This window comes from Enterococcus sp. DIV1420a (assembly GCF_051712165.1).
In the GTDB taxonomy this organism is placed as follows: domain Bacteria; phylum Bacillota; class Bacilli; order Lactobacillales; family Enterococcaceae; genus Enterococcus; species Enterococcus faecalis.
This window is the reverse complement of record NZ_JBIOOI010000002.1, coordinates 1,211,103-1,268,773: the sequence shown is the minus strand read 5'-3', so window position 1 is coordinate 1,268,773 and position 57,671 is coordinate 1,211,103. Positions and strand designations below refer to the sequence as shown.

The following is a 57,671-nucleotide window of genomic DNA, read 5'->3' as shown; positions in this document are numbered from 1 at the left end:
GTTGGCGATATTATGGCGCGAATGACAGGGGATACAGACGCTATCCGCCATTTTGTTTCTTGGGTCACTTATAACCTCTTAGAATGTATTTTATGGTTCATCGCAGCCGTGATTGTGATGGGGACGATCAATTGGCAATTGATGCTGGCATTAATTTTAATTACACCTTTGATTTTTCTGTTAACACAAAAAATGTCGAAGGAATCGCATCCGGTATTTTTTGAGATTCGGGAAAGTTTTTCTCGGTTAAATTCAATGGTCGAAGAAAATATTGGTGGAAATCGGGTGGTTAAAGCTTTTTCTCAAGAACCTTATGAAATTGAAAAGTTTAACAAGCACAATGAAGACTATAAAAAATGGAATATGGCTTCCGCAGATGTCTCTAAAAAATATTTACCGTGGTTAGACGGTTTTGCAGGTAGTTTAAATGTTATTGCCTTAGTTCTTGGTGGCCTCTTTGTAATTCAAGGTCGGATGACAATTGGTGATTTAGTTGCCTTTAACGGCTTTCTCTGGATGTTGAACATGCCGATGCGAATGAGTGGCTGGTTGATCAATGATGTGCAACGCTTTACGGCATCGTCCATTAAAATTCGTCAGTTATTAGCAACGAAACCGAAGATTCCCATTGCTCGGGAAAAAGAAGCAGAACCAATCCAAGGTTATGTGACGTTTGATCACGTGTCCTTTCATTTTTCAGATGATCCAGAAACCCCTATTTTATCGGATGTTTCATTTTCAGCAAAACCTGGTGAAACAATTGGTATTTTAGGGGAAACTGGTTCAGGCAAAACCACTTTAGTTAACTTAATCGCTCGGTTCTATGATCCAACAAAAGGCACTGTTTATATTGATGGAAAAGATGCTAAAAGCTATTCTGTTCGTAAATTGCGAGAAAATATCTCCATGGTTATGCAAGATGTCTTTCTTTTTTCCAATACAATAGAAGATAACATTGCTTTTGGTAACACATTGGCTAACTTGGAACAAGTGCAAATGATGGCTGAAATTGCTGATGCCCATAGCTTTATTTCCAGAATGCCCGAAGGTTATGCAACAATTGTTGGTGAACGCGGCGTTGGCCTATCTGGTGGCCAAAAACAGCGGATTTCACTGGCCCGTGCCTTAACCAAAGATCCAGCTATTTTAATTTTAGATGACACAACTTCCGCTGTTGATATGGAAACAGAATCAAAAATTCAAAAAGAACTAGGTCGTTTGACGGAAAAGAAAACGACATTTATTATTGCCCACCGAATTTCTTCTGTGAGAGAGGCCAATTTAATTTTGATGATGGAAAAAGGCCGTGTGGTGGAAAGCGGTACGCATAGCGAATTAGTCGAACAAAAAGGCAAATATTTTGACGTATATCAAAAACAATTAGGTCTGACAAAGGAAGGTGAGTCGCGTGGCTAGAAATACGTTTGATGTGGATGAGACTTTAGAAAAAGAATTTAATTGGTCTCATTATAAACGATTAGGCGCCTATATTAAGCCTTACAAAAAAGCTGTTTTTAAAACATTATTTGTCATCATATTAGCTAATCTGGCAAGTATGTTAGGCCCTTACTTTACTAAAATTGCGATTGACCAAGTAATTCCACAAAAGAATCTCTCGTTACTCTTGATACTAGGGGCTATTTTCCTATTTTCCTTGGTGATTATTGGTTGGTGTATGCGTTATCGAATATATGCCATCACAGAAATTGGACAAGATATTTTAAAAGATATGCGTTTTTCAATTTTTGAGCATCTACAAAAATTACCATTTTCTTACTTTGACAGTCGGCCGCATGGAAAAATCTTAATTCGGGTGGTCAATTACATCAATACGTTAAGTGATTTACTAAGTAACGGATTGATCAATTTAATTTCTGATTTATTTAATGTGATTATCACCTTAATCTTCATGTTATTTATTGATGTGAAATTAACCTTATACAGTTTGCTGCTATTGCCTGTGTTGTTCGTGATGGTTCTATTTATCCAAGGGAAACAACGGAAAGCTTACCAAGAGCTTAGCAATAAACAATCAAACTTAAATGCCTATATTCATGAAAGTATTTCAGGAATTAAAATTACACAATCTTTTGCACGAGAAGATGAAAATTTCCAAATTTTTAACGAGGTAAGCGAAGAATATCGTCAATCCTTTATGAAAGCTGTGCGTGTCCAGTATTTATTATGGCCAGCAGTGCAAAATATATCCGTCATTACGACTTGTTTTATCTATTTCGTAGGAATCCGTCAATTAGGTGTGTCCGTTACTACTGGGACGCTAATTGCTTTTATCGGTTATATCAATAACTTTTGGAATCCGGTCATCAATATTGGTAACTTCTACAATTCTCTGATTACTGCAACTGCCTATTTGGAAAGGATTTTTGAAACGATGGATGTTGTTCCAGAAATTCAAGATGCGCCGCACGCTATTGAGTTGCCGCCAATTAAAGGAACCGTCGACTTTCAGCATGTTTATTTCCGTTATGAAGAAGGAAAAAATATTTTGACCGATGTTAGTTTTCATATTGAGCCAGGACAAACAATCGCCTTGGTTGGGCCAACAGGTGCGGGTAAAACAACAATCATCAATTTGTTAAGTCGTTTTTATGATGTGAATGAAGGGGCCGTTAAAATTGATGGTTATGATGTTCGCGATGTGACACTCCGTTCGTTAAGAAAACAAATGGGGGTAATGCTTCAAGATACGTTTATTTTTTCAGGAACGATTATTGAAAACATTCGGTACGGAAATTTAGCAGCCACAGAGGAAGAAGTCATCCAAGCCGCAAAAATTGTTCGTGCGCACGACTTTATCAAGGATTTAAAAGATGGCTATGAAACAGTTGTGGAAGAGCGGGGTAGTACACTCTCGGCAGGACAACGCCAATTAATTTCATTTGCTCGTGCTTTACTGGCAGATCCCAAAATTTTAATTTTAGACGAAGCAACCTCCAGTATTGATACAAAAACAGAAGAATTGTTACAAGAAGGACTACAACAACTTCTGAAAGGACGGACATCGTTTATTATTGCTCATCGACTTTCTACCATCAAAAATAGCGATAAAATTTTCTATATTGATGGTGGTTGTATTGTGGAAGAAGGATCTCATGATCAACTAATGGCAAAACATGCGTTATATCATCATTTATATCAATCGCAATACGACTTATTAAAGAGCTAGATGATAAAACAGAGAAAATTCTTAGTTGAATCTTTCTCTGTTTTTCTGTATCGTAACCTTAACAAAGGAAAAAATGATGAGGTGCCAAATGAAACGGAATTTTGAAGTGGAATTAACAACATTATGTATGATTAGAAATCAGAAAAATGAAATCCTTGTGCAAGAACGACAAAAAAAGGATTGGCCTGGTTGGACGTTCCCTGGCGGACATGTTGAAAAAAACGAGGGCATGGAAACAGCCATGGTTCGCGAACTCCTTGAAGAAACAGGATTAGTGCTGAAGCCACAATTAGTAGGTGTTGCAGAATGGCTGAATGATTGTTCAGGTGCGCGGGAATTAGCCACATTATTCATTGCAGAAACAGCGGATGAACTACCAGAAGAAACGGAACAACCCTTGTTTTGGGTCACTGAAAAAGAATTGCGAGAAGGTCCTTTAGCTGGCAGTTTAGCAGAACTTTTCCCAGTATTTTTTGGCGAAAAGCAATTTTATTTTAAAAATAATACAGCTTAATGATTCAAACCTAAAAGATTAAATCAATCCCACTTATTAAAAGAGAGGAAATCTAAAATTAAACATTGCTATTTATAAGCAATGTTTGCTATTCTTAATAAAAGGGAATTAATTTTTTATATAATGAGGGGGAAAAAGTGTGTTAAAAAGAAAAGTGGGGATTGTCGCAGGCGTTTTCTGTTCAGCTTTGTTACTGACAGGTTGTGGCAAAAGTGCGAAAGATGAGTTCATTCAAGGAATCGGCAATCAAAACGCACAAGAATCTGGGGTTTGGGATTTCTCTATGTCAATTAGTGACATGAAATTTTCACAAGAAGATGGTGCACAAACGAATCCTATGATTGGGATGCTCATCACGCAAATCAAAGACGCATCGCTTTCTGGGAAGATTCAAGTAGATGCCAAAAAAGAAAAAGCATTCAACTTAGAGATGAAATTAAAAGCGATGGGAATGGATGTACCGATTTCATTGGTTGGATCGTTAGATAACGAGGGCAAAGAGCCAAAACTCTATTTAGCAACAGATATGATGGAATATATTGTCGCTGTCGCAGACTCAATGACTGACGGTGCTATCGATAGTTCTCAGTTAGATACAGAAAAACTAAAAGGAAAATACATTGATCTTTTAGCCATGAACGAGGAAAGTACGAAAGAATGGCAAGATACAATCAAAGAGTATCAAGAATCGGAAAAAGAACGAAAACAGTCTGCTAAGGAATACAAAGAGTTTTTAGAAGGATTAGACAAGGATACGTTCGAGAAAAAAGGGGACACCATTACCCATACGTTTACAAAAAAAGAATTACAAAAGTTAATCAAAATTACGACAGAAGCATCTGAGAAAGGTAAAGAACAAGATCCTTTCGAAAAAGTCAAAGATGTTTCTGCCAAAGTTTCTGTTAATACAAAAGAAAATAAAACAAATATGTTGATTAATGTGAAACCGCAGCAAGACAAGAACGTTGACATGGGACTTGAATCATTATCTAGTAAAATTAGCATTACACAAAAAGCCAAAAAAGCGACGATTTCAATGCCTAAGAAAGAAAATATTTTATCAGAACAAGAAGTTGAAAAAATATTTTCCGATAGCACCTCTATGACAGGTCTATCGACTGAAGACACGACTGTTGCGATCAATCAATAACGCTGAATGACCAATAAAAACGGTCCCTCAAAAAAAGTAACGAAAGACCTAGCATGATTGGGATGCTAGGTCTTTTTTGAATAAAAAAACAGCATTTTAGTTTTCTTTGAATTATTGGTTGTTATTTTTGGTGGTGTAAACAGTTTAAAGTTAATACATTTGTTTTTGATTTAAATTCTACTGCTATTTTTAATCATTCTATTAAATAACAAATGTTTTCGAGTGTTTTTAAGCATTATTTTTGTTATGCAGAGTGTTTTTTTTATACAATGAGTATAATTTTAGATGAAGGAGTGTTTTAGGTGAAAAATCAACATTTAACTACGTCACAAGGAAGTCCAGTTGGCGATAATCAAAATTCGCTAACTGCAGGAGAATTTGGTCCTGTCCTAATCCAAGACGTTCATTTATTAGAAAAATTAGCTCATTTTAATCGTGAGCGCGTACCAGAACGGGTTGTTCATGCCAAAGGTGCTGGTGCTCATGGGATTTTCAAGGTGAGCCAATCAATGGCACAATATACTAAAGCCGATTTTTTATCTGAAGTTGGCAAAGAAACACCTTTATTCGCTCGTTTTTCAACTGTAGCTGGAGAGTTAGGTTCATCAGATACATTGCGTGATCCTCGCGGTTTTGCGCTTAAATTCTATACAGACGAAGGAAATTACGACTTAGTTGGCAATAATACGCCCATTTTTTTCATTCGTGATGCAATTAAGTTTCCAGATTTTATTCATAGCCAAAAAAGAAATCCGCGGACGCATTTGAAAAGTCCAGAAGCTGTTTGGGATTTTTGGTCTCATTCACCGGAAAGCCTTCATCAAGTAACAATTTTAATGAGTGATCGTGGCATTCCGCTATCGTTCCGTCACATGCATGGTTTTGGTAGCCATACGTTCAAATGGGTCAATGCTGCTGGAGAAGTATTTTTTGTTAAATATCACTTCAAGACGAATCAAGGAATCAAAAATCTAGAGAGTCAATTAGCAGAAGAAATTGCTGGGAAAAATCCCGATTTCCATATTGAAGATTTGCATAATGCAATTGAAAATCAAGAATTTCCTTCTTGGACATTATCTGTGCAAATTATCCCGTATGCAAATGCGTTAACAATGAAAGAAACTCTTTTTGATGTAACAAAAACGGTTTCTCAAAAAGAGTATCCGCTGATTGAAGTTGGCACGATGACTTTAAATAGAAATCCAGAGAATTATTTTGCAGAGGTTGAACAAGTAACCTTTTCACCAGGAAATTTCGTTCCTGGTATTGAAGCTTCTCCGGATAAATTATTGCAAGGACGTTTGTTCGCTTATGGGGACGCACATCGTCATCGCGTGGGCGCTAATAGTCACCAATTGCCAATCAACCAAGCAAAAGCGCCTGTAAATAACTACCAAAAAGACGGCAATATGCGTTTTAACAATGGCAATAGCGAAATTAATTACGAACCAAATAGTTATACTGAAACACCAAAAGAAGATCCTAAGGCGAAAATTAGTTCCTTTGAAGTTGAAGGAAATGTTGGTAATTATAGCTATAATCAAGATCACTTTACACAAGCAAACGCTTTGTATAATTTGCTGCCAAGCGAAGAAAAAGAAAACTTAATTAACAATATAGCGGCATCTTTAGGTCAAGTGAAAAATCAAGAAATCATCGCGCGTCAAATTGATTTGTTCACTAGAGTAAATCCAGAATATGGAGCACGTGTCGCACAAGCCATCAAGCAACAAGCATAATTTATATCACGTACGTGACAAAACCAGTCTAGATAAACTAAAGACTGGTTTTGTTTGCTTTTCAATGCTTTTTACTCTACTTTGTATAATGTATATTATGTAAACTAGAATAAAATAAAAAACTTTAGCCGATAATTGCACCTCTCTTTCGACTAATTAATTTACCCAACTAACCTTACAAGTTGTTTGCTAAGCTAGTTAGGTTTACTGTTTATTGAAACGTTGGATTGTTCATTTCTTGATGAATTTCTTTGCTCGCTTCATATAGAAACAATGTTTGTTTTTTACTTGATGCATAATCGACAATGGGTTTTGGATAATTTTCTCCTAAATGTACATGATATTGCGTTTGTAAGGCTTCGTTCATTAGATTTGGTTGATGAATATACTTTTGTGGCACTTGCTTAAGTTCTGGAACATATTTTTTGATGAACTGGCCGTCATTATCAAATTTTTTTGACTGGATAATTGGATTAAAAATCCGAAAATACGGGACAGCGTCCGTTCCCGTTGAAGCAGCCCATTGCCAGCCACCGATATTATTGGCGGCATCATAATCAATCAACATTTTTTGAAAGTATTTTTCACCCCAACGCCAATCGATGTGTAAATTTTTAACTAAAAAAGAGGCAGTTATCATTCTTAAGCGGTTGTGCATCCAACCAGTTTGATTCAGTTGTCGCATGGCGGCATCAATTATAGGGTACCCCGTCTCCCCTTTTTGCCACTTGACAAACATTTCTGGGTCATTTGTCCATTGAATATAACGAAATTTTTCTTGAATAACTTCCTCTTTTTGTTGTGGAAACGTACTATAGATCATATTGTAAAAGTCGCGCCAAGCTAATTCTTTTTTGAAGGTTTCTTTACTTAAGCTAGAAGGCGCAGATGCAAGCTCTTGCCAAATGGTGCGAATCGAAAGTTCTCCCGTTCTTAAAAAAGTAGACAGATGACTCGTTTGATCCTGATAAGGGAAATCACGCTTATTTTCATAGGATTGAAGTTTTTGATCAATAAAAGTATTTAAGCACCTTCTGGCTGTTTTTTCGCCGACACTATAGTGTGTTAAAGGAATCCTCGCAATCTGTTCCCCATATGCTGCTTCCTCTTCTGGAAAAAGACACGCACTAAAAATTTTTTCAGCTGTATAGGAAACAGGAATCGGGGTTTCTTTAGGCGCCTCTTTCCATTTATTGTAATAGGGCGTAAACACTTGGTACTTACTGCCATCGTTCTTCTTAATTTCTTCAGAGCCATGCAAATAGGCATCTTGAAAAGAGAAAGACTGAATATTATTTTCTTCAAAAAAGCGCATAGCTTGCTGGTCCCGCTTTGCCCCAAAGCCACAAGTATCTTCATTAAAATAAATGGCCTGCCAATCGGGTAATTTGCGTTTCAAACGTGAAAATAAATCTAATGGTTCGCCGACCATGATTTGTAAATGTGCCTCTTGATCGATTCGTTCTTTAAGCGAGGCTAAACTTGCAAAAAAAGCGTTATGATTAGCACTTTCTTGAATAAATTGTTGAGGATTCATTTGGAATAATAAAATCAATTCATCAGCTGCAGAATTTTGTAACGCGTGTGCTAATGCTTTATTATCCTGTAATCGTAAATCACGTCTAAACCACATTACTCTTTTCATTTTTAAATCCTCCTAAATACTTCGTCTTGCTTATCGTAACCGTGACTGCTGATTTTTAAAAGCAACTTGCCTAGACTTTTCAAAAAGCCGATAAAAACTGGGTTTTCAGCTTTTATCGGCTTTTTGATTTAAATTAATAGGAAATATTAAAAGCTTTCATATCTTTCTCAATATATTGTAGGACTTCTGTATTGCCAAAAAATTGTGTAAAATAATAGGCTTGACGATAGTCATCAGCTGTGTCTTCCCCGAGCATTTGTTTGTTAAAGGCTTTTTCATATAAAAGATAATCTAGCAAATAAATGGAGTGTTTGTCACGACAAATCTGAATCCCTTTTTCGCTTAAAATGACACTTTTTTGGTAGTCTTTCATTTCCGAGTAGAATTTAGCAGAATTATAATAAATTCTACAACGCTCCAAGGAACATTCTAATTTAAATTGTTCCAATTCTTGTAATGATTTTTCGTAATACACTTGCGCTTTTCTCATATCTTTTTCCAGTTCGTATAGCGTACCTAGCGCATTCAGGCTTAAAATGTTGTAAATATTGACTTTACGGTCAATTTCCGCGCCCCGGTATAGGTAAAACAAGGCCTCTGCTTTATCTTTTTTTCCTAATAAACAAGTAATTCCCTTATAATATAACAATTTAGTCGTTAGTTCATTATTAGATAAGATAAGACCTTCAGGCACTTCTTGTAATAAATTGTAGGCCTCTAAGTGAAATAACCGTAAAGATAAATCCTCGACTTTGTTTAGTAGATTTTCAATTTTCTTTTCTTCAGAAATCATCATGCATTCTTCTACTTCTAAATCTAATCGGAGGCAAATAGATGAGAAAATATCTAAACTGTCACATAGATTACGGTTTTCAATATTACTAATTGTTGCTTGCGTACAGATGCCGTTAGCCAGCTCTGATTGTGTGATTTTTTTAAGTTTTCTCGCTTGTTTTATTTTGTCTCCTGCTACCTTCACGAACAGACCTCCACTTGTATTATTATGTAAATTCATTAAAAAATGTTATACTTTGATTATCAATTAAAGGAGGTACATGCTATGTTTGATTTACTTGCATTATTGACTGGAACATCAACTTATGGCAACGTTCCCCATGTTTAATTAGTCAATGCGTGTCAAGTATGGTCTTCCATACTTGGCATGTTTCCTTTAAAACTGACTCAATCATACTACAAACGGATAGACAAATACAACCGAAAATCATTGGTATTTTATTAAGAAAAAGAACAGCAAGAAGTGATAACTACTTCTTGCTGTTCTTTTGTTTAGTTAGGTGTATTTAGATTTAAAATAATTTGTTCCGGCGTAATTTCATTATGATCTGACATCATTGGTTCTACGCTTAAATAACTTGAAGTATTTGTAATGATAACCATGACAGTTGAGTCAAGCCCAGCTTCTTTAATGGCTTTTCGATCGAACGTTCCTAAAAGATCTCCTTTTTTAACACGGTGACCTTGGGTTACTTGTGTCTGAAAGACCTCCTGCCCCAATGTGACAGTATCAATTCCTATATGAATTAATACTTCAGCTCCTGCGTCCGTTTGGATACCATAAGCGTGCCCAGTTTCTGCAACCAAGTTTAATAAACCATCTGCAGGCGCGTAAACCTTGTTCGCTGTTGGCATGATTGCTAAACCTTTGCCCATCATCTCGCTTGAAAATACTGGGTCATTAACAGCAGTAAGATTCATGGCGTAACCAGTTACCGGAGAAAAAAGTTGTTCATCTAAGGTATTGTGTTGCATTTCAAAGACTTCGCGTTCTTCCTCTTCGATTACTTTATCTGAAATCAAAACTTCTTGCGGAATTGCAAATAGACTGGTTAATGCATAACATACACCGACAGATAAAAGTGCGACTAATAAATAGATCACTAATTGATGTGCACTATAGATATACATTAAGAAAGAAGGAATAACGGCTAATCCATAAGAATTTGATTGAATATGAAAAATAGCTAAAATTGCTCCGCCTAAACCTGATGTAAACAAGACACATAGCAGCGGTTTTAAGTTCCAACGAATAAGTAATCCAAATAACACAGGCTCACTAACTCCAAATAATTGAGACAACATAGAACCAATGGCTGTCGACTTCACTTTGCTATCTTGCGCTTTTTTCGCAAAGGCTAAACAACTGCCAACGTTGGCAAACCCATACATGGCACATATTGTAATCAATGCATTAAATCCTGTATTTGCTAATAATGATGTTTCTACCATAGTTAGTGTATGATGAATACCAATCAAAACCATTAAAGGATATGAGGCACCAATCACGAAACCACCTAGTCCTAAGGGCAACCCAATCAACCATTGGACAACATCTACCATGCCTAACTCAACGGTATGCAAAATTGGGCCAATTCCGAGAATCATGATTAAAAAAGTAATTAACATAGTCATAAAAGGTGTAAAAATTTGATCAAGAATATTCGGCATCTTTTTTCGGAAAAAAAGTTCAATCTTTGCGCCAATTATACCAGCAGCAATTGCACTTAAAACGGAACCTTGTGCACCGACAACTGGGATAAAACCAAAAGCCATAATAGCTTTCACGCCAGAATCTGGTGTTGCAACTGCATAAGCGTTTGGTAAAATGGGTGATACCATCATTAAACCAATAACAATCCCGATTACAGGCGTCGCATTAAATGCTTTAAAGGTAGACCAAACAATCAAAGCTGGCAAAAAGGCAAAGACGGTATCTGTAATGACAGAGACAATTTGTTGAAAGCTTTCAGGAATATTGGCTACACTTGCTCCGAATAATTGTAAAAAAGTGTCGTTAAAAATAACACCTTTTAACCCTAGGAACAATCCTGTTGCTGCAATTACTGGAACAATTGGAATGAATATTTCACTTAAAATGCGCATTGTTTTGCGCATGCCCGTTTCATTATTTTTTAAAATTGCTGTTTGCTCTGCTTTTGACACAACATTGATTCCAAGTTTTTCTATTTCATCATACACTTTAGTCACAATACCAGTTCCTAAAATCACTTGGTATTGACCGCCATTATAAAAGACACCTTTTACTAAATCAATTTTTTCTAGTTGTTTACCATCTACTTGTTCGTGGTCCTTCAAAATAAAACGTAACCGCGTTTGACAATGGGTGACCGATATAATGTTATCCATACCGATTAATTGAATAATGTCTTTGGCTGCCTGCTGATAATTTTCTGCCATGTTATACTCCTCCTAGCTACTCATTTATAGTAATCAATAGTCCTTGATAGCTTTTTAATAATGTTCCCTGCTGAACTAATTGCTCTCGTTCTTCAGACTGTGTATCAAAAATAACTGTGCCATTAACTAAATAATGAGGGATTGGAACCGCCTCACCAAAATTAAAAAAGGCGTAAATCGTTTTTTCATTTAATTTGCATTTATAAGCAATAACATTATCTGGAAGATTTGATAGTCCCTCAAATGTTCCATAAAGTAAGATGTCTGTATAGGGACTCTTTTGACGAAATGCAATCATCCGCTTATAGAAATGAAAAATACTTTGACTATTTTTTATTTCTGCTTCGGCATTGATTTCTTTATAATTATCCACCATTCCTAACCAAGGCTTGACGCTTGAAAAACCGCCATACATAGAATCATTCCATGGAAAAGGCGTGCGGGCATTGTCTCGACTACGCAAATTGACAAGTGACAAGGCTTCTTTGGGCGTAAATCCTTCTTTTATTGCTCGATAGTATTGATCAATGCTAGAAATATCATCGAATTCATCAATCGAACCCCTTTCAAAATTGGTCATTCCTAATTCTTGTCCTTGGTAAATAAAAGGCGTGCCCCTTAAAAAGAAATACATGGCGCCGAATGTTTTAACCGCATTTGGCTGTTGAGCCTGTTCTTTTAAATATTTCGTTGTCGCTCGAGGTTGATCATGATTTTCAATAAAATTTGCACTCCAACCAGCCTCTTGCATGGCTTCTTGCTGTTTGAAAATTAATGTGCGTAAATCATTCCAAGACCAATCGATTCTATAAAACCATTCGCTTCCTGATTTCACATCCAAATCAGCCCATTTGAAGTCAAAAATCATGTCGAAATACCCTGTTTCTCCAATAAATTCTGATAAATTTGGATAATTGACGCCGGCCGCTTCGGCAACTGTGACAATATCAAAGCCAGCAAAAGCTTTTTCTTTTAATTCGTTCAGAAAGTCACTCATTCCTGGCATGTTTCTACTAGCTTTTGTTACTTTGGCTAATTGATCTGCCCCATCAGCAGGTAAGTTTGTCCAAGTCAAATCTTTCTTAATAAAATTAATCGCATCTACACGAAAACCAGCAATTCCTTTGTTTAACCAAAAACGAATCATTTGATAGATTTCTTTGCGTAGTTCAGGATTTTCCCAATTTAAATCCGGCTGTTTTTTATGAAAGGCATGAAAGTAGTAGGCATCTTCCCCAGGTAATTTTTCCCAAACACTACCACCGAAGTTAGACCGCCAATTTGTAGGTGCTTCTCGTCCTTCTTTTATAATATAAAACTCTCGAAAACGACTTTGAGGATTTTTTAAAACATCTTGAAACCAAGCATGTTCATCAGATGTATGGTTTACCACCAAATCTAAAATAACTTTTATCTTTCGTTTTTTTGCTTCTTCAATGAGTTCATCGAAGTCTGCCATTGTACCAAAATCGCTAGAAATACCATAATAGTCTGAAATATCATATCCATTGTCAGCCATTGGCGACGGGTACATTGGACTCAGCCAAATCAGCGTAATTCCTAAATTTTCTAAGTAATCCAGTTTTTTAATAATGCCTTGTAAATCACCGATTCCGTCATTATTACTATCCGAAAAGCTACGTGGATAAATTTGATAGGCCACTTCTTTTTGCCACCAATTTCTGTTCATTCTGGTTCTCCTCACTCTTAAACTAGTCCTGTTAATTTTTTCTGTAACCGTTTTTACATTTTGTATGATACTCGTTTTTGCGTAATATGTCAAACGTTTATCATAAATAAATGTAAATTATAATATTCTTTTGATTTAAATAGATTTATATATGTTATACGTTTGACTTTTTTCTGATTTGTTTATACTATTAGACTAACTACTATTTTCTAATAAAGGAGACATTACTTATGTCAAGCATCATGAACCAATGGACGGATGAATTACGTTATGTGCCTTATTCTTCTTGGACATCTGCTCACCTCGAAAATCTAACTTCTATTATCGCGCAATCTAGTTGGCGTTTTAAGTATCATATTCAACCACAGACAGGACTACTAAATGATCCCAACGGTTTTTCGTATTTCAATAACCAGTGGCATTTATTTTATCAAGCGTTTCCTTTCGGGAGTGTTCACGGACTAAAAAGTTGGGCCCACTTAACTTCCTCCGACTTAATTCACTGGGATTATGAAGGAATTGCCCTTTATCCCGACTCTGAATATGATTCTCATGGCGTCTATTCAGGCTCAGCTTTACCAATAGATAACCAACTATGTTTATTTTATACAGGAAATGTTCGTGATCAAACTTGGCAACGATTTGCATATCAAAATATTGCATGGCTGAATTCTTTAGGTGCAATCACAAAGGAATCAACACCATTCCTACCTATTAACTCCAATTATTCTTCCCATTTTCGTGATCCGATGGTATTTCCTTATCAAGAAGGACTTGTTTTATTAATTGGTGCTAGTGATTTAAATGGACAAGGAAAAATTGTGGTCTATTTTTCTAAAGATCGAAACGTACACAATTTTCATCAACTTGGCGAATTGACGTTCACCGACCAAGAATTAGGCTACATGGTTGAATGCCCCAATTTGGTATTTATTGATGGCCAGCCTGTCTTATTATTTTGCCCACAAGGTCTATCTCCATCCGTAAAAAGTTATCAGAATATCTATCCGAATATGTACACATTGGCCGAAACGTTTGATTTGGAGAATCTTTCTTTAGTTCAGGCTGGGCCTTTTGAAAATTTAGATGAAGGATTTGATGTCTACGCCACTCAAGCCTTTAATGCGCCAGATGGTCGTGCACTTGCGGTCAGTTGGATTGGGTTGCCAGAAATCACTTACCCAAGTGATGTGGAGGGTTGGGCAAATGGCTTAAGTCTGGTTAAAGAACTCACAATTCACAACGGGAAACTATTTCAATATCCAGTTTCTGAAACAGAAATGCTTCGTCAATCCGCCACTACTTTATCAAATGGCTGCCATTTCTTATCTACTGCTTCTTTTGAATTAGAAGTGGATATTCCCAAAAATGAGATTGCTTTTATTCGGCTTTTAGCGAACGAAACGGGTTCAAAAGGACTTTTAATTACAATTGATACGATTCATGGTAAAATAACCCTTGATCGAACATTTGCTGGCCAATCTTTTGCTGAAAAGTATGGCACAATTCGTGAAACTAAAATTAGGAAAAATAAGTCAGTTCAGTTAACTATTTTTGTTGATTGCTCTGTTGCAGAAATCTATGTAAATAAAGGTGAAAAAACGATGACTGGTCGCTTCTTTCCAGATAAAGCGCAACGGTATCTTCATCTATCCAAGACGGCAAAAGCTTGTTTTTATGAGCTGGAAAATACGAATAATTAGGAATGATGGTGAATTTTGATGGTGGTTAAATTAACGGATGTAGCTAAGCTTGCTGGGGTGAGCCCGACAACGGTAAGCCGCGTGATTAATAATTATGGTTATCTTAGTCAAAAAACAATTGATAAAGTTCATCAAGCGATGGAAGAATTAAATTATCAACCTAATGGATTAGCCAGAAGCCTCCAAGGAAAAAGTACGCAGCTGATTGGTTTAGTCTTCCCTTCTGTTAGTCATCCATTTTTTGGTGAATTAATTGAAACACTGGAAAGAAAGCTCTTTGTTCAAGGATATAAAGTGATTTTATGTGATAGTGAAAAAGATCCAGAAAAAGAGCGCGCCTATTTACGAATGCTCGCTGCAAATAAAGTGGACGGTGTAATCACTGGTAGCCATAACTTAGCTATTAACGAATATGAAAATGTTTCACTACCTATTGTTTCCTTTGACCGTTTCTTGGCACCTGGCATTCCAATTGTCTCTTCGCAAAACTTTCAAGGCGGCCAAAAAGCCACTGAAGCCTTATTTGCAAGTGGTGCACAAAAGATTGCAATTATTACTGGTGCTAATAACACAGGCGCACCTAGCGATTATCGATTGGCTGGTTATAAACAAACAATGGAAAAATATGGCGCAGAAAAAACGATTCTACAAATTGATAATGGGACCTCAACAACATTAAAAAATCTAGAAATCGAACGTTTGCTTCAAAATAAAACTGTGGACGGCATCTTTTGTACCGATGATTTGACAGCAATTACAGTTATGAATATTGCTCAAAAATTGAAGATATCCATTCCTGAAGAATTAAAAGTAATTGGTTATGATGGGACAAAATTAATCAAAAGAATTGCCCCACAACTATCAACCATTGTGCAGCCAATCGACGAGATGTGTGACGTTATGATTGACTTACTGCTTCGTAGAATGAAGGATCCTGATGTTGCGCTCGAGGAAAATTATCCTATTCCAATTCAGCTATCATTGTCTGAATCCTGTTAAAAAAGACACCTGAAAAGGTGTCTTTTTTTATTCTTAATTCCTCATTTGCCCATTTTCCCTTAATTCCAAAGCACAGAGATTAAATAATACAACAACATGATCCCTACAAATACACCGAGCATTAGTAAAACATACCACCAATTTTTGGCGCTATAGGTTTCATTTTTATCTTTTTCGGTTCGTTTCCCGGCAGCCCATTTCCATAAATCGTAATTATTCATCTCTCTCACCACCTTTAATGGGTTTGTTAACTTAAGTCTAACACGGAATGAGAGAACTTGAAAACAAAAGGATCACCCACTTATGCAATGGATGATCCTTTTTGGGCACTATTCTTCTGGTAACCCATTATTTTTAATCACTGATTGGTACCAATAAAAACTATCTTTTTTAATGCGTCGTAAATCTTTTAACTCATGGTCTTCACGATTGACGTAAATAAAACCGTAGCGTTTTTTGAATCCTTGATGAGAACTTAAAATATCCATGACCGACCAAGGGCAATAGCCAAACAACTCAACACCGTCAGAAATAGCCGCATGACAAGCAGCAATATGATCATGCAAATACGCAATTCGATAGTCATCATGAATTTTTCCGTCCTCTGTTAGGTGATCTGGTGTGCCTAAGCCGTTTTCTGTAATGATTAACGGCAAACGGTATTGACGATAATAATCATTTAAAACTAAACGTAGACCAGTTGGATCAATTTGGGCACCATACTTAGAGGTTTTTAAATGTTGATTTTTTTCGATTTTAAAATAACCGTATAGATCAAAATCAATGTCCTTTTCTTTCGAACCCAATGGGTGTTGCTCATCTGTCGGTAAATAGCTAGCAACTAACGTCCGATAATAATTAAGGGCGATAAAATCTGGTTTAGCGGCTTTCAGAATTGCTTGATCTTCTGGCTGTGTTTCGGGATAAATGCCGCATTTGGTTAAATACTCTTGATAGTAACCAGGGTATTCGCCAAGACAATACATTTCTAGAGCATAATTTGTTTTAAAGTTATCATTCATACGAGCTGCCCAAACATCCTCAGGTTTATTGGAACTAGGATAAGTCATCGTTGAGGAAACAGAGGGACCGACTTTTCCCCCAGCGACCAATTGGTGACAATCATTCGTCGCTAACGCATGGGCAACAAACATATGGTAATCCATTTGTGCACGAATTTTTTCAGCATTTTCTGGTGCAACATCGTACATATTCATTCGTTCATCAACACGAATCATTAAGTTTTGTTCGTTCGTAACTTGCCAATTTTTGACTCGATCACCAAACGCTTGATAACAGACTTGCGCATAGCGTTGAAATGCGGAAACGCAGCGACGATCCGCCCAACCATTGTATTTTTCCACCAACGCAAAAGGTAAATCAAAATGATAAAGTGTGACAAACGGCAAAATATCGTTTTCTAAAAGTGTATCAATGACAGCATTATAAAAATCAATGCCGGCTTGATTGATTTCGCCATCACCTGTTGGAATGATTCGTGCCCATGAAAGAGAAAAACGATAGGTTTTTAAGCCTAATTCTTTCATTAACGCAATGTCCTCTTTGAAACGATGGTAAAAATCGCTGGCGACTTTCGTGTCTGCTTGTACAGCTGACTTTTTAAAAGAATTGTAATCAGCGACTGTTAGGCCTTTGCCGTCCTCATTCCAAGCGCCCTCAATTTGAAAAGCGGAGGAAGAAGCGCCCCATAAAAAATCGTTCTTAAATTGTTTAACCATTAGTTTTGCTCCTTTACTTGCATGAAAAATAAATTTGTTTGTGGTGTAATCTCTGTTTGTTTGGTTGTCTCAATTACAGCCATTTCCGCAGTATTTGTTACGATGACTAAGACGGTTGGATCATAACCAGCAGCTTGGATGATTTGTTTATCAAAAGAGAGCAGTTTTTGTCCTAGTCTGACCCTTTCTCCTGCTTTTACGAACCTCTCAAATCCTCGTCCTTTTAATTCGACTGTATTGATTCCAATGTGAAGGAGGATTTCAGCACCATTGTCTAACTTTAAGCCAATTGCATGATGAGTTGGATATAAAGCCGTCACTTGCCCATTTCCTGGTGAAACAATTTGTTCCTCTGTCGGATAAATAGCTAGCGTTTTTCCCATTTGTTGAGAAGCAAAGACTTCATCGTTGATTTGGTCTAAAGATACGAGTTGTCCTTGAACAGGTGCTTGAATCCGTTGTTTTTCTTTGACTGTCCCTGCCTCTGTCTTTAAGCCGGGTTCTTGACGTGACTCGTCAAGCGGTAAATCATTAAAGCCTAGAAAAATCGTTAATAGAAATGCACCAAAAAAAGCAATGCCACAACCTAATAAATAACAAATAAAGGCTTTGGTTCCTGCTTCTGCGTAAACTGGGATGGTCAAGAGTCCTTGGTTAGCGAAGGCTGTCCCGTAGGAACCGCCCCAGCCCATTAAGGCCCCGCCTGCTGCTCCGCTAGCCACCGCATAAATCATCGGTTTTTTTAACCGCAAGTTTGCCCCATAAATGGCTGGTTCTGTGATACCAAATAATGCAGTCACTGTTGCAGAGGCAGCAACAGCTTTCAAGTCTTTATTTTTTGTGCGGACAAACACGCCAAATGCGGCGCCCGCTTGAGAAAAGTTCGCTGCACCAGCAAACGCTAGCAAATTTTGCCGTCCTGTTCGAGCGACATCATTAATCCCAATTGGCACAAGCCCACGGTGAGCCCCAAAAATGACTAAGACACACCAAATTCCCCCGATAAAACCGCCTAACAAGATGGGACTCAAATTCATTATATAATAATACAACCAATTCACGCCGTCACCTAAATAAATCCCTATCGGTCCAAATAATAATAAAGTGGCTGGAATCATTAAAAGTAATGACAGTGTAGGAACCATAATAATTTTTAGAACTTCTGGAATGACTTTTTCCAAAAAGCGTTGCACATAAGCTAACATAAAAATTGCAAGAATAATAGGAATTACTGTGGAAACATAATTGGCTTTGGTCACATGTAATCCAAACAAGGTAACCGCTGATTTTTCAGTCATTAATGAAACGATGGTCGGATAACATAAGGTGGCACCAATTACCATGGCGATATATTCGTTTGTTTTGAAAACCTTAGCAGCTGAATAACCTAAAATAACTGGCATAAAATAAAAAAGTGCATCGGAAGCGGCGCTTAAAATAATATACGTATTCAAAGGTTTTAAATCGACCTGGTAAAAATTGTTTGCGACTATCACAGCGATGGCTAGAATTCCTTTTAACATGCCTGAAGCGGCAATTGCTGGTACGACAGGTGTGAAAATCGCGGCAACAGTATTTAAAATTCGATTACCTAATGAATTTTTTTCTTTTGTGGATGTTTTGGTCGTAAGTTGCTGAGCCAACAAAGGTTCTAGAGCATTATAGACATGCGCGACTTTATTGCCTAAAACCACTTGATACTGCCCGCCACTTTCAACAACAGAAATGACACCTTCTGTTTGTAGTAAGGCTTCTTTGTTCGCTTGTTTCGTATCTTTCAATACGAAACGCAATCGTGTATAACAATGTGTGACATCCACGATATTGTCTTTGCCACCTACGTCTTTCAAAATTTCTTTTGCTATTGCTTGGTAGTCCATGATGACCACTCCTTATCTATAAAATAACAGCTCAATAAAAAAGACCAAATCACACATGCACGTTTCAGCAAACACACTCAATATTTGCTCGTCGTGAATGTCCCTTTGATCTGATCTACGTAATAACTATGTTTCTCACGATAGAATAGCTGATTGAATTTATTTTTAATTTACCATTATTTAGAGGGATTATCAATGAATTAGGTGTACGAACCTAAGATAAGCAGATGAAGATGAAATTGTCGTGCACTACACTCTATTTTAATCTTTTTCCACATAGCAAATACCATAGCAAACTGATTTTTTATGACCAGTTACTATGGTATGTTATTGTGTAATTATAAAACAGAGCTATCTATCTGCATGTTTAATTTAGCTAATAGTTTGTCTGTTCTATAATAATTTACTTGAAAATGGGTAAACCGACCTTTGTCAATAGAATATAGGTTATAGCCATAATTTTCTTCAAACCTTACAATCCCCTGACCTTCATCTTCGCCAACAAAAGACATGCCAGCTACCGTATAATAGGGAATCCCGTTTATGTGGTGTAAATACGGATGATGTGTATGGCCAGTTAATACACCTAAAATATCAGAACCTTTTAATAATTGAATGGTTTCCTCTGCTTCTGGCAATGTCGGCATACTACTTTGTTCCCTTAACAAATGATGATGCATGACTAACAGGATAGGCTTATCTGACAATTTTTTTAAAGTTGTTTGTAACCAATCTTTTTGTTCCTTATTCATATGGCCATCAGGATTGTCATGTTCTGAATTATCTAGACTAATAATGTGAAATTCTGGATAAGTTTGTACAACGTTATACGGTCGTTCAGTTCCTATTTGATTAAGCCAACCAATTCGAAAGTTTTTCTTTATATCATGATTTCCTAATGTCACAATCATCGGAATTCCCTGTAAGATAGTTTGTAACTTTTGTTTTAAAAAAGCGTAGTCTTCTGGCTCACCGTCTTCTGTGAGATCACCACTGATAATTACTAAATCAATTTTTTTTATTTTTAATAGACTGGTTAAAGAGGACTCTAAGCGAATCAACGGATTTTCCATTTTGGTTAACATTCCTTTATAACCATCTTTTGCTTTTTCATAATTTCTACGAAAATGAATATCTGATAAATGTAAAATATCCATACTATCTCAATTTCTTTCTAATTAATTCTGTTACTTGATCTAAAACAAAAATTGTCAATACAACACCTATTAATAGAATACTCACTTTACTCCAATTTCTTGTTTGGATCGCAAAAATTAATGGTGCTCCAATGCCCCCAGCACCTACTAAGCCTAAAGTAGCTGCACTTCGAATAGCAATTTCAACATGATTTAATATCAGAGAGCTATAAATAGGTAGTAAAGAAGGGATTCGCACATAAAATAACTTTTGCCAAAAATTTGCCCCCACAGCATCCATACTTTCGATCAATTTTTCATCCATACTTTCTAATTCTTCTGTGAACAACTTACTCAACATCCCAATTTGGTGAACACCAATTGCCATTACTCCAGCAAATGGGCCGGGCCCCAAGACTTTTACAAAAATAATTGCTAAAATTAATTCTGGAAAAGCGCGTAAAATATGGCTACCAAGCTTGCCAATCTTTGTTAAAAAAGGTGCAGATGGCCACAAATTAACGGCACTAAATAAAGTTACTGGTATTGCTAATACAGTTGCAAAAGAAGTACCCAAACAAGCAATTGCAACCGTTAAAATAAGTAAACTTACTAAATCTTCCCCACTCCCATCGTAGACAAAGGACCAATCTGGATGCCCCAATCCAATAAATACATCTATCGCCATTTTTAAAGAAAATGTTTGAAGTCCTGTATAATCGATTCGTGTAAGTGTAATGAAAAATAGTAAAATTAGTACTACTGTTGATACTATTTTCTTTTTACTTATTTCTGTTATGATCATAATAACGTTCTCCTAACATATGCACTCAACCAATCAACAACTATTTCCATTACCAAAATGACTAGAATGATGATACCCACGCGATCATATTTAGCTAAAGAAAGGGAGGTGTTTAAAATAATCCCAATGCCTCCAGCACCTACATAACCCAATACTGTGGATGCACGAACATTTACTTCAAAGGCGTAAAAAGCATACCCAAAAAATTGACTGGCTACTTGCGGGAAAATAGACCATACAGCAATTTGTAATTGAGTGGCTCCTGTTGCTTCGGTAGCTTCAATTGGCCCTAAATCAATTGTTTCAATTGCCTGAAACATTAATTGTGATAACATACCAAAAGTAAAGATGGTAATTGTCAGGACACCTGTTGCTTCACCAATACCAAAAATCGCCACCATTAATGCCGCAAGTAAAAGTGTCGGAATTGTCCGAATCAAACTTAGAAAAAATCTTAATATTAACAACCCTATTCTGTTTTTTGTGACAACATTTGAGGCTAAAAAGCTAAAAGGAACTGCTAAAAGGAATCCTAGTATCGTGCCTAAAAAAGAGATTTCCAATGTCTTGATTAAAGGTGTAATAATTTTGGGTAAAAATGAAAAGTCTGGTGGGAAAAATTGGTCGCTTTTTGCAGCAATACTACTTTCTATACAAATAAATATAATAAACAATATAAATAGTTTTTTATACCATAGAAAATGGATAGTATCTTTTATCTTCATACGTTGTTCTCCGCCATTTCTACTTCTTCAAAGATTGCCATTCCGTAAATTTCTTCTAAACGAGTATCAGTCAATTGTTCTGGAATCCCATCAAAAACAACTTCACCACTTTTTAAAGCAATAATTCTTGTGGCATACTCCCGTGCTAAAGAAACAGAATGTAAATTTATAACGATAGTTTTCCCTAGTGTCTGATTAATCGTTTGTAAATCGTTCATCACTTTTTTTGTCATAATAGGGTCCAATGAAGCTACGGGTTCATCTGCCAAGATGATCGGCGCCTGTTGAACCAACGCACGTGCAATAGAGACACGTTGTTGCTGTCCGCCACTTAATTCATCACTACGTGTATGCAGTTTATCCACAAGTCCGACAGCATTTAAAGCTGTCGTTGTTTTTTGATAGTCATCCTTAGTAAATAAGCCAAAGATACTTTTCCAAGTAGAGTAATAGCCCAAACGCCCAGAGAGAACATTTTTTTGTACAGAGCTGCGTTTTACCAAATTAAAATTTTGTGAAATAAGACCAATTTGTCGGCGAATCAAGCGCAGCTTTTTTTTCTTAGCCTGAGTAATTGACTGATTGTTTATATGAATTTCACCTTCCGTTATTTCCACTAGTCGATTAATCGACTTCAAAAAGGTGCTTTTCCCAGCACCACTCAAACCAATAATGGCAACAATTTCGCCTTCCTTAATTGTCAAGTTAATATTTTGTAATCCTTGTACCCCGTTTGGATAGGTTTTAGATACATTAGTAAAAACAATCATTTTGATACTCCTTTAATTGATTAGATTAGTCTTAGTGATTATTCTGCTGCTTTTTCTGTATATGCACGGATTGTATTATATGCATCATCTGCTGCTTCTTCATAACCTAAATGCCCCCATAAATTCATAGCTTCTTTTCCTTCAGGGTCATTTTTCATCTCTAAAAATGTTTCTTTGATCTTTTCTTTTAGATCAGTTGACATTTTTGGATTGACTGCAATTGCATCGTTAGGGATATCACCTTTTGTTAAATAAAGGACACGTAATTCTTTGGTTAAATCTTTATCTGGAAAGGCTGCATTAAAAACATTTCGCGCTCCTTCAAAAACAAAGGCTGCATCCATTTGGCCGTTTAAAACGGCAGTAATTTCGCTGGGAATATCATTTACCGTAGTTAAAGTAGCTTCTTGTACGGGATCAATTCCTAAATCTTTTAACTCAGCGACAGGATAAATATAGCCGCTTGCAGAATTAGGATTCAATGTTGCGATTTTTTTATTTTTTAAATCTTTTAATTCTTTTAAATTACTATCATTACGGACTAAAACTTCACCTTTAAAGGTTGTCGCTAAAACATTGTCTAAAGGCTTCCCTGTTTTTTGATCATAATCTTTCAACTGTGAAGTTAAAATCGCTTGCGCCGCGTGCATATCTTTTGCACGTACGTAGGCTGCAGGTGGCATGATTCCTAAATCTACTTTTCCAGAATCCATTGCTTCAGAAATCGTCGAGTAATCTGTTGCTAAGGTTACTTCCACTTCACGATCTAATTTTTTTGACAAATATTCTGCAAAAGGTTTTGTCTTCGCTTCCATACTGCCATCATTATTCGTAGGCACAAATTGAACAACTAATTTATCTGATGTTACTTCTTTTTTCTTTGCTTGACTCATGCCACAACCGCTTAACCCTAGAATAAGTAAACTTCCCAAAACAATTGATGTCACTTTTTTTAAACGCATTTTTTCTCCTCCTAAAAATAAATGTTTCGTTTACAAAGGAAATCATAGCAAACTTTTAAAGTATTAAATAGAGACACAAGTCCTTATTTACACTTTATTTACATACAATTAACAAAAATAACAAAAAAATATTCGTTTTTTATCTGGAAATATTTTATAATGAAGCTAACAATAAATAAAGGTGCTGACAGTTTTTATGAAATATTTGAAAAATAGACAGAAATTACAAGAATATATTGATTTATATCAATTGCAGAGTTACATGGATACACCATTAGCAGAAATTGGCCAATTAGTAACATTTGAAAAATCCGAACATTTAATTGAACTCGATCAATCCTCTAACCATTTATACTTTCTTTTGGAAGGAAATGTTATGATTTATACGCCTACATTAGAAGACCAGAAAGTTTGCATCAGCTATACTCACCCAATTGCGCTCTTAGGCGAAGCCTCTTCTTTATGGAAAAAATCACCAAAAAGTAATGTTTTGGCTAATACTGCGTGTCTTTGTTTATGTATTCCGTTAAATGAACACCGCACAGTGTTACAGAATGATTTACTTTTTTTACAAACCATTTGTCTTACCTTAAGTGAGCGACTTAACTCTGGTGCACTTCTGGCTTCCTCTTTGATAGAGCCTGTTGATGTTCGCTTAGCAAAATATATTTTAGCGCATCAAAAGAATAGTTATTTCAATTGTAAACTAACCACTTGTGCAACTACATTAAACGTTAGTTATCGTCATTTAACACGCCTCATTACACAATTTAAAAAAGAGGGCCTCATTCAAAAAGAGCAACAAGAGTACCTCATCCTTAATCCAGAAAAATTGACAGATATAGCAAAAATGAAACGATAAAAAAAAACTAAGAAATTAGATTTTTATCTAATTTCTTAGTTTTTTATTAGTTAATCATTCTTTGACTAGCGTACAGCTGTTTAAAAGATATTTTTTACAAGACTGGTGACAACAAGCGTGAAAAGTTTTGCTTGAAGCGTAGCCAGTACCCTTGTTTTTTAATTATCTCGTCGGTTAGTAAGACACTTTTTTCTATATCTTCTTCAAAGACTTGCGCTAACATCCACGCAATGTCAGGATTGTAAATAAACGTACTTACCTCAAAATTCAATGAATAACTGCGAATATCTTGGTTTGTTGTCCCAACCATAGCTAATTCATCATCAATCACCATTGTTTTTGCATGAATAAACCCACTATCATAAATATAAATTTTAATGCCGCGTTTGTGTAAGTAATTCGCGTAATATTGTGTTGCGCGGTAAATAAAGGGATGGTCAGGCATACAAGGAATCATAATTCGCACGTCGACACCTGAACGAACCGCCACTAACAACGCATTAATCATACTATCGTCAGGGATTAAATACGGTGTTTGAATCCAGACACTCTTTTCTGCAGAAAAAATCATCCGAACAAACCCGCTTTTCAAAATTTCTTCTTCTGAATCAGGACCATCTGAAACAACTTGTAAGGACAAATGCTCCACTTCATGATCTTCTGGTAATTTAAAATATTTTTCATGATACGTCATACGTTCTTCAGGATATTTGACTGAAGCATTCCAATCCATGATAAATATCTCTTGCAATGAAAATACGGCCGTCCCGACCAAACGAATATGGGTATCTCGCCAGTAACCAAATTTTTCGGTGACATTCAAATATTGATCCCCAACATTGAACCCGCCGGTCCAGCCAATTTTCCCATCGATGACAACAATTTTCCGATGCAAGTGATAATTTAGACGTGTTTTACGGATCATATCGCGAGAAGTAATAAAGGGAGCTACTTTTCCTCCAGCGTCAACGTAACGAGAAAAAAACTTTTTATTTGCGCCGGGTGAACCCCAAGGATCGTAAATTAAGTAAACTTCCACGCCTTCATGCAACTTTTCGATTAATACATCTAAAAATTGATTGCCAATCGTGTCATTAAAAAACGCATAATATTCCACATGAACGGTTTCTTTCGCTGCACGAATATCTTCAAATAATGCTTGGAATTTTTCTTGGCCATCTGTGAATAATTGCAAACTATTTCTTTTGGCCAACGGTGATGCGTCCATATTCCGGAAATAACGATTTAAAACTTTCGCATCATAAAGTAAATCATAACGTTTATCGCGCCCTGCTTTTTTGTTATCGATGTCCACTTTTTCTTTAATTCGTTGAACCATTTGTTTTTCATCATCAGACAATTTAAAAACTTCTTGTCCATCGATACCTCGCCCACAGAATAAGTAAATAATAAAGCCGATACCAGGCAAGAAAATCAACGTCATCATCCATGCTAAAACGCTGGAAATACTACGAGGTTTTCTAAAAACAGTAATTAAGGCAGCAATAACGTTAATTACTAATAAAAATAACAAAATCCAAACAAAAATTTTCATCGCTTACCTCCTTTTTACTTCATACTAAGATTATATCAAATAACAGTTAAATTAGGCGAATAATATGAGCGAGTATTCAAAAAAGAATTCATTTCTATAAGTGTTTCACCTTTGATTCTCAGTTTTTCTGTACTATAATGAGGGCTGGATGTAAAGATTTTGAAAAGAGGTACTTATTTTATGGTCGTTGATTTGAAAATGTTAGCTATGATTTTTATCATTAATTTTGCGTATATTACCTTAAATACTATTCGTTTTATGTTAACGATGAAAGGTTATCGGGTTATTGCACCGCTGGTTAGTATGGCTGAAATAACAATTTATGTCTTAGGGCTAAGTATGGTTCTGAATCGGTTAGACAATCCTTTAAATTTACTTGTTTATGCGCTTGGTTACGCTGTTGGCATTAGTGTAGGAATTAAAATCGAAGACTATTTGGCCTTGGGTTATATTATGGTATCAGTTATCCTCCCTTCTACTACTGAACAATTTCATTTACCAGAAACACTTCGTGAACACGGCTATGGTGTTACGCAAAGTGTCGCCTACGGACGCGAAGGAGAACGAATGGTTTTAGAAATTCTTTCCCCAAGAAAAAACGAACGTACATTGTACAAATTAATCAATCAATTAGAGCCGAGAGCATTTATCATTTCCTATGAGCCTAAGTTCATTTCCGGTGGTTTTTGGACGAAAAAAGTTCGCAAAAGAAATGACGCCATTTCTCACTAAGAAGCGGCGTCATTTCTTGTTATTGATTTTTAGTTTACATAATAAAATTATCGTAACTTTAATTTATTCTAAGATAACTTAGAGAGTTCGTACCTAGTTGCTCAATCAATTGTTGCATAAAAACTAAGCGTTCGATGGCCGATCGGTTAGCAATTTTTTCATAATAAAATGCTAGAATATCCGACTGTGCTTCTAAAGGCTCGGCTTGTTCCGTTGCTACTGGTAAAAGGAGTTTTAAGTGGTCCTGGTCAATCGTAATCACTTGGGTCAAGTGCAAACTTTCTTGAAAAATATTAGGCACAGTACTGACTTTGCGGCCTCGCAGAGCTTGTTTAATGACTCTTCTCGCTTGCGAAAGATAGTATTCAGGATTTACGTCCCCTAGCAAGTCATATAAAGCGCTGAAGGCTTCTGGCAAGGATTGCTCTTTGCCCAAGTAATCAAAATAACGAGGCATTGTTGGAACCTCTGTCTTTTCTTTTTCAAGCGTAATTATAGATAGTTGTGCCGAGGCCAATCTTTGTTTTTGATAAAATGTGAGGCCACCGCTCACGCCAAAAAAATAGTCTTCCTCTTCTGGAAACACTTGTGGCCAAAAAGATTCAACTAGCCAAAATAATTGCTCTGTTACAGTTCCTTTAAACTTAGGAAGTTCGTCTTCAGCCAAGGGCAAACTCGCAACTTCAGCTGCCGTATAAATAGGAAAATTCAAACGATATTGACGATTTTCCCGAATGATTAACTGACAATCAATCATTTCTGATAAAAATTGTTCTAACTTGGCTTCTGTTGCAAAGGCCGCTTTTAATTGTCTTAAAATGATTCTTTCTTCCCGATGTTCATACATAAAAGTAACAAGAGGGAAAAAAAGTGATTGGTTGAGCAAATGATTGTATTGTTTCGTTTGTTGCTGAGAATGATAGTAAATTGCTAAATCATTCATGTTAACGCCCCTTTACTATTGAAGCGCCTAAGCAACAAGGAATTTATCGCGTTGCTTAGGCGCTTACGGTTTTAGTTAAAGACTTCTGTTAATTGTGGTACTACTTGTTTTTTACGAGAAACAACGCCGGGTAAGAACGCACGATTGTTAACTAATGTTACATTGAACGCTGCTTCAATTTTGGCTTGTTCCGCACCAATCGCTAATAATTCAGAATCACTGTCTAGGATATTCGTAATAATTAAGACAAACAAGTCATAATTATTGGCTGCATTTTCTGCGGCCATAGCTGCTTCTAATTCAGCTTGACGATCTAAAACTTCTGCTAAGTCGACGGTATTTACTTGGGCAACGCGAACTGTTTTGCCGTTCATTGGGAAGCTCTTAGCATCTAAATCTAAAAGAACTTCAGCTGATTTATCGCTTAAATTTGTTCCTGCTTTTAATAAGTCAAGACCATAGCCTTCTAAATTAATTTCAGCAATATCAGCTAGGGCGTGCGCTGCATCGATGTCTTCTTGTGTGCAAGTTGGTGATTTAAATAATAATGTATCAGAAATAATCGCTGAGACCATCATACCAGCAATTTGAGCTGGAATTGTCACGTTATTTTCTTTAAACATTTTATAGATGATTGTACTGGTACACCCTACTGGTTCTGCACGATAATACAATGGATCTGCTGTTTCGAAGTTGGCAATCCGGTGATGATCCACTACTGCTAAAATGTTTACTTCAGCGATATCTGAAATGCTTTGTTGGAATTCGTTATGATCCACTAACATGACTTGGTTTGTTTCGCTAGCTGCTTCAGTGACAACACGTGGTGCTTCAATATTGAAGTAATCTAAGGCATATTGAGTTTCTTCACTTGGTGTTCCTAAAGCGACAGCTTCTGTCTCTTTTCCTAATTCTTTTTGTAAGTAAGCAAAACTAATTGCTGCTCCGATAGCATCTGTATCAGGATTTTGGTGTCCAAAAACTAAAATTTTTGACATAATACACACTCCTTGGTTTTGATTCACTCTTAATGATAACAAAAAATAGAAAAGAAACAACAAAAAAATTGTCTTCTTTTCTATTTTTTCGTTTGTTAACGTGCTAGATAACCTTGATAGTCCTCGACATGTAGTAGTTTTTTCGCATTTTCAACACGATCATTTTTAGGAGGTTCAATTCCTTCTAATGGATAAGGAATACCTAGTTCTTCCCATTTGTACTTGCCCATCGTATGGTAAGGAAGCACTTCAACTTTATCTACATTGTTTAATGTTTTTATGAAGGCATCCAGACGGATTAAATATTCGTCGTAATCACTACGTTGAGGCACCAATACGTGGCGAATCCAAACAGGTTTGTCAATTTCAGATAAATAGGTAGCCATCTCTAAAATATTATCATTTGATTGCGTTGTTAACAGTTTATGTTGCTCGTTATCAATATGTTTGATGTCAAATAAGAGTAAATCTGTGTACTTCATCAATTCATCAAATTGACTAATGAAGGGTTCTTCCCGAGTAAAAGGTTTGCCACACGTATCTAAGGTTGTATGAATGCCTTGTGCTTTGGCTTTTTTAAATAAATCGATTAAAAAGTCCATTTGCAATAGCGGCTCACCACCACTGACAGTGATACCACCCTTTTCGCCCCAATAAGAGCGAAAACGTAATGCTTCCTCTAATACTTCGTCAGTCGTCACCACACGACCACCGGAACCAATTTTCCAAGTATCTGGATTATGACAGAATTGACATCTCATGCGACACCCTTGTGTAAATACGATAAAACGGACACCTGGGCCATCAACGGTACCAAAATTTTCTGTTGAATGAATTCTACCTGTAACTGGTGTTGTCATAATGATCCCTCTTCTTTCAAACGAAAAGGATGACACGTTGAATGTCACCCTTTCAGTTAAATAATGTAAATGTTTTTTATAGTCTGTCGTGTGAAGTTCTTGAAATAACGTCTGCTTGTTGTTCAGGAGTTAAGTCACGGAATTTCACGGCATATCCAGATACACGGATAGTTAAGTTTGGATATTTTTCTGGATGTGCTTGTGCATCTAATAATAATTCGTTTGTAAATACGTTTACGTTTAAGTGGTAACCACCTTTATCGAAGTAGCCATCTAATACGTTACGTAAGTTGTTAATTCTTGTGTCGTCGTCTTTACCTAAACCATTAGGGTTGATGGTTTGTGTATTAGAAATACCATCTAAAGCGATTGTATATTCTAAACGAGCTGTTGAGTTTAATGAAGCTAACAAGCCATTTTTCTCACCTAAGAATTTACCGTCTTGATAACTTGGGTTCGCACCTGGTGCAAGAGGTTTGCCGGCACGACGTCCGTCAGGCGTGTTCCCTGTTGCTTTACCATAAACAACGTTTGAAGTGATTGTTAATAATGAAGTCGTTGGTTTAGAGTTACGGTATGTGTGTTGACGTTTAATTTGTGTCATAAAGTAATCTAAAATCCAGTTAGCCATTGCATCGGCTTCTTCGTTATCGTTTCCGTATGTTGGGAATTCTTTTGTTGGTACATAATCAATTGCCATACCATCTTCGTCACGGATTACTTCTACTTCACCGTGTTTAATTGCCATGATACTATCAGTCGCATGAGAGATTCCAGCAATACCAGTTGCGAATGTCCGTTGTAAATCAGTATCCATTAAAGCTAATTGTGGTGCTTCATATGCATATTTATCATGCATGTAATGAATGATGTTTAATGTGTTAACGTACAATTCAGCTAACCAGTCTAAGATGTCTTTATAGCGTTCCATGAATTCGTGGTAATCTAATTTGTCACCAGTCATTGGACGATATTTTGGTGCTACTTGCATTTTAGTTTTTTCATCGACTCCGCCGTTAATTGCATAAAGAACAGCTTTCGCTAAGTTCGCACGAGCGCCGAAGAATTGCATATCTTTACCCATAACTGTTGCAGAAACACAACATGCGATTGCACAGTCGTCAGAGCCCCAGTTTTCACGTAATAAGTCATCGTTTTCAAATTGGATAGATGAGCTTTCTTTCGCGATTTTAGCTGCATATGTTCTGAAACCTTCTGGTAAGTGAGAAGAATACAATACAGTTAAGTTAGGTTCTGGAGATGGTCCCATGTTTGTTAATGTGTGTAAGATACGGAAGTCATTTTTGGTAACTAATGAACGACCGTCAATACCCATACCAGCAATAGATAATGTTGCCCAAATTGGATAACCAGAGAATAATTGGTTGTATTCTGGTGTCCGTGCAAATTTAACCATACGTAATTTCATGATTAAATGGTCAATCATTTCTTGTGCTTCGAATTCAGTGATTAAACCAGCTTCTAAGTCACGTTGGATATAGATATCTAAGAATGCTGAGATACGACCAATTGACATTGCCGCACCATTTTGAGATTTAATGGCACCTAGGTAACCAAAGTATAACCATTGGATTGCTTCTTGCGCATTTGCAGCAGGACGAGAAATATCGAAACCATAAGAAGCAGCCATTTGTTTTAAGTCATTTAACGCACGGTATTGTTCAGAAATTTCTTCACGTAAGCGAATAACATCGTCTGTCATTTCTTTGTTACCAGTGTTATCATGATCTTTTTTCTTTTGTTCCATTAAGTAGTCGATACCATATAATGCGATACGACGATAGTCACCGATAATACGGCCACGGCCATAAGCATCTGGAAGACCAGTAATGATTTTGTTTTTACGTGCTAAACGCATTTCAGCTGTGTAGGCATCAAAAACACCTTGGTTATGTGTTTTTCTGTATTCTGTGAAGATTTTTGTCATTTCTTCGTCAGTTTCATAACCATTTGAAACTAAGGCATTGTTCGCCATTTTAATACCACCGAATGGCATAAATGCTTGTTTTAATGGTACATCTGTTTGTAAACCGACAATTTTTTCTTCTTCTTTGATTAAGTAACCAGGTTCATGTGACGTAATAGTTGCTGGGATATCGCTATCCATGTCATAAACGCCATTTTTTTCATGTTGGATTTCAAATAATTCTTGTAGTTTTGTCCATAATTTGTCAGTGCTCGGAGCGATTGGTTCTAAGAAACTGTCGTCGCCTTTGTACTCTGTGTAGTTGTTTTGAATAAAATCACGAGTGTCAACGCTTGTTCTCCATTTGTCGCCTTTAAAGCCTTCCCATTGTTTCATGAAGTGTTTGCCTCCTTAGTTAACTGCTACTTGATTGTATGTAACAGCTTTATGTGATTAGTATAACACATAACCTTTTAGATGCAAGCGTTTTTTTATTATTTATTGCACTTTCTTAATAAATAAATGGGGAGCAAAGATTATAAATGCTGATATATAAACATTTATACTTGTGAAAATAAGAACGATTTATAGTTGTTATCACTTGTGAAAAATGTACTTCTGTATTAAAAACAGCAGCCATCTGTATTAATACAGATGGCTGCTGTGGAGATATTTATAACACAGTTTAGTTTGTTTGTTCTTCTTCAATCACTGCAGAATGCATCTCGTGGACTTCCATTACTTGGCCATCTTTTTGTTCATCGATGACAAAGGAACCGTTGGATGTTCGTTCACTGATTGGATAGTTTTTCGACTGAATAACTTCTTGTGTGCCTTTTTGCGTAGTAACTAATAAATCTAAATCGGTACTTTCAGACATAAAGACAACACGATGTGGATTTTTCTTCAATTCCCGTAAGACCATTAATCCACGTTTTGCTCGTCCTAATTGTGTTAATTCTTGGGCTAACATGCGTTTAACACCGCCACGTTGGGTAACGATGACAATCGGTGTATCCCCTTCAGAATGAACCAGCAAACCATTAACGACATAATCGTCTTCTTTGAGGTTCATTGATTTAACTCCAGCCGCTTTACTACCCACGACTGGTACTTCATATAATGGATAACGTAAGCCAAAACCGCGATTGCTAACGAGGAAAACATCCAATAAGTCTTGATCATTTGTTAAATAAACATTGGTAATTTCATCTTGGTCTGATTTTAATTTCATACAAGATGTCGGGCGGCTCTTATAAGTGCGCCAAGGCTCAAAATCAGCCATTTTGGTTTGTTTAATCATGCCAGCTTTTGTAATGAAAACAAAGGTTTTTGTCGGACTTAACTCTTTATAAGGATATACAGCAATAATCGATTCATCGATAGCAAGATTTAAAATGGTTTGAGAAATATGTTCGCCAATTTCTTTCCAGCGTAAATCTGGCAACTCATGGACGGGGCGATAGATCATATTCCCTTTATTTGTTACTAGTAAAAGATGATCTAATGTATTGACTTCGCCAGCATATAATAAAAAGTCGCCTTCTTTCATGCCGATTTCTTCTGGTTTTGATGCTGTATAAGAACGAATACTACTCCGCTTGATATAGCCTTCGTGCGTCACGGTTACGACCACGTCTTCCTGCGCAACTAACACGGCTGTTTCAATCTTGATTTCTTGGATTTCCTCTTCAATTTGAGTTAAGCGCGGATTGCCATATTGCTTTTTAACTTCGCGAAGTTCTTTTTTCATGACTGAGAATAGTTCTTTTTCATTGTTTAAAATGTTCAATAACTCAGCAATTTGTTGTTCTAAAGTTTTCGCTTCTTCTTGTAAATCAGTAATATCCGTATTGGTTAAACGGTATAGCTGTAAAGTAACGATTGCTTCAGCTTGTTCTTCAGTAAACGCATAGTCGGATACTAAGTTCTTCTTCGCATCTTTTTTATCTTTACTGCCACGGATTGTTGCAATCACTTTATCTAAGATAGACAATGCTTTAATTAAACCAGCAACAATGTGCTCACGTTTGCGAGCTTTGTCCAACTCAAATTGACAACGGTTAATGATAACTGATTTGCGGTGAGTAATGTAACTTTCTAAAATCCGTTTTAGGCCCACTTGTTGCGGGGTCATGTTGTCGATGGCTACCATGTTAAAGTTGTAATTGATTTGCAATTCAGTGTTTTTAAATAGATAATTTAAAATACCTTCTGCATTGACATCTTTTTTTAGTTCAACAACAATTTGCAAGCCAGTTCTGTCACTTTCGTCACGAACTTCGGCAATGCCGTCTACTTTTTTATTTAAACGGATTTCATCCATCTTCTTCACTAGCGTTGCTTTGTTGACTTCATAAGGAATTTCAGAAATGACAATTTGTTGTTTGCCGCCTTTTAAGGGCTCAATCTTTGTCTTCGCACGTAAAATTACTTTACCACGGCCGGTTTCGTAGGCTTTTTTAATTTCTGCTTTTCCTTGTAGGATCCCACCTGTTGGGAAATCTGGTCCTGGAATGTATTCCATTAATTTCTCTAAACTTGCATTAGGATGATCAATTAAATACACAGTTCCATCAATGATTTCCGCTAAATTATGCGTAGGAATTTCTGTTGCATAGCCTGCTGAAATCCCCGTTGAGCCGTTTACCAATAAATTAGGATATTTGGCTGGTAAAACAGTGGGTTCTTTTTCTGTATCGTCAAAATTCCAGACGAAATCGACGGTATTTTTGTCGATATCTTTTAACAACTCACCACTTAACTGTGATAAACGAGCTTCTGTATAACGCATCGCCGCTGGTGGGTCGCCATCCATACTTCCGTTGTTTCCGTGCATTTCAATTAGTACTTCCCGTAATTTCCAGTCTTGACTTAGACGGACCATCGCTTCATAAATACTACTGTCGCCATGGGGATGATAATTCCCCATAATGTTTCCGACAGATTTTGCTGATTTACGAAAGCCTTTATCAAAGGTATTGCCGTCTTTATTCATTGAAAAGAGAATGCGGCGTTGTACTGGTTTTAGCCCATCTCGAATATCTGGTAGGGCCCGTTCTTGAATGATGTATTTGGAATATCTTCCAAAACGATCGCCCATTACTTCTTCAAGGGTTAATTCTTGAACTTCTTGGCGTTTTTCCAAAATTGTCACTCCCTACTCTATGTCAAACAAACTGATTTCAGTGTCATCGGTTTGTTCTGCTTCTTTTGTTTTTTCCGCATCTAAAAGACTTTCTCCTGTTGGTGCAGAAGTGTCTTCTTCTGAACGATCTAAAATACTGCCATCTTCTTCCAACGTAAATTGAACATGTTGCTCAATCCATTTTCGACGAGGTTCGACTTTGTCGCCCATTAATGTGGTCACACGGCGTTCTGCTTGAGCTGCATCATCAATCCGAACACGAATTAAGGTTCTAGTTTCAGGATCCATCGTTGTTTCCCAAAGTTGTTCTGCATTCATTTCCCCCAGACCTTTATAGCGTTGGAGCATATAGCCTTTACCAACTTTATCAATCACTTCTGCCAATTCACCATCGGTCCAAGCATACTCAATGACTGATTTTTTTCCAGTTCCTTTAGAGACTTTATAAAGTGGTGGTAAGGCAATGTAGACTTTGCCGGCTTCAATTAATGGTTTCATATAACGATAGAAGAACGTTAATAGCAACACTTGAATATGGGCACCATCGGTATCCGCATCGGTCATGATGATGATTTTATCATAATTACAATCTTCAATTGAAAATTCAGGACCGACGCCTGCGCCAATTGTATAGATCATAGTATTGATTTCTTCGTTTTTCAAGATGTCTTGCATTTTCGCTTTTTCCGTATTAATGACTTTTCCTCGTAGCGGTAAAATGGCTTGAAACTTCCGGTCGCGTCCTTGTTTTGCTGAGCCACCGGCCGAGTCTCCTTCGACAAGATATAGTTCATTTTTCTTAGGATTTCTAGATTGAGCCGGTGTTAATTTTCCAGAAAGTAACGATTCACCTTTTTTCCGTTTTTTACCGTTCCGGCTTTCTTCACGAGCTTTGCGAGCCGCTTCACGGGCTTCACGGGCTTTAATCGCTTTCCGAATTAATGATTGACTCATTTCACTGTTTTCTTGTAAATAGAAGCCCATTTGTTCGCCTACGACGTTATCGACAACGGTTCTTGCTAAAGGTGTACCTAATTTTCCTTTGGTTTGGCCCTCAAACTGTAGTAAGTTTTCTGGTACTCGAATAGAAAGGACGGCTGCTAAGCCTTCACGGAAGTCGCTACCTTCTAAATTTTTATCTTTTTCTTTTAATAGTCCTACTTTACGTGCATATTCATTGTACGCCTTTGTCATTGACGTTTTCATACCGACTTCGTGGGTACCGCCATCTTTTGTGCGGACATTGTTAACGAAAGATAAAACATTTTCAGAATAGCCATCGTTGTATTGATAGGCTAATTCAACTTCAATACCTTCTTTGGCTCCTGAAAAATAAACAACGGGTGTTAATGTATCTTTTTCTTCATTTAGATAGGCAACAAATTCTTTAATGCCTTCTTCGTAGTGAAAGACTTCTTCTTTGGGTTCTTCTCCACGTTCATCTGTTAAAGTAATTTTGACGCCTTTTAATAAGAAAGCTGATTCTCTCAAACGTTCTGCTAAAATTTCGTAAGAAAAATTTGTCGTAGAGAAAATAGTGTCGTCAGGTAAAAAAGTAACAGAGGTACCGTTGCGTTTTTTTGTTTTGCCGATTTTTTTTAAGGTACCAACTGGTTTACCGCCGTCCTCAAATCGTTCCATGTATTCTACGCCATCACGAACAATATGAACTTCTAACCACTTAGATAAGGCATTAACAACACTGGCACCCACCCCATGGAGTCCGCCTGAAGTTTTATAGCCACCTTGGCCAAACTTACCACCCGCATGTAAGACAGTAAAAATAACTTCTACTGTTGGGATACCAGAAGCATGCATCCCTGTTGGCATTCCGCGGCCAGAGTCTGCAACACAAATACTATTATCTTTTTGGATAGTTACGTTGATTTCATTCCCGTAGCCAGATAACGCTTCATCGACTGCGTTATCGACAATTTCATAGACTAAGTGATGGAGTCCACGGCTATCGGTTGAACCGATATACATACCAGGTCTTTTCCTCACTGCTTCCAATCCTTCTAGGACTTGGATAGAGGCATCATTGTACTCATTGTTAATTTTTTTAGCCAAAGAAAAAACTCCTTATACTTAGATTCTCGTTTAGTTAATAAGCGTACATTAACTATTTCTTAAAGAATTAGAAGAAGAGTGAGCGGGTTTCTTGCGTTTTCCGTTCGCTCCTTCTAAAACCATCATTACAATAATACTCTATCTGGGTCAAAAAAAAAAGAGCTTTCCGTTCAGGACGCTCTTTCTTTATAAAATTACACGTGTTTATTCAGCATCTGTCATTTTTGCCAATTCAATTTTAATACAACGGTTCATAATAACTTGACGACCTTCATTTAATAACAAGTTCGCTGCCTCTTCATTTTCCAAACCTAGTTGGGCCCAAAAGACAGGCGCTTCTGTTTTCAATGTTTCTGCGGCCACTTCTGGCAAAAATTCACTCCGCCGAAAGACGTCAACAATATCAATCTTTTCAGGAATCTCTGTTAATGCCCCATAAACCGTTTCGCCAAGCACCGTTTCACCTTTTAAAACTGGATTGACAGGTAACACACGATAGCCATGTTGCTGTAAAATTTCCGCAATTTTGTAACTCGTGCGGTCGGGCTTGTTACTCAAACCAACTACCGCAATATTTTTTGCTTGTTTTAAAATATCAAAAATTTGATTTTGACTTGGATTCTCAAATGTCATTCACTCAACCCCTTTTTTCGTTCTTATTTATTATAACGCTGAGTAAAGGGTTTTGGCAAAATTATTCTCTGACTGCCGGTAAAATAATTATTGACTTTGCCAATCTGCTGGATAGGTCACGTAGACAAAGCGGGCATCACCCGTCACTGAAAATTGAATTTTGCTACTTTTCGGGATTAAAATAATTTCGCCGGCTGTTGCAGAAATTTTACGTCCGTCAATCAGTATATCTAATTGTCCTGAAATAATATAATCAATTTCATCGTATTCTAGTGTCCAGTCGAAGGTGGTATCTTTCATCACCATTAAACCGCAACCAAGGCGCGGGCTTTCTTCTAAAGAAAACAGATCTTTTGTGTAAACAATGTCCGCTGGGTTGCCTGTATCTAAGCGGTCGTCTTCTGTTACGTCGATTTCGGGTAATTTGATGGACATAATTCCACTTGGATCCACTTGTTTAGTCGGCATTAATTTTTCTGTGACAATTTGTCGAACAAGCGTTTCGATCATTTCACGATTTAATTCTGTCATATTTACACCTCATTATTTCACTTCTGTTTCGGGTTTCCCTAGCATTCGATTTGCCATAAAGATAGCCACAAAAATGGCGGTAATCCCTCCAACTAATTTGCCAACAATCATTGGAAAAATCATTTCTTTTGCTACGCCTGCAGTAAAACCAAGGTGGTCACCTAAAACGAAAGAAGCCGAAACAGCAAAAGCGATATTAATAATTTTCCCTCGATTATCCATGTCTTTTAACATTTGGAACATAGGAATATTGTTAGCTAATGTAGCAACCATTCCTGCAGCCGCTACTTCATTCATTCCTAAAACTTTTCCTAGTTTCATCAATGGTTTATTAAAGACTTTCGTAATCACTGCTACTAAACAGAAAGCGCCAGCTAAAGTTAAAGCAATCCCGCCAACGACTTCAATTCCTTCAGTAACTGGTGCAATACCAGGAATCACTGTAATTCCTAATAATAGTTGAATCGCCCCGACAACTAAACCAAAGATAGCGACAATCACTACGCCTTGGCCAAAAATTTGGAAGCCTTTAATCATGCCCTTTGGCGCTAACCATAAACCTAAAATAATTAAAGCGGCAACAATAATAATTGGAATTAAGTTAGGAATAATCAATGACAATGGCATGCCAGCTGTTAAACCACCTGCTAATAAACCAAAAGGAATTGTAATAATCCCGCTCAAAACACCCGTTGCTAAGAATTGTTGGTCGTCTTTTTGGATAATGCCAAGCGCTACTGGAATTGTAAAGACTAACGTTGGCCCCATCATTGCGCCTAAGATTGCCCCCGCAAATAAACCAGCTTGTGGATCATTGGCTAATTGTTGCGCTAACGCAAAGCCGCCCATATCATTAGCCAATAAGGTTGTGGCAAACATTGCTGGATCAGCCCCTAGTAATTCATAGACAGGAACGACAATCGGGCTTAAAAGATTGGCTAAGACAGGCGCTAAAGTGATAATCCCTACCATAGAAAGCGCTAGAGAACCCATAGCCATAATCCCTTCCTCAAATTGCTCCCCTAAACCTAGTTTGTTGCCAATACATTTATCGATTCCTCCAATAATCATGAAAAGAACCATAATATACATAATAATTTCATTAATGCTCATGTCTCGTCCTCCCTATTCTTCCTCTGTAGAATCAATGACACCAACAATCATTGCATCAATTGGGACATTCGGATCTTCTGCCGAAATACGGGCAGCATTGCCTTGACTAATTAACACTTTGTCCCCGACACCAGCTCCAGCGTTGTCAGCAGCAATTAAAAATCCTTGCTTTTCGTCCTCTTGATTCAAAATATCAACCATCATAAATTTCCAGCCATTTAATTTTTCATCTTTTCTTGTTGACCAAAGGCTACCAGTCACTTTTCCTAAAAGCATCGTTTTTCCTCCTTACGTCAGCAATTGATGTTTCCTAGCATAATCTTTCGCTAACGGGGTTAAATAGGCGTTTTTACTTAAAGAAACACCTGATTCTGTCATTCTTATCAATTGTTTTTCAGTAATGTAGGTTCGTTTGGTCTCAGCTAAAGAACGAAGTTGTTTTTGACAGGCCGCCTGAAACACAGCGTAATTTTCTGAATCATGATAAAAAATCATCCCAAACTGTTGGCACATGTCCACGTTTTCCTGAATCGTTCGTTTCAAACGATACTTCAATCGTGAATTTTTAGTCACTGAAGGTATTGGGGTTAAAACCAATACCGGCTTACCTTTAAATAAGAATGCTAAGATGTTTTTGACTAATTCATCTGTTTCCTGTAAATGCGCAATCGCATTTACTTGGGAAATCGTTAGCCTCTTTACAACCAAACCTCGTGCTAGCTTCTGCTCCTTGGTTACCCAATTTACATCAGGAAAACGAATAAACATTTCTTCAGGAAATGCTTCTTTTGCTTCTGCTAAAGCCACTGAATAAGACGACGACAGCAATTGTTGACAAATTTGATCAGTAATCTGTTGAATCAAATTTTCCATTTCAGAAACGTTCATTGTCCTTCCTCCTTTTACTTAAGAATATAGCCACGAGCTCCTTTGGTTAAGCCGCAAGCGTTGGCTTCATCGTAGTCAATGTGCATGTACGTTGCAAATCGCGGACTGATTCGCACAACCACATCATCAAAGATTAACGGACGTGTGCCTTCCACTTTGACTTGCACAATTTGGCTATTGCTTACTTTATTTTTTAAGGCATCTTCTGGTGTCATGTGAATATGACGTTTGGCAACAATTAAGCCGTGACTTAATGTCACAACTGCTGATCCGTTCATCAGCGTGACGCCAGGTGTCCCTTCTGTCTTGCCACTCTCTCTAACTGGGGCATTAATTCCTAAAATACGCGTATCCGTCATAGAAACTTCGACTTGTGATTCGCTACGTTCAGGGCCTAAAATAACCACATTTTGAAAAAGTCCTTTAGGTCCAGCAACCGTAATTCGTTCTTTACAAACGAACTGTCCAGGTTGTGATAAATCTTTCACTTTTGTTAGTTGATATCCTGGTCCAAATAATGCATCAATCTCTTGACGAGACAAATGAACATGTCGGCCAGAAGCTTCAACTTCAAAAGTATTTTGTTGTTGTTGCTGAATTCGTTTAACAACTTCTTCAACAATTTCATTCATTGAATCCAATTTGTTCATCTCCTAGTTTCGTGATATTTCAGCCATGGTGCTAATTAATTCTGTAGCCCAAGCTTGAAAAAGTCCGAACAGTTGTGATTCTCCTTTTAACTGGAGAATAATTTTATCTAGTTGTAATTGAATTTCTTTTGAGGAATAGCGCCATTGTCTCTGTTGGTTAGTTAGAATAGTTACCTTTGATTCCAAAATGACTGGTTCCATTACAAGCGACTGTTCTAAAATAAATTTCTCTAACCACTGTTGTTGTTGTTCGAAATATAACCAACCTTCTGTTGATAACGCTTCATTCGTTAAGAAAGGCAAATACAATAGATGGCTTAAGTGCCGAATCTCATAAATTGTTTCTTTTGATAAATGTTCTTGTTTTTGTTTTTGTGAGGAGGCCTTCACTGAATGAACCTCAGAAAGCAATGGGTTTGTTGAAGAGAAGCTGCTATTAATCCGATGCTCGCGTAGATAGCTTTTGGCGGCTGGCGTCAGAAAACTGCCTACAGGAAACACAAAATCCGTGCCATCTTCTAGTTCTTTTTTTAGCCTTTTGATGCGAAGCATATCTTCTGTAATAACTGTCATAACACCCCTCCTCAATGAAAGTTTAGGACAGAAGTAATGAACCTACCTCTGCCCCAAAAAATCAAAATTATAATTCAGTTGTTGCGTGTGGTAAAATAGCGTCTACTTCTGTATGTGGACGTGGAATTACATGGACAGATAATAATTCGCCAACACGTTCTGCTGCAGCAGCACCAGCATCTGTTGCTGCTTTCACGGCACCAACGTCACCGCGAACCATTACTGTAACTAAACCGCCACCGACTTGTTCTTTTCCAATTAAAGTAACGTTTGCCGCTTTCACCATTGCATCGGCTGCTTCAACAGCACCTACTAAACCACGAGTTTCGATCATTCCTAAAGCATTTGTACTTGACATTATAATTTCCTCCTAAGATGTATGTTTTATTTTTAAAAATTTGGGACAATTAGCAATTTGACTTAGGTCCCAAACCCTAAATCCAATAATTTATTTGTTTTACTCTTACTCGCTCGTTTCTTGTTAGTTTAAGCGAGCTAAAACTTGAGCTACCACGGCATTTACTAGTTCTTCTTGATTGGTTGTTTCGCAAGAAGTAGCCACAGATGTGGTTGATGTTTGACCAAATTCTTGACGAATCTCTTCTAAATCACGCACGCCATATGCAACACGACGTAAATTGAACAGATTTTCAACCCCAATATTATCAGAAGTTGAGCTGCCACCAACTGCGCCACAACCAAGTGTTAATGCTGGCACTAAGTTAGTTGAAGCACCAATTCCGCCAAGTGTACCAGAGGTGTTAACAAGCAAACGAGAGACGGGTTTTCTTAAGCCAAATTCACGAATGACTTCTTTGTTTTCTGTGTGAATACCCATCGTATGACCCGCACCTTCACCTTTCAAAATTTCAATTGATAACGCGCAAGCTGCTTCCCAGTTTTCAACTGTATAGAAAGCAATAATCGGTGCCAATTTTTCTCTTGAAAATGGATATTTCAAGCCTACATGTGTTTCCTCGGCAACAATTAAGCGGCGATCTTTTGGAATAGATAAACCAACTAATGAAGCAATATGTTGAACGGAACGACCCACGATTTGCGGGTTCATTGTACCGTTTGGTCGTAAAATAAATTTAGCTAATTTGTCGGCTTCGGCTGGACTTAAGAAATACGCTCCCTGCTTAATTAACTCTTCTTTGACCGCTTCACGGTTGACAGTTTCAACAATAATTGATTGTTCCGATGCACAAATTGTACCGTTATCGAAAGTTTTTGAATCCATTATTTGTTTCACTGCATGAGGAACATTTGCGCTTCGTTCGATGTAGGCTGGTCCATTACCAGGCCCAACACCGATTGCTGGTGTTCCAGAAGAGTACGCTGCTTTAACCATTGCGTTTCCACCAGTAGCTAAAATTAAATTTGTTTCTTTATTTTTCATTAATTCGCTGGTCGCTTGCATGGTTGGCGTTTTGATGACCGAGACACAACCTTCTGGTGCCCCTGCAGCAATAGCCGCTTTTTGGATAATTTCCACTGTTTCAATAATCGATTTCAACGCATTGGGATGTGGTGAAAAAACAATGCTGTTGGCAGCTTTTAATGAAATTAATGCTTTGTAAATGACTGTTGATGTCGGGTTGGTAGAAGGAATTAATCCTGCAATTACACCCACTGGGACAGCAATTTCAGTGACTTTTTTGGCAGCATCATCATGGATCACACCAACTGTAGCTTTGTCCTTCATTTCGTCATATACTACTTTTGAAGCGAAAGCATTTTTGATGATTTTATCTTCATAGATACCAAATCCTGTTTCTTCATTGGCCATTTTCGCTAACTTTTCTCGTTGGTTAAATGTAGCCTCTGAAACTGCTTGGACAATCGCATCGATTTGTTTTTGCGAAAATGTTGCTAATACTTGCTGTGCCTCTTTGGCTTTTCTGATTAAATTTCTTGTTTCTTGGATGGAACGTAAGTCTTTATCTACTAATTCCACTCGTCTTCACTTCTTTCTATTTCAGCCATGATTGCTTGAATTAAAGCTTCTTTATTGGCAAATTTAATCTCACTTTTCTTTAAACTACTTAGGTTCATTTTGTAGGCTTGTTTGCGTAAATCAACCACGCGTTGTGTTTCTAATTTTTGGCGTGTGCCAGTGTGTTCTTCCAAATCTGGTGTTTCAATCTCTTCTTCAATTACTTCTACTTGTTCCATCGGTTCAGGTGCTGACTTAGGTTCTGGATCTGATAAAATTACTTCCGTTTGAGCATCAACCCGTGAGATCACATGATGAGCAATTAAACAATTTAATTCTTTAGCTACTTCCGTGCCTACTTCAACGGCAGCTTGGACCGCGGCAACGTCACCAATCAGTTCCACAGTTGTTAAACCGCCATTAATAATTTCAGCTTTTAACAAAGTAACGTCGGCGGCTTTCAATGCCGCATCGGCCACACTAATGGCACCTAAAAATCCTTTGACTTCGACCATTCCTAATGCTTTCATTCAGGTCACATCCTTAATAACTCAACGGATTGTCAGCGATATTTTGAATGACTTGTTCAAACGCACTGCAAGCAGCTTTACATGCAGATTGACTACCTGTCAATAAGGCGCCGCCAAAGTTCGTTTCAGAAGGTGGGCCATAAAAGACACCCATTTGAACATCGGCAGCTTTCATTGCTGCATCTAAGCCAACCATTGCTTCTAGCGGTGGTGCAATCAGATAAGCAATCGCTTCACCTTCAGGAATATTCGCTTGTTCAGATAAAAAGCTACCCGTTCTTGATACTACATGTGCAAAATAAACAATACTGTCATCTTCGTTAGCACTATAGAAGCTGGCTTCTTCTTCAATGACTTGCGTAATGACACTCAAGCCACTATTGACTTCAGCAGGACTCGGACCAGCAATAATGCCAATCACTTCACCGGCTAATTTGGTTGAAGCATTTGCTGCGCCAGCATACATACTTTTACCGTAAACTACAGTAACATCGGCGGCTTTAGTTGCTTCATCTAATGCAACATAAGTGACATCATCACAATCGGAAGTAACAATTCCTAATGAGCGATGTTCTGGTTTCAATGATAATTCTTTTGCTAATGCCGGATCGACATTGGGAATGACTTTCATACTTAGGACATTTGCGCCTAGACGATCATTTTTCATGAGAAATCCTCCTTTATTCAGCTTCTTTTAAATCAATACCAGATTTTTTCTTGTCTAACATTTTTTTGATAATTTCGGCAATGTAGGCCCCTGCTTCAACAGCCGGTGTCCCACCTTTGTGAATATTTGAAATAACTGTCCGCCGTGCTTCTGGCATACCGACAGTTGGTTTGTAAGCAATGTAGGCACTCATAGATTCAGCTGTTACTAAACCAGGACGTTCGCCAACTAGCAAGCAAACAACATCAGCGTCAGTGATTTCACCAATTTTATCCATTGCTGGCACGCGACAATATTTAACAAAAACAACATTGTCGAAATCTAAGTTGTACATGTTTAATCCTTGTTTAATTGCTGGTAGGACTTCTTTAATATTCGCTTCGATAGCAGCTGAACTAAGACCATCCCCTACGACCATTTGGATTTTGGCTTTTGGTGTCGTATTTTTCCGAATGATTTCACTATTTTCTTCATCAAATTGACGACCATAATCTGGACGTGTTAAATATTCATCTTTACTGTTACAGATTGTTTTTGTAGAAATAAAATTCATTTCTTTTACCAAGTCTTCGCTTACGTCTGAAAAGACCGCATCTTGTGCTGCCGCATGGTCCGCTCGGAAACGTAATGTTGAACTAGTCATATAACGCGTCCCTGCACGACCAACGCCTAAACGAGCTGGCGAGAAAGCTTTCATTTTTAATAGTGCTTCAGGATCTACGGCATTTTTCAATAGTAATTGTTTACGTAAATCTACTTCAGTAATGTCAGGAATTAGGCCTTCTTCAATTTCTGTCGTTTCAGTGACGTGTGTTGTGACTGGTTTTTCTTCAGCAGTCACAGTGGCAGTCGAAGCCGCTTGATTGTCAGCGACCATTTCTGTTAAAATTCCGGCAATCATTTCTTTTAATTCTTTTTCGTTCATTTGTATTCTCACCTCGTTTATTTAATAAATACAGATGCATCGCCAGCGCGACTTGTTAATTTTCCGTTTTCCATTAAGCCCATTTTTTCCATCCATTCTTCAAATTCTTTAATTGGACGTAAGCCTAATGTTTCACGAATCGTCGCAGTTTCATGGAACCCAGTTGTTTGATAATTTAACATGACATCATCGCCATGAGGAATCCCCATGATATACGTACAACCAGCTGTTGCTAATAACATTGCTAAGTTTTCCATATCATTTTGATCAGCTTTCATATGGTTGGTGTAGCAGACATCACAGCCCATTGAAATTCCAGTTAATTTGCCCATGAAATGATCTTCTAAACCAGCGCGGATGACTTGTTTTGAATCGTAAAGATATTCTGGTCCAATAAAGCCGACAACAGTATTTACAATATACGGATCAAATTTTTTGGCTAAGCCATAACAACGCGCTTCCATTGTGACTTGGTCTGCGCCAAAGTTCGCTTCAGAAGAAAGTTCTGAGCCTTGACCTGTTTCAAAATACATCACATTAGGACCAGCTGCTTGACCACTGTGAAGCGCTAAATCTTGTGCTTCAGCTAAAATTTCTGCATTTAAACCAAATGCTGTGTTTCCTTTTTCTGAACCAGCGATGGATTGAAAGACTAAGCCAGTTGGCGCGCCTTGACGCATGGCTTCCATTTGCGTCGTTACGTGAGCAAGCACGCAAGTTTGTGTTGGAATTTCCCATTCGCTGCGGAACTCTTCAAATTTGTTTAAGATCCGTTTAACACTTTCTGTAGAATCATCAACAGGATTCAAACCAATTAAGGCATCACCGGCGCCATAAGAAAGACCTTCCATAACTGATGCCATAATGCCATCGACATTATCGGTTGGATGGTTTGGCTGTAAACGATTCGAAAAAGTTCCGGGACGGCCAATCGTTGTGTTGGCGGTTTTTTCAATATTGATTTTTTTTGCGCCAACAATTAGATCCATGTTGGACATTAATTTACAGACAGCAGCAATCATTTCTGAAGTTAGTCCACGGGAAATTCGTTTGATATCAAAATCGGTTGTTTCCGAAGATAAGATAAATTCGCGTAATTCTGCGACTGTCCAATGTTTAATACTTTCAAAAATTCGCATATTGACTTGGTCAATAATAATGCGTGTCACTTCGTCTTCGTCATAATCAACGACGGGATTGTTAAACAAGTCATTTAAGGACAATTCCGATAAAACGACTTTTGCTGCCACGCGTTCTTCGGCTGAATTAGCAGCTACGCCAGCTAACTTGTCGCCAGACTTTTCTTCATTGGCTTTGGCTAAGACTTCTTTAACGGATGTAAATTGATAGACTTTGCCAAATAGTTTGGTTTTTAAAATCATCTTTGTGTCGCTCCTTTTTAATTAAATACTAAGGTCTTAACAATGACTGGAAGGACTGCTCCTTCTGCCACTGGTAAACCGATATCTACATAATCACCGTTTTCTACTTTGACCGAATCAAGACAGATAAACGGATAGTCTTTTGGCAGATGGGCACTTAAGGCATGCCCTAAAGCTTTCGCCATGTCTTCATCCACCATAACAATAATGGGAATTTGTTCAGCAACTAAACTAGCTAATCCTTCCACAATCCCTTGACCATAGCGTTGAATATCAGCAAATGTTGGATTACTCATGCCTCTAATTGCTAGAGCAATCTGGGGCGTTTCTTCAATACGATGCCAATTGAGTTTTTCTTGGATTCGCTGGCCTAATTCTGTCACAGTAAGGGTTTCATCCTCTTGCGCTAATTTTAGAATTGGGATATTTTTTACCGGCAAAATTTGCTCACGATAAGCGATCGTGCTTCCGCTAATTTCAGCAGTGTGTGAACCCGCTCCGACGACCGTCGCTCGGATTGTTTCTGCGCTTTCTAAGACTTCTTTTTCCGAAAAAATCAGTGACTTTCTCAGATATTTTCCTAAAAGCAAGCCGATGTCCCCATATTTAAAGAGATTCGTACTTGTCGTATTTAAGCAATCAGCCACACCACCAGAAAATGTTACAATTGGTAATTCCTCACCTTTTCGTAGTGGATGGTTCGTTACTAATAACTGGTAGAACGGACTTTGTGTCCCCAAGCCAATGCTATTTTCTAACACGGCAACTAATTCCGAAATAATTGGCAGTAAGTTTTGTTCGGTGGCTTGGTCACCAAGGTGCAAGGTTAGCCCTTTTTTATTTATAATTTCTTGAATCTTCGGAGCTATATAGGTGATTTTTTGTTGTTGATCTAATTTAATTAAGCGTCCGCCAATGTCAAAACAAGCCGTGTCAATCACTTCACCATCTTTAAAGACAGCTAAATTTGTCGTTCCACCACCAATGTCTAAATTAACCACCGGTTTGCGTTTCGTTTCAGAATAAGTTTGAGCACCAGCGCCTTTCCCGGCAATGATACTTTCTAAATCAGGACCAGCCGTAGCAACGACAAAATCACCTGCATAGCCACTAAGTGCTCGTAGCACATTGTTGGCATTGCTTTTTCGAGCAGTTTCACCTGTGATAATTACCGCACCCATTTGAATATCTTGTTTATGAATGCCTGCTTGGCGATATTGCTCCGCTACAAACGCTTTGATAGGTTCTGCATCAATTTCTGATTGGTTAAGTAAGGGTGTAAAGATAATGTCACTTCGGTAAATGACTTTTTTATCAGAAATGCTGATACGTGGTACTGTAAACGCAGAGGCAAAATTTTCAACAGTTAATTCTGACAAGACTAATTGGGTTGTAGACGTCCCTAAATCAATCCCTACGGTTAAAAGTGTTTCCTTCGACATCGCCTGACTCGCCTCCTTTTGCATACAAAAAGGCACTTAAAGAATCGTTAGAAAATTTCTTTCTACTTTTCTTTAAGCGCCTTTGCTTAATCAATGAACAACATCACTGGTGTTCTGTTCGAAATAGAAACAGGTTTTAGTTCCCTGTTTATTGGATTCAATTGTAATTTTTCCTTTTAATTTATCTTTTACGTAGCTTTTGACAATCATCAAACCTAAACTGGTCTCGTTACTTTGATGAACATCATAGCCTTTACCATTATCTGTAACAGTAATGGTAATCATTTTATTATCTAATGTTCCACTAAGTTTAACAACGCCACTTGTTTGTGGCTCAAATGCATGATCAAAAATGTTTTGTAATAGTTCGTTGACAACAAGGGAAATGGTAACCATTTGTTCGCTAGAAACCATAATGGCTGGATCAACATCCATCATCATCTCAATGGGTTGTGCGCCTTGAAAAAGATGTCTAAAATTATACATCACTGCTTCCAATGTTTGCCGTAAAGCAACGTCATCTTTGACTTGTTTTGACAGCAATTCATGGGTGGCTGCAATCGCCATAATTCGATTGACACTTTCATGAAGGACTTTCTTTGCTTCGGGGCTTTGCGTTCGCCGTTCTTGAATACGCAATAAGGAAACCACCGATTGCAAGTTATTTTTAACACGATGATGAATTTCACGAATCGCAACAGATTTGGAAATAATTTCCGCTTCTTTTTCTTTAAATTCTGTATTGTCTTGAATAATCATAATCAGTTGTTCTTCTGATGCCAACCACACTTTCCGAACCTTAAAATAATAATTAAGGTAGGTCGTTTTGCTTTCAATTGGTTGATTACTCATTTTATATTTCATTTGATACAACACATATTCAAAAGTTGTATAATCGATGGACAAATTGTCATAACTCATTCCAATGATATTATCCCGATAACCAAGTTTGCGATAAAGCTCTTGTGCATTGTGATTGGTAATTAATAAGTGACCCGCCGCATCAAAAATCAAAACGGCTTCTGCCAATTGATCAATAAATAATGCGTCGACTTGACTAGTTGATTTCGCTACTTTTGCTAACTGGCAGTTATTTAGCTCCTCTTTTTGTAAGTCCGCTTGAATCTCTTCATCTGCCGCAATCTCGACAATAATGACACCAATCGTTCGATGTTCATTGCGAATGGGATAGATATTTTGCTTAATCAAACGATTTTCCTGAGTCACTGCTAACAAACCAATGCTATTTAAGCTAGTCTGCATGGTACGCAGAACACCAGGTTCATTTTTTAATAAAGCTTCCATCCCGACGACATCTCCGCTATATAAAGAAGTTGTCTTCGCAGGCGGCTTATGATAAACGACTAGCGCTTGCTGTGACATTTCCTTATACACATCAATAAAAACATCTGCACTTTGATAGAGTGTCGTCGAAGAAAGATAACGTGCTGTACGTTGTAATTCTTTAATGTCTGATTCTGAAAGATTGGTATATTGGTGACATAATTGCTCTAATCGTTTCATTTATTCATCATCCATTACAATCAATTCTGCAATTTCACTCATACGTGCGCGTTTGTTCATACTTAACGTACGCAACATTTGGTAGGCTTCTTCTTCCGATATATGATTTTCTTTTACAAGAATACCTTTGGCTTTTTCGATAATTTTACGTTCTTCTAATTTTAAACTTAATTTATCGATTTGATTTAGTAACAGCTGCGTTTGTTTGCCTCGTTCAATGCTCATTTCAATTGTAGGTATTAATGATTTTTCATCTAGAGGTTTAACTAAATAACCCAGTGCGCCTAATTTTTTAGCCTTGTCCGTATTTTGTACGTCACTGTATGCAGATAAAAAGACAATACTACTGGCTAGTTGGTCTTGAACAATTTTTTTACCTGCTTTTAGACCATCTAAAATTGGCATTTGAATGTCCATTAATACTAGGTCAGGTTGTGTTTTTTTACATACTTCAATTGCTTCAAAACCATCGGCTGCTTCACCGACTACTTCGTACCCTGCTTCTATCACAATATCACGAATATCGAGTCTCGTAATAGGTTCATCATCGACTATTACAATTCGTCCATCCATTTTCTTCACGCCCTTGTCCTTTCAACGCTATGTTCTGGTAATTTTACAAGTTACAGAAAAGTTTAAAATCTGTTGTAAACCTTCAATCACCGCTTGTAAGGCCGCTTCCACTGAGCTTACGTCACCAGAAATGACCACCGATCCAGAAAAACGATCAATAAAACCGATTTGGATATCTCCGCTTTTAGTCGCAATATCAACAGCGATAATTGCCGCTTCGCTCGGAGTGATTGTCAAAATACCTAGTGCATTGCTGGTGCCTTCTGGCAACCCTAATTTTGTATAAATTTCTTTATTAGGACTAGCAATGATGTGCGCTAACGTTACTTGTTTCCCAGGAACATATTCTTGAATCATTCGTTGTTTTTCTTCCAACCAGACTCGCTCCTTTAATTTAGCAAATAAAAAATCCTCAATAAAAAACGTAAAGGTTCCACTTTCGCTTTCTACTAAGGAGCTTCTTTGCTCTTAAATTTTGAAGCACGCCGTTGTGCTACCCACATTATATGTTATCGATTTCATCCTGTCAATCGCTTATAAGATAGAATTTAAAATTTTTGTCACTTCTTCTGTTGTTGGTTGGACAGGATTTGTTTTGGTGCAGCCATCCATCAATGCGCCTTCAGCTATTTTTGGGATTGCAGCTTGGACTTCTTCTTTTGGTAAACCATAATCACTAAAAGTGGCAGGCATGTTTAATTTTTGACGGAGTTGCTTGATTTGTCGAATAAATTGTTGAACACCAATCCGTGCATTGGTTGTCTGTGTATCATTTAGACAATTTGCTAACTGCGCATAACGTTTAGCTGTTGGTTCGTTGGTGACTTTGCCATTCGCTAAGCCACTGTTATATGCAATGACTTCCGGTAAGAGCATCGCATTCATTCGTCCATGTGGCACATGTAAACGCGCACCGGCCGCATGAGCAATACCGTGATTCAAGCCTAACGAAGTAACATTAAACGCCATCCCTGCCATACATGAAGCTAAATGCATATTTTCACGGGCTTGTTGGTTGCTACCCTCATTAAAGGCTATTTCTAAATTGTCGAATACTAAGCGAACGACTTTTTCGCACAACGCATCTGAAATCGGATTTGCTTCTGTTGAAACATACGCTTCAATAACATGCGTTAAGACGTCCATTCCTGTATCCGCTGTGATTTTTGGTGGCACACTCATCACTAAATTTGTATCTAAAATCGCAATTTCTGGTTGAATTTCATCCGTTACAAGCGGGATTTTGGTGCCAGTTTCAGCAACCGTAATCACTGAAAAATTCGTAACTTCTGAACCAGTTCCACTAGTTGTAGGAACCGCAATAAACTCAGCAATCTGAGTTTGCAAAGTACGTTTGCCAAAAAATTTCATTGCTTTGGCCGCATCAATAGCGGATCCCCCACCTAAAGCTAATATCGTATCTCCTTGAAATGTCGCTAAATGCTTAATTCCCGCAGCAATCTTATCAATTGGTGGATCGGGGATGATATCACTAAAAATTTGCCATTCACTTTTTGTTAAATGCTTTGTCACTTCATTCACAAATCCAGAGTCAACCATGAATGGATCTGTGACAATGAAAACACGTCTATCATGAAGTGTTTCCAAATTGGCTAATGCGCCTTCTCCTACCCATAGTTCGGTAGGGAAATGAATTGTTTTCATCTCAATTCCTCCTTAATAAAATACAAAAAGACACTTCAAACAAACGAAAAATCATCTGTCTGAAGCGTCTTTGCTTCCTTATGTATACGCCATTGTACACGAAACCTTATCCATAGAGTACAACGCCTTTAATTAATTGTCAATAAAAAAAGGGAATATAGCAGTACGTCATTGTACCTGAAATCTCCTTCAACATTGAAAGACCAGCCCAAAATTCCCAAAAGCACTTCCTCGTGCCATTAATTGGATTAATACAAATATCTTGGGCTGGATTTTCAACACAAGCGTTGTTAAGAAACATCCTGTTTTGCCTCGAAACAGCATGCCCAATAATGAAAAAATGAAAAGACCTGACTTAAAAGCAACCTTGCTTCTTCACAGTGGCGGGACCGTGCCAGATTCTCACTGGCTTCCATTCATATTTTTCATAAAATATTCGTTTAATCTATCTGAAATTTACCATAAGTTTTTTAGAAAAGCAACTGTTTACAATCCATCTTCTTTAATTTTATGGAAAACCATTTCGCTTCGTTCATAAAAAACATCAGGTCGTTGTGCTTGAACATTTAAATAGCGAGCCAACGCATAAAAATAATCTGATAAACGATTGGTAAAAATTAATACCTCTTCGTTAATTTTGGCTGTCCAATTTAAACGAACAATGATGCGTTCTGCGCGCCGTGCAATCGTCCGAGCCACATGAACCATACTGGCTGCTGGGGTTCCGCCAGGTAAAATAAAACGATCAATATCTGGTGATTGTGCAGTGTAGAAATCAATCCGCTGTTCTAGCCAATGCACACTTTCCTTTTGTAATTTAAATGGTCGTTGTGCTTCAATCGGTGTTGACAAATCTGTTCCCGCATCAAAAAGTAAATGTTGTAAAGCTTCTAGTTCTTCTTTAATTTCTTGATTTTCTTGTGGAAGTTGGCTGATAATATAGCCCACCCAAGAATTCAATTCATCAATCGTTCCATAACTTTCAACTCGATCAGAATCCTTAGCGACGGTTGAGCTGCCGACTAATTTCGTCATTCCCTTATCGCCAGTTTTTGTATAAATTTTCATTCTGCTTCATCCTCCTCTAAATAATCTACTAATTCTTGCAAGCCAATTTTTTCAACAGAAGAAATTTCAAAAATTCTTGTTGCACCCGCACTTTTTAATTGTTGCCGAACAATCTCTAACTGCTGAGAATCTTGTGCTAAATCAATCTTGGTTAAAATACCAATGATTTCTTTCGGGAAAATACTACCAAATCCTGGTGAAAAAACTTGTTGTGTTTCTACAGCACTTTGAACCAAACCAATCACATCTGCTTCTGCCGCTGTGACGTTTAATGCATTATAATATTGTCGATGCAAAATAAACTCACCCGGTGTATCAATCATTTCTGTATGAAATTCCACCGCCTGTGTTTTATCATAAATTAATTCTTTGCCTTGCAGAGCTTGACATAACGTGGTTTTGCCACAACCGATAGCTCCCATTAAAATGATTCGTTTCATCGTTACCTCCATAAAAAAGGAGCCCAAAGCAAGTACCATCACGTACTTAGTCTTGGGCTCCTTTGCCGATTTGTTAAAACACGCCATTGTGTTTCTGATTCTTTGCCTTTATCTTACCTGTTTCCAAAAAACTTGTCAAAATTATTGAATAGTTTCCCAAACTTTATGTTGTTTCTGAAAATAGGAGACAATATCTGTTTCAAAAATCGTTTGTAAAAATTCTTTGGAAGCCAACGTTTGAAAATCACCTTGCGCGGCCACTTTCCCTTGCTTCATAAACACAATTTTTTCACTTAGCGTTAACGCTAAACGGATATCATGAAACACCCCGATTAACGTTTTCCCTTCTTGCGCACTCCACTCATTTAACTGCTGAATCAATTCTTGTTGATACCGAATATCCAAATGATTATTGGGTTCATCCAATAAAATAATTTCTGGATCTTGTACAAATAATTTAGCCAAAAATACTCGTTGTTGTTGTCCTCCTGAAAGCTGATTGACAACTTTATCTTTTAAAGGCAATAAACCCGTGCGTTCTAAATAATAAAGGACTCGTTCTTTTTCTTGTTTAGAAACAATAGGTAAAAAACGTTGTGCTTGTTGTCGATACGCCCCCATCAAAACTGTTTCGTAAACCGTATAATCAAAAGCAACTGTCGTGAATTGACTCATCATCGCTACTTTCGTTGCCAATTCCTTCCGCTTTTGTCCATGAACTTCTTGACCATCAATTAAAACAGAACCACTATAAGGGACAAGTCCGGCAATCGTTTTTAAAAGTGTCGTTTTACCGCAACCATTTGGACCTAAAATACAAGTTTTACTACCTGTCGGAAAAACGAGGGAAATATCTTTTAAAATGGGGGTTTGTTGGAGCGTTACAGCTGTTTTTTTTAATTCAATCATGCAGCAACGCCCCTTTTTTTAAAGTAAATATACAAGAAGAATGGCGCTCCAATCAAGGCTGTTACGGCCCCGATGGGAATTTCTCTTGGTGATAAAATCGTGCGGGCAATTGTGTCCCCTAGTACCATGATGGTCCCACCTAAGATTGCTGAACCGGGAATCAGCCAGCGATGAGTCGCCCCTAAATAGCGACGGACAATATGTGGTGCTATTAAATCAACAAAACCAATCACACCGACAAATGAAACCGCACTTCCTGCCAATAAACTAGCCAAAAGAATAATGCGTAGTTTTGCTGTTTTGACTTCTACTCCCGCTAACATCGCATGTTCTTCTCCTAAACCGAGAACATCCAATGCGTTGGCATCAAACCAAAGAAACAGACTGCTGACAAGCAAGATTGGACAATAAATAGCAATTTTTTGCCAATTACTGCCAGAAAAACTACCCATTTGCCAAAAGACTAATTGTTTCAAATAATCTTGGAAAAGTGCTGTAATCAACGTCAAAATAGCACCGACAAACAAGGTCATAATCATTCCCACTAAAACAACTGTTTGATTGGACATTTGACTATCCATTGTTTGCGTAAATAACAAAACTAAAAAGACCGTTGCTAAGCCAAAGATAAAACCAGTTAAAGGCAATAAAAATGCCCCTAAGATCGAAGCAGTTACTCCAGTTACCATGATTAACGCAGCGCCTAAGGATGCTCCCGCTGATACGCCCAAAGTATACGAAGAAGCTAAAGGATTACCTAAGAGCGATTGCATCACCGTGCCACTTACTGCTAAGCCTGCGCCCACGAGATAGGCCATCACGACACGCGGTAACCGAACATTCCAGATGATTCCCTCTAAAATCCCGTCTTCTGAAACCGTCTTTTTCACTAAAATTTGAAGCAAATCCGTTAACGAAATCTGAACACTTCCAATTTTAATACCCAAAAAGAGCATGCTCATACTGATCAAGAGCATCAGTATGAGACACGTTTTTTTACTCATCTTTTAAATCCTTGTATTCCTCTGGATAAACAGCTTTTGCCATTTGTTTTAATGCTTTGGTAATGTGGTTATTTGGTAAAGAGCTAGACATGTTATCAATTTCGAAAACTTCTTTGTTTTGAACTGCAGGAACGTTTTCCCAGTTTTTACGAGCTAAAATTTCTTTGGCGGGATCTTTCATATAGTTAACATTGGTTAAAATGACTTCTGGTTTTGCAGCAATGGCCGCTTCTTCTGTCACTGGTAACCAGCCTTTTTCATTTGCCAAAACATTTTTTGCCCCAATTGTTTCAATCATTTCATTTAAAAATGTCCCATTACCAAAACTATAAATGTCTGGTAAGGCAGACACTTCAAACAAAACAGTTTTTGGTTTTTTAATAGTTTTCCCAATTTTGGCTACTTCGTCGATTTCTTGATCCATTGTTTGGATTAACTTTTGTCCTTTTTCATGTTCAGATAAGCTATCCGCGATGAATTGGACGTCTTCTTTGATTGCTTTGATGCTTGTACTAGTGGGGATATTAACGACTGTAATTCCAGCATCTTCCACTTGTTTCCAAACACTTTCTGAGCTAGCTAAATTGATGTCATTCACATAAACAATTTGTGGTTTCAAGGCAATCAATTTTTCGGCATCGACAGCCATCATATCCATTTGTGGTAATTTTTTTAAATCAGTCATCATTGTACTACTTTGAGTATCAACTGCGATTAATTGGTCGGTTTTACCTAAGTCTTCAATCACTTCTGTTGTTGATGGTACTAGGGAAATAATTTTGGTTGCTTCTTTGGGTAAAGTAATTTCTTTGCCGCTACGGTCTTTGGTTGGTAACGTTACTTCTGTTTTTTCAGAAGAGGTAGTTGCTTTCTTTTCCTGTTTGCCACACCCTGCTAAGCCAAGTGTTGCTACTAAACCTAAAGTCATCATTGTTAAAGTAAATTTTTTCATTTTTTCATCCTCGCATTCGTCTATTTTATTTTGGGGAAAATTTTCTGAAATGAACCTCCTTTGTCTCAACGTCAAAACAATACAAAAAAACCACTTTTTTCTCCAATAGAAAAAAAGCAGTCACTTAACTATGCTAATGATATACTCAGCCAGTTATCTTCAAAGCCCCTTCTTTTTCCTACAAAAGAATGATTAGACTTATCAAGCCGGTATCCTGACTTAGCTTCTTCTTACTCCCAATCCTTCCAGAATAATCTGTGGTCTTATTGGTTTCATCCACCATACAGTAGGTAGGTCTGTAGAGGATTCGCACCTCTTTCCCTGACACTTCATAAGTACATATATATTGTATCTTCGTTGATAACTAATTTTCAAACCAGTGATTAGACGTCTTTGTCTAATGACACACATTTATTATAACGGTTATCAACCATTTGTCAACGCTTCCTCAAGCAAAAGAAAAACTTTTCTTGTTTTAGTTATTAGACGTTGTTCCGTTTTTCTATTCATGATAAAATAAATCCTAGTTTGAATAAGAAAGAGGTTAACTTGATGAAAATCGTCATTTTGTTACTTGTTGCCTATTTATTAGGTTCAATTCCCTCAGGTGTTTGGATTGGTAAACTTTTCTTTAAAAAAGATATACGCCAATTTGGGAGTGGGAATACAGGAACAACCAATACATTTCGTGTCTTAGGGAAACCTGCCGGAATTACGGTATTATTAATGGATATCTTGAAAGGAACGTTAGCCACTTCATTACCCTATTTGTTTGGTTTACAAGGCGTGAATCCGCTCTTCTTTGGGGTAGCAGCTGTTTTAGGGCATACCTTCCCTATTTTTGCCAATTTCAAAGGTGGTAAAGCCGTAGCCACTAGCGCTGGCATGTTATTAGCATACAGCCCCACATTTTTTATTTATTCTGCTCTTATTTTTGTGATTTGTCTGTATCTAACCAGTATGGTGAGTTTAACAAGTATGATTAGCGCTGTACTAATTACACTTTCTACTATTATTTTGCCTTTCACTGTCCCAGCTATTTTACCAACATTTAACTGGTTATTAACCGTGATTGCGATTGCTTTGACTACTTTTATCTTTGTCCGTCATCGTGAAAACATTCAGCGAATTAAAAATGGAACAGAAAGTCGCCTTTCTTTTGGCTTACGTGCAAAAAAATAAAGAAAAAGGCTGTGAACAAATAATGTTCACAGCCTTTTTCTTTATTTTACACTAATCATATACTGTGTTTTAAATAGTTCGTTAGCTGGTAACTTATTGATGCCAAATTTTTCAGCGAGTTGGCCA

53 protein-coding genes and 2 riboswitches (2 of these 55 cut by a window edge) are annotated in these 57,671 nt (G+C 37.4%); of the genes, 10 read left to right on the top strand and 43 right to left on the bottom strand.

Annotated elements, in window-relative coordinates; all coding sequences use genetic code 11:
• The 5 genes from IGI80_RS17415 to IGI80_RS17395 form a co-directional block, all read left to right on the top strand.
• Positions 1-1,416: the 3' portion of an ABC transporter ATP-binding protein gene (locus IGI80_RS17415; RefSeq protein ID WP_002357553.1), read on the top strand. 333 nt of this gene lie to the left of the window's left edge; only the last 1,416 of its 1,749 coding nucleotides appear in the window; its start codon lies beyond the left edge, outside the window; its stop codon occupies positions 1,414-1,416.
• Positions 1,409-3,187, top strand: a complete 1,779-nt coding sequence (locus tag IGI80_RS17410; protein ID WP_438724219.1) for an ABC transporter ATP-binding protein — start codon at positions 1,409-1,411, stop codon at positions 3,185-3,187. The genes IGI80_RS17415 and IGI80_RS17410 overlap by 8 nt, the downstream gene beginning before the upstream one ends.
• A gap of 88 nt (positions 3,188-3,275) precedes the next feature.
• The gene (locus IGI80_RS17405; RefSeq protein ID WP_002394459.1) at positions 3,276-3,701 is read left to right on the top strand and encodes an 8-oxo-dGTP diphosphatase; all 426 of its coding nucleotides are present in this window, start codon (positions 3,276-3,278) and stop codon (positions 3,699-3,701) included.
• A gap of 139 nt (positions 3,702-3,840) precedes the next feature.
• A complete protein-coding gene (locus IGI80_RS17400) occupies positions 3,841-4,851 on the top strand; it encodes a hypothetical protein (RefSeq protein WP_002366704.1) in 1,011 nt (336 codons plus the stop codon).
• Between the two features lie 302 nt (positions 4,852-5,153).
• Positions 5,154-6,590 carry a catalase gene (locus IGI80_RS17395; RefSeq protein WP_438724218.1) on the top strand — a complete coding sequence of 479 codons (1,437 nt, stop codon included), beginning with the start codon at positions 5,154-5,156 and terminating at the stop codon, positions 6,588-6,590.
• A gap of 211 nt (positions 6,591-6,801) precedes the next feature.
• Here the strand turns inward: IGI80_RS17395 and IGI80_RS17390 are convergent, their stop codons facing one another.
• From IGI80_RS17390 to IGI80_RS17375, 4 genes are all read right to left on the bottom strand, one after another.
• Positions 6,802-8,235 carry a cryptochrome/photolyase family protein gene (locus tag IGI80_RS17390; protein ID WP_438724217.1) on the bottom strand — a complete coding sequence of 478 codons (1,434 nt, stop codon included), beginning with the start codon at positions 8,233-8,235 and terminating at the stop codon, positions 6,802-6,804.
• Positions 8,236-8,368: 133 nt separating this feature from the next.
• The gene (locus IGI80_RS17385) at positions 8,369-9,250 is read right to left on the bottom strand and encodes a helix-turn-helix domain-containing protein (RefSeq protein ID WP_002363971.1); all 882 of its coding nucleotides are present in this window, start codon (positions 9,248-9,250) and stop codon (positions 8,369-8,371) included.
• A gap of 272 nt (positions 9,251-9,522) precedes the next feature.
• Positions 9,523-11,451 (bottom strand): sucrose-specific PTS transporter subunit IIBC, encoded by a 1,929-nt coding sequence (locus IGI80_RS17380; protein WP_002360285.1) that lies wholly within the window; start codon positions 11,449-11,451, stop codon positions 9,523-9,525.
• A 16-nt stretch (positions 11,452-11,467) separates the two neighbouring features.
• The gene (locus tag IGI80_RS17375; protein WP_438724216.1) at positions 11,468-13,141 is read right to left on the bottom strand and encodes an alpha-glucosidase; all 1,674 of its coding nucleotides are present in this window, start codon (positions 13,139-13,141) and stop codon (positions 11,468-11,470) included.
• 242 nt (positions 13,142-13,383) lie between these two features.
• Here IGI80_RS17375 and IGI80_RS17370 point away from each other — a divergent pair, with 242 nt between their 5' ends.
• A complete protein-coding gene (locus IGI80_RS17370; RefSeq protein WP_438724269.1) occupies positions 13,384-14,844 on the top strand; it encodes a sucrose-6-phosphate hydrolase in 1,461 nt (486 codons plus the stop codon).
• 18 nt (positions 14,845-14,862) lie between these two features.
• Positions 14,863-15,843 (top strand): LacI family DNA-binding transcriptional regulator, encoded by a 981-nt coding sequence (locus IGI80_RS17365; protein WP_002363973.1) that lies wholly within the window; start codon positions 14,863-14,865, stop codon positions 15,841-15,843.
• A 59-nt stretch (positions 15,844-15,902) separates the two neighbouring features.
• On the opposite strand, the gene IGI80_RS17360 is transcribed toward IGI80_RS17365, so the two are convergent.
• From IGI80_RS17360 to IGI80_RS17325, 8 genes are all read right to left on the bottom strand, one after another.
• Positions 15,903-16,064 (bottom strand): hypothetical protein, encoded by a 162-nt coding sequence (locus IGI80_RS17360; RefSeq protein WP_002361843.1) that lies wholly within the window; start codon positions 16,062-16,064, stop codon positions 15,903-15,905.
• Between the two features lie 108 nt (positions 16,065-16,172).
• Entirely contained in the window at positions 16,173-17,582 is a 1,410-nt protein-coding gene (locus IGI80_RS17355) for a glycoside hydrolase family 1 protein (protein WP_438724215.1), read from the bottom strand.
• Positions 17,582-19,462: a beta-glucoside-specific PTS transporter subunit IIABC gene (locus tag IGI80_RS17350; protein WP_438724214.1), complete on the bottom strand. Its 1,881-nt coding sequence runs from the start codon at positions 19,460-19,462 to the stop codon at positions 17,582-17,584. Before IGI80_RS17350 ends, IGI80_RS17355 begins: the two co-directional genes overlap by 1 nt.
• A gap of 338 nt (positions 19,463-19,800) precedes the next feature.
• Positions 19,801-20,619, bottom strand: a complete 819-nt coding sequence (locus tag IGI80_RS17345) for a metallophosphoesterase family protein (protein ID WP_002389125.1) — start codon at positions 20,617-20,619, stop codon at positions 19,801-19,803.
• A gap of 1 nt (position 20,620) precedes the next feature.
• Positions 20,621-21,403: a PhnE/PtxC family ABC transporter permease gene (locus IGI80_RS17340; protein ID WP_002381897.1), complete on the bottom strand. Its 783-nt coding sequence runs from the start codon at positions 21,401-21,403 to the stop codon at positions 20,621-20,623.
• Positions 21,400-22,128, bottom strand: coding sequence for a phosphonate ABC transporter, permease protein PhnE (phnE, locus tag IGI80_RS17335; RefSeq protein WP_438724213.1), 729 nt, complete (start codon positions 22,126-22,128; stop codon positions 21,400-21,402). Before phnE ends, IGI80_RS17340 begins: the two co-directional genes overlap by 4 nt.
• On the bottom strand, positions 22,125-22,898 hold the full coding sequence (gene phnC, locus IGI80_RS17330; protein WP_438724212.1) for a phosphonate ABC transporter ATP-binding protein: 774 nt from the start codon (positions 22,896-22,898) through the stop codon (positions 22,125-22,127). The genes phnE and phnC overlap by 4 nt, the downstream gene beginning before the upstream one ends.
• A 38-nt stretch (positions 22,899-22,936) precedes the next feature.
• On the bottom strand, positions 22,937-23,860 hold the full coding sequence (locus IGI80_RS17325) for a phosphate/phosphite/phosphonate ABC transporter substrate-binding protein (RefSeq protein WP_002381894.1): 924 nt from the start codon (positions 23,858-23,860) through the stop codon (positions 22,937-22,939).
• A gap of 196 nt (positions 23,861-24,056) precedes the next feature.
• On the opposite strand from IGI80_RS17325, the gene IGI80_RS17320 reads away from it, so the two are divergent.
• On the top strand, positions 24,057-24,722 hold the full coding sequence (locus tag IGI80_RS17320; RefSeq protein WP_010713385.1) for a cyclic nucleotide-binding domain-containing protein: 666 nt from the start codon (positions 24,057-24,059) through the stop codon (positions 24,720-24,722).
• 94 nt (positions 24,723-24,816) lie between these two features.
• Here the strand turns inward: IGI80_RS17320 and cls are convergent, their stop codons facing one another.
• The gene (gene cls / locus IGI80_RS17315; RefSeq protein WP_425143751.1) at positions 24,817-26,277 is read right to left on the bottom strand and encodes a cardiolipin synthase; all 1,461 of its coding nucleotides are present in this window, start codon (positions 26,275-26,277) and stop codon (positions 24,817-24,819) included.
• 180 nt (positions 26,278-26,457) lie between these two features.
• Here cls and IGI80_RS17310 point away from each other — a divergent pair, with 180 nt between their 5' ends.
• A complete protein-coding gene (locus IGI80_RS17310; protein WP_002361848.1) occupies positions 26,458-27,009 on the top strand; it encodes a DUF2179 domain-containing protein in 552 nt (183 codons plus the stop codon).
• Between the two features lie 58 nt (positions 27,010-27,067).
• Here IGI80_RS17310 and IGI80_RS17305 read toward each other — a convergent pair whose 3' ends face one another.
• From IGI80_RS17305 to IGI80_RS17165, 29 genes are all read right to left on the bottom strand, one after another.
• Positions 27,068-27,952 carry a DUF1803 domain-containing protein gene (locus IGI80_RS17305; RefSeq protein WP_438724211.1) on the bottom strand — a complete coding sequence of 295 codons (885 nt, stop codon included), beginning with the start codon at positions 27,950-27,952 and terminating at the stop codon, positions 27,068-27,070.
• A gap of 71 nt (positions 27,953-28,023) precedes the next feature.
• Positions 28,024-28,950: a manganese-dependent inorganic pyrophosphatase gene (locus tag IGI80_RS17300; RefSeq protein WP_002360265.1), complete on the bottom strand. Its 927-nt coding sequence runs from the start codon at positions 28,948-28,950 to the stop codon at positions 28,024-28,026.
• 95 nt (positions 28,951-29,045) lie between these two features.
• Complete coding sequence (pflA, locus tag IGI80_RS17295; RefSeq protein ID WP_002357530.1) at positions 29,046-29,810, bottom strand: pyruvate formate-lyase-activating protein; 765 nt, start codon at positions 29,808-29,810, stop codon at positions 29,046-29,048.
• Between the two features lie 76 nt (positions 29,811-29,886).
• Positions 29,887-32,133: a formate C-acetyltransferase gene (gene pflB / locus IGI80_RS17290; protein WP_002357529.1), complete on the bottom strand. Its 2,247-nt coding sequence runs from the start codon at positions 32,131-32,133 to the stop codon at positions 29,887-29,889.
• 289 nt (positions 32,134-32,422) lie between these two features.
• A complete protein-coding gene (gene parC, locus IGI80_RS17285) occupies positions 32,423-34,885 on the bottom strand; it encodes a DNA topoisomerase IV subunit A (protein WP_002357527.1) in 2,463 nt (820 codons plus the stop codon).
• A 12-nt stretch (positions 34,886-34,897) separates the two neighbouring features.
• Positions 34,898-36,955 carry a DNA topoisomerase IV subunit B gene (gene parE / locus IGI80_RS17280; protein WP_002381887.1) on the bottom strand — a complete coding sequence of 686 codons (2,058 nt, stop codon included), beginning with the start codon at positions 36,953-36,955 and terminating at the stop codon, positions 34,898-34,900.
• A gap of 204 nt (positions 36,956-37,159) precedes the next feature.
• Complete coding sequence (locus IGI80_RS17275; protein ID WP_438724210.1) at positions 37,160-37,588, bottom strand: CoA-binding protein; 429 nt, start codon at positions 37,586-37,588, stop codon at positions 37,160-37,162.
• An 87-nt stretch (positions 37,589-37,675) separates the two neighbouring features.
• The gene (locus IGI80_RS17270) at positions 37,676-38,119 is read right to left on the bottom strand and encodes an ethanolamine utilization protein EutQ (protein ID WP_002357522.1); all 444 of its coding nucleotides are present in this window, start codon (positions 38,117-38,119) and stop codon (positions 37,676-37,678) included.
• A 12-nt stretch (positions 38,120-38,131) separates the two neighbouring features.
• Positions 38,132-39,232 (bottom strand): ethanolamine utilization protein EutH, encoded by a 1,101-nt coding sequence (eutH, locus tag IGI80_RS17265; RefSeq protein WP_002357520.1) that lies wholly within the window; start codon positions 39,230-39,232, stop codon positions 38,132-38,134.
• A gap of 12 nt (positions 39,233-39,244) precedes the next feature.
• On the bottom strand, positions 39,245-39,508 hold the full coding sequence (locus IGI80_RS17260; protein ID WP_002357519.1) for a EutN/CcmL family microcompartment protein: 264 nt from the start codon (positions 39,506-39,508) through the stop codon (positions 39,245-39,247).
• A gap of 12 nt (positions 39,509-39,520) precedes the next feature.
• Positions 39,521-40,120 carry a TIGR02536 family ethanolamine utilization protein gene (locus IGI80_RS17255; protein WP_104845147.1) on the bottom strand — a complete coding sequence of 200 codons (600 nt, stop codon included), beginning with the start codon at positions 40,118-40,120 and terminating at the stop codon, positions 39,521-39,523.
• A 14-nt stretch (positions 40,121-40,134) separates the two neighbouring features.
• Positions 40,135-40,770 (bottom strand): ethanolamine utilization phosphate acetyltransferase EutD, encoded by a 636-nt coding sequence (eutD, locus tag IGI80_RS17250; RefSeq protein WP_002357516.1) that lies wholly within the window; start codon positions 40,768-40,770, stop codon positions 40,135-40,137.
• A 3-nt stretch (positions 40,771-40,773) separates the two neighbouring features.
• Positions 40,774-41,343, bottom strand: coding sequence for a hypothetical protein (locus IGI80_RS17245; protein WP_002378263.1), 570 nt, complete (start codon positions 41,341-41,343; stop codon positions 40,774-40,776).
• Between the two features lie 67 nt (positions 41,344-41,410).
• Complete coding sequence (locus IGI80_RS17240; RefSeq protein ID WP_002357513.1) at positions 41,411-41,701, bottom strand: BMC domain-containing protein; 291 nt, start codon at positions 41,699-41,701, stop codon at positions 41,411-41,413.
• Positions 41,702-41,824: 123 nt separating this feature from the next.
• Entirely contained in the window at positions 41,825-43,303 is a 1,479-nt protein-coding gene (locus IGI80_RS17235) for an acetaldehyde dehydrogenase (acetylating) (protein ID WP_002357511.1), read from the bottom strand.
• Complete coding sequence (locus IGI80_RS17230; protein WP_002357510.1) at positions 43,294-43,812, bottom strand: BMC domain-containing protein; 519 nt, start codon at positions 43,810-43,812, stop codon at positions 43,294-43,296. The genes IGI80_RS17235 and IGI80_RS17230 overlap by 10 nt, the downstream gene beginning before the upstream one ends.
• Before the next feature lie 13 nt (positions 43,813-43,825).
• Complete coding sequence (eutL, locus tag IGI80_RS17225) at positions 43,826-44,479, bottom strand: ethanolamine utilization microcompartment protein EutL (RefSeq protein WP_002357509.1); 654 nt, start codon at positions 44,477-44,479, stop codon at positions 43,826-43,828.
• Positions 44,480-44,492: 13 nt separating this feature from the next.
• Complete coding sequence (eutC, locus tag IGI80_RS17220; RefSeq protein ID WP_033596499.1) at positions 44,493-45,404, bottom strand: ethanolamine ammonia-lyase subunit EutC; 912 nt, start codon at positions 45,402-45,404, stop codon at positions 44,493-44,495.
• Between the two features lie 17 nt (positions 45,405-45,421).
• Entirely contained in the window at positions 45,422-46,786 is a 1,365-nt protein-coding gene (locus IGI80_RS17215) for an ethanolamine ammonia-lyase subunit EutB (RefSeq protein WP_002357506.1), read from the bottom strand.
• A 17-nt stretch (positions 46,787-46,803) separates the two neighbouring features.
• A complete protein-coding gene (gene eutA / locus IGI80_RS17210) occupies positions 46,804-48,252 on the bottom strand; it encodes an ethanolamine ammonia-lyase reactivating factor EutA (protein ID WP_002382341.1) in 1,449 nt (482 codons plus the stop codon).
• Positions 48,253-48,318: 66 nt separating this feature from the next.
• A complete protein-coding gene (locus IGI80_RS17205) occupies positions 48,319-49,752 on the bottom strand; it encodes a sensor histidine kinase (protein WP_002357504.1) in 1,434 nt (477 codons plus the stop codon).
• Positions 49,753-50,325 (bottom strand): ANTAR domain-containing response regulator, encoded by a 573-nt coding sequence (locus IGI80_RS17200; protein ID WP_002357503.1) that lies wholly within the window; start codon positions 50,323-50,325, stop codon positions 49,753-49,755.
• A 27-nt stretch (positions 50,326-50,352) separates the two neighbouring features.
• On the bottom strand, positions 50,353-50,700 hold the full coding sequence (eutS, locus tag IGI80_RS17195; RefSeq protein WP_002345864.1) for an ethanolamine utilization microcompartment protein EutS: 348 nt from the start codon (positions 50,698-50,700) through the stop codon (positions 50,353-50,355).
• 159 nt (positions 50,701-50,859) lie between these two features.
• Positions 50,860-51,990: a 1-propanol dehydrogenase PduQ gene (locus IGI80_RS17190; RefSeq protein ID WP_002378260.1), complete on the bottom strand. Its 1,131-nt coding sequence runs from the start codon at positions 51,988-51,990 to the stop codon at positions 50,860-50,862.
• Positions 51,991-52,282: 292 nt separating this feature from the next.
• Positions 52,283-52,432: riboswitch (adenosylcobalamin (AdoCbl) riboswitch) on the bottom strand.
• Positions 52,433-52,476: 44 nt separating this feature from the next.
• Complete coding sequence (locus tag IGI80_RS17185) at positions 52,477-53,058, bottom strand: cob(I)yrinic acid a,c-diamide adenosyltransferase (RefSeq protein WP_002371113.1); 582 nt, start codon at positions 53,056-53,058, stop codon at positions 52,477-52,479.
• A complete protein-coding gene (locus IGI80_RS17180) occupies positions 53,055-53,498 on the bottom strand; it encodes a EutP/PduV family microcompartment system protein (protein ID WP_002363995.1) in 444 nt (147 codons plus the stop codon). The genes IGI80_RS17185 and IGI80_RS17180 overlap by 4 nt, the downstream gene beginning before the upstream one ends.
• 141 nt (positions 53,499-53,639) lie before the next feature.
• On the bottom strand, positions 53,640-54,407 hold the full coding sequence (locus IGI80_RS17175; RefSeq protein ID WP_002357498.1) for an ABC transporter ATP-binding protein: 768 nt from the start codon (positions 54,405-54,407) through the stop codon (positions 53,640-53,642).
• The gene (locus IGI80_RS17170) at positions 54,404-55,411 is read right to left on the bottom strand and encodes a FecCD family ABC transporter permease (protein WP_002360246.1); all 1,008 of its coding nucleotides are present in this window, start codon (positions 55,409-55,411) and stop codon (positions 54,404-54,406) included. Before IGI80_RS17170 ends, IGI80_RS17175 begins: the two co-directional genes overlap by 4 nt.
• Complete coding sequence (locus IGI80_RS17165) at positions 55,404-56,432, bottom strand: ABC transporter substrate-binding protein (protein WP_438724209.1); 1,029 nt, start codon at positions 56,430-56,432, stop codon at positions 55,404-55,406. Before IGI80_RS17165 ends, IGI80_RS17170 begins: the two co-directional genes overlap by 8 nt.
• A gap of 118 nt (positions 56,433-56,550) precedes the next feature.
• Positions 56,551-56,710, bottom strand: a riboswitch (cobalamin riboswitch).
• 205 nt (positions 56,711-56,915) lie between these two features.
• Here IGI80_RS17165 and plsY point away from each other — a divergent pair.
• The gene (gene plsY, locus IGI80_RS17160) at positions 56,916-57,545 is read left to right on the top strand and encodes a glycerol-3-phosphate 1-O-acyltransferase PlsY (protein WP_002360243.1); all 630 of its coding nucleotides are present in this window, start codon (positions 56,916-56,918) and stop codon (positions 57,543-57,545) included.
• Positions 57,546-57,586: 41 nt separating this feature from the next.
• Here the strand turns inward: plsY and IGI80_RS17155 are convergent, their stop codons facing one another.
• Positions 57,587-57,671: the final stretch of an aldose 1-epimerase family protein gene (locus IGI80_RS17155; RefSeq protein WP_002363997.1), read on the bottom strand. It continues 791 nt past the right edge of the window; only the last 85 of its 876 coding nucleotides appear in the window; its start codon lies off the right edge, out of view — the gene reads right to left on this strand; its stop codon occupies positions 57,587-57,589.

Excerpts from the sequence above, each read along its gene's own strand:
- cls (WP_425143751.1), bottom strand. The coding sequence starts at position 26,277 with ATGAAAATTTTTGTTTGGATTTTGTTATTTTTATTAGTAATTAACGTT.
- IGI80_RS17340 (WP_002381897.1), bottom strand. The coding sequence starts at position 21,403 with ATGATCATAACAGAAATAAGTAAAAAGAAAATAGTATCAACAGTAGTA.
- IGI80_RS17380 (WP_002360285.1), bottom strand. The coding sequence starts at position 11,451 with ATGGCAGAAAATTATCAGCAGGCAGCCAAAGACATTATTCAATTAATC.
- IGI80_RS17355 (WP_438724215.1), bottom strand. The coding sequence starts at position 17,582 with ATGGTTAAACAATTTAAGAACGATTTTTTATGGGGCGCTTCTTCCTCC.
- IGI80_RS17350 (WP_438724214.1), bottom strand. The coding sequence starts at position 19,462 with ATGGACTACCAAGCAATAGCAAAAGAAATTTTGAAAGACGTAGGTGGC.
- IGI80_RS17245 (WP_002378263.1), bottom strand. The coding sequence starts at position 41,343 with ATGACAGTTATTACAGAAGATATGCTTCGCATCAAAAGGCTAAAAAAA.
- IGI80_RS17255 (WP_104845147.1), bottom strand. The coding sequence starts at position 40,120 with ATGAACGTTTCTGAAATGGAAAATTTGATTCAACAGATTACTGATCAA.
- eutL (WP_002357509.1), bottom strand. The coding sequence starts at position 44,479 with ATGAAAAATGATCGTCTAGGCGCAAATGTCCTAAGTATGAAAGTCATT.
- IGI80_RS17305 (WP_438724211.1), bottom strand. The coding sequence starts at position 27,952 with ATGAATGATTTAGCAATTTACTATCATTCTCAGCAACAAACGAAACAA.
- IGI80_RS17310 (WP_002361848.1), top strand. The coding sequence starts at position 26,458 with ATGGTCGTTGATTTGAAAATGTTAGCTATGATTTTTATCATTAATTTT.
- IGI80_RS17180 (WP_002363995.1), bottom strand. The coding sequence starts at position 53,498 with ATGAAACGAATCATTTTAATGGGAGCTATCGGTTGTGGCAAAACCACG.
- IGI80_RS17240 (WP_002357513.1), bottom strand. The coding sequence starts at position 41,701 with ATGTCAAGTACAAATGCTTTAGGAATGATCGAAACTCGTGGTTTAGTA.
- IGI80_RS17375 (WP_438724216.1), bottom strand. The coding sequence starts at position 13,141 with ATGAACAGAAATTGGTGGCAAAAAGAAGTGGCCTATCAAATTTATCCA.
- IGI80_RS17170 (WP_002360246.1), bottom strand. The coding sequence starts at position 55,411 with ATGAGTAAAAAAACGTGTCTCATACTGATGCTCTTGATCAGTATGAGC.
- IGI80_RS17360 (WP_002361843.1), bottom strand. The coding sequence starts at position 16,064 with ATGAATAATTACGATTTATGGAAATGGGCTGCCGGGAAACGAACCGAA.
- IGI80_RS17215 (WP_002357506.1), bottom strand. The coding sequence starts at position 46,786 with ATGATTTTAAAAACCAAACTATTTGGCAAAGTCTATCAATTTACATCC.
- eutC (WP_033596499.1), bottom strand. The coding sequence starts at position 45,404 with ATGAACGAAAAAGAATTAAAAGAAATGATTGCCGGAATTTTAACAGAA.
- IGI80_RS17370 (WP_438724269.1), top strand. The coding sequence starts at position 13,384 with ATGAACCAATGGACGGATGAATTACGTTATGTGCCTTATTCTTCTTGG.
- IGI80_RS17185 (WP_002371113.1), bottom strand. The coding sequence starts at position 53,058 with ATGAAAATTTATACAAAAACTGGCGATAAGGGAATGACGAAATTAGTC.
- IGI80_RS17275 (WP_438724210.1), bottom strand. The coding sequence starts at position 37,588 with ATGACATTTGAGAATCCAAGTCAAAATCAAATTTTTGATATTTTAAAA.
- IGI80_RS17270 (WP_002357522.1), bottom strand. The coding sequence starts at position 38,119 with ATGACAGAATTAAATCGTGAAATGATCGAAACGCTTGTTCGACAAATT.
- eutD (WP_002357516.1), bottom strand. The coding sequence starts at position 40,770 with ATGAACAAATTGGATTCAATGAATGAAATTGTTGAAGAAGTTGTTAAA.
- eutH (WP_002357520.1), bottom strand. The coding sequence starts at position 39,232 with ATGAGCATTAATGAAATTATTATGTATATTATGGTTCTTTTCATGATT.
- pflA (WP_002357530.1), bottom strand. The coding sequence starts at position 29,810 with ATGACAACACCAGTTACAGGTAGAATTCATTCAACAGAAAATTTTGGT.
- phnE (WP_438724213.1), bottom strand. The coding sequence starts at position 22,128 with ATGAAGATAAAAGATACTATCCATTTTCTATGGTATAAAAAACTATTT.
- IGI80_RS17300 (WP_002360265.1), bottom strand. The coding sequence starts at position 28,950 with ATGTCAAAAATTTTAGTTTTTGGACACCAAAATCCTGATACAGATGCT.
- IGI80_RS17205 (WP_002357504.1), bottom strand. The coding sequence starts at position 49,752 with ATGAAACGATTAGAGCAATTATGTCACCAATATACCAATCTTTCAGAA.
- IGI80_RS17175 (WP_002357498.1), bottom strand. The coding sequence starts at position 54,407 with ATGATTGAATTAAAAAAAACAGCTGTAACGCTCCAACAAACCCCCATT.
- IGI80_RS17405 (WP_002394459.1), top strand. The coding sequence starts at position 3,276 with ATGAAACGGAATTTTGAAGTGGAATTAACAACATTATGTATGATTAGA.
- IGI80_RS17385 (WP_002363971.1), bottom strand. The coding sequence starts at position 9,250 with ATGAATTTACATAATAATACAAGTGGAGGTCTGTTCGTGAAGGTAGCA.
- eutA (WP_002382341.1), bottom strand. The coding sequence starts at position 48,252 with ATGCAAAAGGAGGCGAGTCAGGCGATGTCGAAGGAAACACTTTTAACC.
- IGI80_RS17365 (WP_002363973.1), top strand. The coding sequence starts at position 14,863 with ATGGTGGTTAAATTAACGGATGTAGCTAAGCTTGCTGGGGTGAGCCCG.
- IGI80_RS17390 (WP_438724217.1), bottom strand. The coding sequence starts at position 8,235 with ATGAAAAGAGTAATGTGGTTTAGACGTGATTTACGATTACAGGATAAT.
- plsY (WP_002360243.1), top strand. The coding sequence starts at position 56,916 with ATGAAAATCGTCATTTTGTTACTTGTTGCCTATTTATTAGGTTCAATT.
- IGI80_RS17230 (WP_002357510.1), bottom strand. The coding sequence starts at position 43,812 with ATGAAAGCATTAGGAATGGTCGAAGTCAAAGGATTTTTAGGTGCCATT.
- phnC (WP_438724212.1), bottom strand. The coding sequence starts at position 22,898 with ATGATTGTTTTTACTAATGTATCTAAAACCTATCCAAACGGGGTACAA.
- IGI80_RS17325 (WP_002381894.1), bottom strand. The coding sequence starts at position 23,860 with ATGCGTTTAAAAAAAGTGACATCAATTGTTTTGGGAAGTTTACTTATT.
- IGI80_RS17320 (WP_010713385.1), top strand. The coding sequence starts at position 24,057 with ATGAAATATTTGAAAAATAGACAGAAATTACAAGAATATATTGATTTA.
- IGI80_RS17260 (WP_002357519.1), bottom strand. The coding sequence starts at position 39,508 with ATGCTTTTAGGAAAAGTGACTGGTAGCCTTTGGTCAACAAGAAAAGAT.
- pflB (WP_002357529.1), bottom strand. The coding sequence starts at position 32,133 with ATGAAACAATGGGAAGGCTTTAAAGGCGACAAATGGAGAACAAGCGTT.
- IGI80_RS17200 (WP_002357503.1), bottom strand. The coding sequence starts at position 50,325 with ATGGATGGACGAATTGTAATAGTCGATGATGAACCTATTACGAGACTC.
- IGI80_RS17345 (WP_002389125.1), bottom strand. The coding sequence starts at position 20,619 with ATGGATATTTTACATTTATCAGATATTCATTTTCGTAGAAATTATGAA.
- IGI80_RS17190 (WP_002378260.1), bottom strand. The coding sequence starts at position 51,990 with ATGAAAACAATTCATTTCCCTACCGAACTATGGGTAGGAGAAGGCGCA.